This window comes from Streptomyces sp. NPDC057424, assembly GCF_042803315.1.
Lineage (GTDB): Bacteria > Actinomycetota > Actinomycetes > Streptomycetales > Streptomycetaceae > Streptomyces.
In genome coordinates, this window is sequence record NZ_JBHVCP010000058.1 from 1 (window position 1) to 48,947 (window position 48,947).

The 48,947-nt window shown below is 71.2% G+C and carries 38 protein-coding genes; 22 read left to right on the forward strand and 16 right to left on the reverse strand.

All coding sequences use genetic code 11. The annotated features are described in order from the left end of the window. Positions 1-46 precede the first annotated feature (46 nt). The 11 genes from serS to ACFU3E_RS31795 form a co-directional block, all read right to left on the reverse strand. Complete coding sequence (gene serS / locus ACFU3E_RS31745; RefSeq protein WP_384166026.1) at positions 47-1,324, reverse strand: serine--tRNA ligase; 1,278 nt, start codon at positions 1,322-1,324, stop codon at positions 47-49. Positions 1,325-1,554: 230 nt separating this feature from the next. Then, positions 1,555-2,775 carry a beta-ketoacyl-[acyl-carrier-protein] synthase family protein gene (locus ACFU3E_RS31750; protein ID WP_384166029.1) on the reverse strand — a complete coding sequence of 407 codons (1,221 nt, stop codon included), beginning with the start codon at positions 2,773-2,775 and terminating at the stop codon, positions 1,555-1,557. Then, on the reverse strand, positions 2,775-3,005 hold the full coding sequence (locus ACFU3E_RS31755; RefSeq protein ID WP_010983730.1) for a phosphopantetheine-binding protein: 231 nt from the start codon (positions 3,003-3,005) through the stop codon (positions 2,775-2,777). Before ACFU3E_RS31755 ends, ACFU3E_RS31750 begins: the two co-directional genes overlap by 1 nt. 106 nt (positions 3,006-3,111) lie before the next feature. Continuing rightward, a complete protein-coding gene (locus tag ACFU3E_RS31760) occupies positions 3,112-4,119 on the reverse strand; it encodes a beta-ketoacyl-ACP synthase III (protein WP_384166034.1) in 1,008 nt (335 codons plus the stop codon). Next, the gene (locus ACFU3E_RS31765; protein ID WP_384166037.1) at positions 4,116-5,099 is read right to left on the reverse strand and encodes a VlmB-like protein; all 984 of its coding nucleotides are present in this window, start codon (positions 5,097-5,099) and stop codon (positions 4,116-4,118) included. The genes ACFU3E_RS31760 and ACFU3E_RS31765 overlap by 4 nt, the downstream gene beginning before the upstream one ends. Then, a complete protein-coding gene (locus ACFU3E_RS31770) occupies positions 5,096-5,650 on the reverse strand; it encodes a flavin reductase family protein (protein ID WP_384166040.1) in 555 nt (184 codons plus the stop codon). The genes ACFU3E_RS31765 and ACFU3E_RS31770 overlap by 4 nt, the downstream gene beginning before the upstream one ends. Next, positions 5,647-6,183, reverse strand: coding sequence for a hypothetical protein (locus tag ACFU3E_RS31775; RefSeq protein WP_384166043.1), 537 nt, complete (start codon positions 6,181-6,183; stop codon positions 5,647-5,649). Before ACFU3E_RS31775 ends, ACFU3E_RS31770 begins: the two co-directional genes overlap by 4 nt. Positions 6,184-6,204: 21 nt before the next feature. Next, positions 6,205-6,687 (reverse strand): type II toxin-antitoxin system RatA family toxin, encoded by a 483-nt coding sequence (locus ACFU3E_RS31780; RefSeq protein WP_384166046.1) that lies wholly within the window; start codon positions 6,685-6,687, stop codon positions 6,205-6,207. A 2-nt stretch (positions 6,688-6,689) separates the two neighbouring features. Beyond that, positions 6,690-7,973: an aspartate aminotransferase family protein gene (locus ACFU3E_RS31785; RefSeq protein WP_384166049.1), complete on the reverse strand. Its 1,284-nt coding sequence runs from the start codon at positions 7,971-7,973 to the stop codon at positions 6,690-6,692. A 50-nt stretch (positions 7,974-8,023) separates the two neighbouring features. Next, positions 8,024-9,160 carry an acyl-CoA dehydrogenase family protein gene (locus tag ACFU3E_RS31790; RefSeq protein WP_384166052.1) on the reverse strand — a complete coding sequence of 379 codons (1,137 nt, stop codon included), beginning with the start codon at positions 9,158-9,160 and terminating at the stop codon, positions 8,024-8,026. Positions 9,161-9,194: 34 nt separating this feature from the next. Beyond that, positions 9,195-10,826 (reverse strand): aldehyde dehydrogenase family protein, encoded by a 1,632-nt coding sequence (locus ACFU3E_RS31795; protein ID WP_384166126.1) that lies wholly within the window; start codon positions 10,824-10,826, stop codon positions 9,195-9,197. Positions 10,827-11,035: 209 nt separating this feature from the next. On the opposite strand from ACFU3E_RS31795, the gene ACFU3E_RS31800 reads away from it, so the two are divergent. From ACFU3E_RS31800 to ACFU3E_RS31850, 11 genes are all read left to right on the forward strand, one after another. Continuing rightward, positions 11,036-11,347, forward strand: coding sequence for an acyl carrier protein (locus ACFU3E_RS31800; RefSeq protein WP_384166055.1), 312 nt, complete (start codon positions 11,036-11,038; stop codon positions 11,345-11,347). A 33-nt stretch (positions 11,348-11,380) separates the two neighbouring features. Further along, positions 11,381-17,119, forward strand: coding sequence for an SDR family oxidoreductase (locus ACFU3E_RS31805; protein WP_384166058.1), 5,739 nt, complete (start codon positions 11,381-11,383; stop codon positions 17,117-17,119). 47 nt (positions 17,120-17,166) lie between these two features. Then, a complete protein-coding gene (locus ACFU3E_RS31810) occupies positions 17,167-18,759 on the forward strand; it encodes a fatty acid--CoA ligase (protein ID WP_384166129.1) in 1,593 nt (530 codons plus the stop codon). A gap of 40 nt (positions 18,760-18,799) precedes the next feature. Continuing rightward, complete coding sequence (locus tag ACFU3E_RS31815; RefSeq protein WP_384166060.1) at positions 18,800-19,900, forward strand: LLM class flavin-dependent oxidoreductase; 1,101 nt, start codon at positions 18,800-18,802, stop codon at positions 19,898-19,900. A gap of 20 nt (positions 19,901-19,920) precedes the next feature. After that, a complete protein-coding gene (locus ACFU3E_RS31820; protein WP_384166132.1) occupies positions 19,921-20,688 on the forward strand; it encodes a thioesterase II family protein in 768 nt (255 codons plus the stop codon). A 156-nt stretch (positions 20,689-20,844) separates the two neighbouring features. Next, positions 20,845-21,804: a diacylglycerol/lipid kinase family protein gene (locus ACFU3E_RS31825; protein ID WP_384166063.1), complete on the forward strand. Its 960-nt coding sequence runs from the start codon at positions 20,845-20,847 to the stop codon at positions 21,802-21,804. Between the two features lie 99 nt (positions 21,805-21,903). Continuing rightward, on the forward strand, positions 21,904-22,272 hold the full coding sequence (locus ACFU3E_RS31830; RefSeq protein ID WP_384166066.1) for a nuclear transport factor 2 family protein: 369 nt from the start codon (positions 21,904-21,906) through the stop codon (positions 22,270-22,272). A gap of 95 nt (positions 22,273-22,367) precedes the next feature. Further along, positions 22,368-23,927, forward strand: coding sequence for an MmgE/PrpD family protein (locus tag ACFU3E_RS31835; RefSeq protein ID WP_384166069.1), 1,560 nt, complete (start codon positions 22,368-22,370; stop codon positions 23,925-23,927). A gap of 111 nt (positions 23,928-24,038) precedes the next feature. After that, positions 24,039-25,244 (forward strand): cytochrome P450, encoded by a 1,206-nt coding sequence (locus ACFU3E_RS31840; RefSeq protein WP_384166072.1) that lies wholly within the window; start codon positions 24,039-24,041, stop codon positions 25,242-25,244. Between the two features lie 46 nt (positions 25,245-25,290). Then, entirely contained in the window at positions 25,291-26,757 is a 1,467-nt protein-coding gene (locus tag ACFU3E_RS31845; protein WP_384166075.1) for an MFS transporter, read from the forward strand. A gap of 46 nt (positions 26,758-26,803) precedes the next feature. Beyond that, a complete protein-coding gene (locus tag ACFU3E_RS31850; RefSeq protein ID WP_384166078.1) occupies positions 26,804-27,634 on the forward strand; it encodes an alpha/beta fold hydrolase in 831 nt (276 codons plus the stop codon). A gap of 59 nt (positions 27,635-27,693) precedes the next feature. Here the strand turns inward: ACFU3E_RS31850 and ACFU3E_RS31855 are convergent, their stop codons facing one another. Then, positions 27,694-28,341, reverse strand: a complete 648-nt coding sequence (locus ACFU3E_RS31855) for a ScbR family autoregulator-binding transcription factor (protein WP_384166081.1) — start codon at positions 28,339-28,341, stop codon at positions 27,694-27,696. A 233-nt stretch (positions 28,342-28,574) separates the two neighbouring features. Here ACFU3E_RS31855 and ACFU3E_RS31860 point away from each other — a divergent pair, with 233 nt between their 5' ends. Next, positions 28,575-29,567 carry a ScbA/BarX family gamma-butyrolactone biosynthesis protein gene (locus tag ACFU3E_RS31860; protein WP_384166084.1) on the forward strand — a complete coding sequence of 331 codons (993 nt, stop codon included), beginning with the start codon at positions 28,575-28,577 and terminating at the stop codon, positions 29,565-29,567. Between the two features lie 28 nt (positions 29,568-29,595). Here the strand turns inward: ACFU3E_RS31860 and ACFU3E_RS31865 are convergent, their stop codons facing one another. Continuing rightward, positions 29,596-30,207: a TetR family transcriptional regulator gene (locus ACFU3E_RS31865; RefSeq protein WP_384166087.1), complete on the reverse strand. Its 612-nt coding sequence runs from the start codon at positions 30,205-30,207 to the stop codon at positions 29,596-29,598. A 96-nt stretch (positions 30,208-30,303) separates the two neighbouring features. Between ACFU3E_RS31865 and ACFU3E_RS31870 the strand changes: the two genes are divergently transcribed. The 5 genes from ACFU3E_RS31870 (at position 30,304) to ACFU3E_RS31890 (ending at position 37,817) form a co-directional block, all read left to right on the forward strand. Next, the gene (locus ACFU3E_RS31870) at positions 30,304-31,515 is read left to right on the forward strand and encodes an acyl-CoA dehydrogenase family protein (protein ID WP_384166090.1); all 1,212 of its coding nucleotides are present in this window, start codon (positions 30,304-30,306) and stop codon (positions 31,513-31,515) included. Then, positions 31,512-32,201: an HAD family hydrolase gene (locus ACFU3E_RS31875; RefSeq protein WP_384166093.1), complete on the forward strand. Its 690-nt coding sequence runs from the start codon at positions 31,512-31,514 to the stop codon at positions 32,199-32,201. The genes ACFU3E_RS31870 and ACFU3E_RS31875 overlap by 4 nt, the downstream gene beginning before the upstream one ends. A gap of 423 nt (positions 32,202-32,624) precedes the next feature. After that, positions 32,625-33,635: a hypothetical protein gene (locus tag ACFU3E_RS31880; RefSeq protein WP_384166096.1), complete on the forward strand. Its 1,011-nt coding sequence runs from the start codon at positions 32,625-32,627 to the stop codon at positions 33,633-33,635. Between the two features lie 175 nt (positions 33,636-33,810). Continuing rightward, positions 33,811-34,251, forward strand: coding sequence for a hypothetical protein (locus ACFU3E_RS31885; RefSeq protein WP_384166099.1), 441 nt, complete (start codon positions 33,811-33,813; stop codon positions 34,249-34,251). A gap of 152 nt (positions 34,252-34,403) precedes the next feature. Then, positions 34,404-37,817, forward strand: coding sequence for an NB-ARC domain-containing protein (locus ACFU3E_RS31890; RefSeq protein ID WP_384166102.1), 3,414 nt, complete (start codon positions 34,404-34,406; stop codon positions 37,815-37,817). Between the two features lie 4 nt (positions 37,818-37,821). On the opposite strand, the gene ACFU3E_RS31895 is transcribed toward ACFU3E_RS31890, so the two are convergent. Both ACFU3E_RS31895 and ACFU3E_RS31900 read right to left on the reverse strand, forming a co-directional pair. Further along, positions 37,822-38,940: a hypothetical protein gene (locus ACFU3E_RS31895; protein WP_384166105.1), complete on the reverse strand. Its 1,119-nt coding sequence runs from the start codon at positions 38,938-38,940 to the stop codon at positions 37,822-37,824. Between the two features lie 50 nt (positions 38,941-38,990). After that, complete coding sequence (locus ACFU3E_RS31900; RefSeq protein WP_384166108.1) at positions 38,991-39,995, reverse strand: aldo/keto reductase; 1,005 nt, start codon at positions 39,993-39,995, stop codon at positions 38,991-38,993. A gap of 458 nt (positions 39,996-40,453) precedes the next feature. Between ACFU3E_RS31900 and uppS the strand changes: the two genes are divergently transcribed. From uppS to ACFU3E_RS31920, 4 genes are all read left to right on the forward strand, one after another. Then, positions 40,454-41,284: a polyprenyl diphosphate synthase gene (uppS, locus tag ACFU3E_RS31905; RefSeq protein ID WP_384166111.1), complete on the forward strand. Its 831-nt coding sequence runs from the start codon at positions 40,454-40,456 to the stop codon at positions 41,282-41,284. Then, the gene (locus tag ACFU3E_RS31910) at positions 41,281-42,762 is read left to right on the forward strand and encodes an oxygenase MpaB family protein (protein WP_384166114.1); all 1,482 of its coding nucleotides are present in this window, start codon (positions 41,281-41,283) and stop codon (positions 42,760-42,762) included. The genes uppS and ACFU3E_RS31910 overlap by 4 nt, the downstream gene beginning before the upstream one ends. A gap of 190 nt (positions 42,763-42,952) precedes the next feature. Then, positions 42,953-43,180, forward strand: coding sequence for a hypothetical protein (locus ACFU3E_RS31915; protein ID WP_384166117.1), 228 nt, complete (start codon positions 42,953-42,955; stop codon positions 43,178-43,180). Positions 43,181-43,434: 254 nt separating this feature from the next. Then, entirely contained in the window at positions 43,435-43,806 is a 372-nt protein-coding gene (locus tag ACFU3E_RS31920) for a low affinity iron permease family protein (protein WP_384166135.1), read from the forward strand. Between the two features lie 288 nt (positions 43,807-44,094). Here the strand turns inward: ACFU3E_RS31920 and ACFU3E_RS31925 are convergent, their stop codons facing one another. Beyond that, positions 44,095-47,331 (reverse strand): BTAD domain-containing putative transcriptional regulator, encoded by a 3,237-nt coding sequence (locus ACFU3E_RS31925; RefSeq protein WP_384166120.1) that lies wholly within the window; start codon positions 47,329-47,331, stop codon positions 44,095-44,097. 563 nt (positions 47,332-47,894) lie between these two features. Between ACFU3E_RS31925 and ACFU3E_RS31930 the strand changes: the two genes are divergently transcribed. Next, entirely contained in the window at positions 47,895-48,782 is an 888-nt protein-coding gene (locus ACFU3E_RS31930; protein ID WP_384166123.1) for an NAD(P)-dependent oxidoreductase, read from the forward strand. The last annotated feature ends 165 nt before the right edge of the window (positions 48,783-48,947 follow it).

Consider the following 48,947-nt stretch of genomic DNA (forward strand, 5'->3'; position numbering starts at 1 on the left):
GTGATCCGGGCCGACCCGGATCACCCGCCCTCCCGGCGTGCGTGTGCTACGCGGTCGTCCCGCCCGGCAGGATCCGGCGGAAACCGGTGTACGGGGCGAGGGCCTCGGGGAGCAGGACGGAGCCGTCCTCCTGCACGCCCTGCTCCAGCAGCGCGGCGACGGTGCGTCCGACGGGCAGGGCCGAGCCGTTGAGGGTGGCGGCAGGCCCCTTGCGGCCGTCGGCCCGCCTGTGACGGATGTTCGCGCGGCGGCCCTGGAAGGTGCCGCAGTCGGAGACCGAGGAGATCTCGCGGTAGGCGCCGCTGCCCGGCAGCCACACCTCGATGTCGTACGTCATCCGGGCGGAGAAGCCGAGGTCGCCGGCGGGCAGCAGGACCACGCGGTGTGAGAGCCCGAGGCGGCGCAGACACTCCTCGGCGTGCCCGACCATGAGCTCCAGCTGTGCCGGTGCGTCCTCGGGGGCGCAGACGCGGACCAGCTCCACCTTCTCGAACTGGTGCAGGCGCAGGATTCCCCGGGTGTCACGCCCGTACGCCCCCGCCTCGGCGCGGAAACAGGGAGTGCGCGCGGTGAAGGCGTACGGCAGGTCATGGGCGTTCAGGAACTGCTGGGCCACCAGGTTGGTGAGCGGCACCTCGGCGGTGGGGATCAGGAACAGTTCCCGGTCGCCCACCCGGGTGCGGAACAGGTCGTCCTCGAACTTGGGGAGCTGACCGGTGCCGGTCATGGTCTCCCGGTTCACGAGGAACGGCACGGAGTGCTCGGTGTAACCGTGCTCGCCGGTGTGGAGGTCGAGGAGGAAGTCGGTCAGCGCCCGCTCCAGACGGGCACCGGCGCCGCGGCTGACGCTGAAGCGGGCGCCCGAGAGCCCGGCCGCCGCCGGGCTGTCCAGTATGCCGAGCGACTCGCCGATGTCGGCGTGGTGCGGGGCGTCGCCGTCGTCCCGCGCCGGGCCCCAGCGGCGGACCTCCACCGCCTCCTTCTCGGTGTCGCCGTCCGGCACCCGGTCGAGGGGGACGTTGGGGATGCCGAGCAGCAGTTCGGAGAGGTCGTGTTCTGCGGCCCGGGCCGAGGCCTCCGCCTGCTGCACGTCCGCGCGCAGGGCGCGGGCGGCCTCCTTCTCCTCCTCGGACGGCGGTCCCGAGCGCCCGCGTGTGCGCGAGACGCGGTTCAGCTCGGTACGCGACCGGGTCACGTCGGCCTGGGCCTCGGACCGCCGGCGCATCGCCTTCTCCAGGACGGCCAGGTCGAGGTCGTAGCGACGACGGGCCAGGCGCCGCACGGCGGCCGGCCCGTCTGCGAGCAGTTCACTGGGATCGTGCATGACAGGCTCCTCGGATAGGGAGAGTGGCGGCCGGGGGCATGCCGGACGCGGTGGGGTGAGTGGCGCCGGGCGGGCGGCGAAGGGCCGACCGGGCGGTGGTGAGCCGGGCGGTGAGCGGCCCGCGCCCGGACTCCGCAGGTGGGAGGGGTACGGGGGCGGGTGCCCGGGACAGCCTGTCGGGGCGGACGGCTCCGAGCCGTCCGCCCCGCACGTGCTGCCGGTGCCGGCCCTCAGGCCGGAGCGATCGCCAGCGCCGTGTTCTGGCCGCCGAACCCGCACGAGTTGCTGAGCGCGAGGTCGATCGGCATCGACGTGGCCGACTGTGCGATCTTGATGTCGATCCGTCCGTCGGGGATGCACAGGCCCGCGGTGGGCGGAATGATTTCATGTTCGACACTCAGCAGCGCGAACGCGGCCTCGACCGCGCCTGCCGCGCCGAGCAGATGTCCGGTGACTCCCTTCGTGGAGGTGACCAGCGGGTCGCCCTGCAGCGTCCGCTCGATCATGCGTGCCTCGGCCAGGTCGTTGAGCGGTGTCGACGTGCCGTGGGCATTCACGTGCTGCACGTCGTCCGGGTCCGCGCCGGCGTCGGCGAGAGCAGCGCGGACCGCCGCCTCGATGCCGGCGCCGTCCGGGTGCGGCGACGTCATGTGGTGGGCGTCCGCGGTGGCCCCGAAGCCGATGATCCGGCCGTGGACGTGCGCACCGCGGGCTCGGGCGTCCACGACGCGTTCCATGACGAGGATCCCGGCCCCCTCTCCGGCGACGAAGCCGTCCCGGTCGGCGTCGAAGGGACGTGAGGCCGACGCGGGGTCGTCCTCGCGCCGGGACAGCGCGCCCATCTGCGCGAAGCCGGCCATGACCAACGGAGTGATCATCGCCTCGCTACCGCCTGCCAGTACCACGTCGCAGCGGCCGAGGACGAGCAGGTCCCGGGCCACGCCGATGGCGGTCGCGCCCGAGGCGCAGGCCGTCGCCACCACCAGGTTGGGCCCGGTGGCCCCGAACTCGATGGCCGTCTGACCGGCCAGCATGTTCGGCAGCTGCATGGGCAGCAGCAGCGGAGACACCCGGTCGGCGCCCCGCTCCCGCAGCACATCGTGCTGCTCCTCGACCGTGCCGGGGCCACCGTCCGCGCAGCCCAGCACCACACCGACCCGCGCCCCGTCCCAGGTGGTCGGGTCGAGACGGGCGTCGGCGACGGCCTCATGGGCGGCGACGAGGGCGAACTGCACGAACCTGTCCAGGCGGTGTGCCCGCCGCGCGCTGAGCAGGGATTCCGGATCGAAGCCGGGAACCCGGCAGGAGATACGTACGGGGTTGTCCGCCAGTACCGGGTCGAGGGCGGCGGCCGGCCTGCCGTCGCAGACCGCCGCCCAGCTCGGCCCGACCCCGATACCACCCGGGGTGACCAGACCGAGTCCGGTGACGGCGATGTCCATGCCGGCCATCAGACCTTCGCGCTCCGTTCCTCCATGAGCCGGACCATGTCGGCGACGGTCTCGGCTTCGAGGAGGTCGTCGTCGCTGACGTCCAGGTCGAGTTCGGACTTGAGTAGCAGCGACAGCTCCACCACGGCCAGCGAGTCCAGCTCGATGTCCTCCCGGGTGGCCTCCGGGGTGATGGCCTCGGGCGACACCTTGAGCTTGTTGGACAGGATTTCCTTGAGCTGCTCCAGCATGTCGGATCCTTTCGAAGGCGTACGCGATACCGGCGTACGTGAGGAGGTGTACGCATACGCGTACGGAATGGCGTACTGCACAGGAAGTCCGGCCGGCCGGGGACCGTCAGACCGATTGGACCTCGGGCCAGGTCAGGGTGGTCGCACCCCAGGACAGGCCTCCGCCGAACGCGGTCAGCAGCACCCGGTGCCCGGCGGTGAGCCGGCCGTCCGCGGCGGCCTGCGACAGCAGCAGCGGGATCGAGGCGGCACCCGTGTTGCCGACCTGGGCGATGTTGGTCAACTGCCGTTCGGCCGGCACCCCGAGGCGTTCCGAGACCGAGTCGAGGATCCGGGCGTTGGCCTGGTGGGCCGCGAACCGGTCGACGTCCTCGATGCTCCAGCCGGCCAGCTGGGCCGCCTGCTGGGAAGCGCCGGTCATCCGCTCCACCGCGTGCCGGTAGGTGTCCCGGCCGAGCATCCGGAAGTACTGGTCCTCCGGGTCGGTCACGGGGCCCGACGAACGCTGGCGTGAGCCGCCCGCCGGCACTTCGATGAGATGGCTGAGCTCGCCGTCGCTGCCGAGGACCAGGGGGCCGACGGCGCCTGGCTCGTCGACGGAGCCCGCGCGCAGCACCACCGCGCCCGCACCGTCCGCGAAGATGACGGCCGTGGTGCGGTCCTCCGGGTTGACGATCGTGGTGAACGCGTCGGCGGCGATCAGCAGCACGCTGTCGGCGACGCCCGCCGCGAGGAGCCCGGACGCGGTGGCGAGACCGTACAGGAAACCGGCGCAGACGGCGGCCACGTCGAACGCCGGCGCCTGCCCGAGCCCCAGCCGGGCGGCCACCTGCGGGGCGGTCGCCGGGCACGGCTGGTCGGGTGTGGTGGTGGCCAGGACGACCGCCCCCACCTGCTCGTCCCCCGCGGACTTGAGGGCTCGCAGTCCGGCCTGGACAGCCAGGTCGGAGGTCGCGGTGCCGGGCGCGACCACATACCGCTCGGCTATCCCGGTGCGTGAGCGGATCCACGCGTCGGAGGTGTCGAGCCGCTGTGCCAGGTCGTCGTTGGTCACCAGACCGGGAGGTGTGTACGCCCCGATCCCGGCCACCACCGCTGCTCGTCCTCCGTTCATGTGCCGGCCCGCGGACTGCTGAGGGCCTCCAGCGGCAGCCCCATGTACGCCATCCGCGACTCGGCCATCTCGTCGGTCCAGCGCTCGGCCATGTCGTAGCGCTGCTCCGGCGTGGTGTCGAGCATCCGGACGCCCGGCCAGATCTCGTAGTCGCCGATCCTGTCCGCGTGCTGGGCCATGCCCTCCTGGAAGAGCTCCTCGCGATGGATGACGAACTCGCGGTCGGGGATCTCGTCCCAGAGCTGCACACCGGACCGCAGGATCTCCAGCAGGCGCGGGCGGTACTCGGGGTGCGCGGCCACGTGATCACGCAGGATCGTGCTGGCCACCGTCAGATGCCTGATCTCGTCGATGGCGGTGCCGCGTGAGATCTCGCCGGTGGCAGGCGACAGCGGGGTCCACTTGCGCTCGCTCAGCTCCGCCGCCGGGGCGAGCACCCCCTCGATGACGATGGCGAACACGGCGACGCCGCCGGCGAAGTCCGCCTGGTCGCGGACGATGTCGAGGGTGAAGTCCACGACCGGGTCCAGGACCCGCTTGCGGTAGTCCGCGGCCATCTCGTCGATGTCCTTCAGGAGCGTCTTCTGCGGGATCCCCAGCTCCACGAGGTGGTTGCGGAAGACCCGGGCGTGACGCGCCTCGTCGATCAACTGGGTTGTGTAGAACTCCAGTTCGGGGACGCCGGGGGCGATCGCGACATAGTGGCCGAGCAGCCGCGTCGCGATCTCCTCCGACAGCCCGCGGAACCCGAACTCCAGCACCAGGGCGTCGCGCAGGGGCCCCGGCTCCTTCAGGAAGCCGGGCACGACGGCGTCCACGTGGTGCCCCGTCTCGCCGCGGTCGCGCAGGGTGCCCTGCGCCACCGAGGTGAACCAGTAGGCGAGGTCGCACTCCTCGGGTCCGAGAGTGAGTTCCTTCGCGCCGTCGAGCAGACCGGGAGCCTTGTCCCAGTCGGCCTCGGGTGCCACAGAACCGGTCATGACGCGGCCGCCTCCTTCGCGGGGTGCAGGGAGCCGGCGAACAGCTCTCCGGCGTAGCTGAACAGGGGATGGTCCTCACCGGCGTTGGCCCGGACGACATGGCCGAGCAGCAACTCGCTGTCGCCGGCCGCGTGGGCGGAGTGGAACCGGCAGGTGTAGTGGGCGAGCGCCCCGGCCAGGAGCGGTGCCTTCGCGTACGAGTCCGCCGTCCAGGCGAGTCCCGCGAACTGCGCGCTGCCCTCGGGGCGGTCGCTGTTCGCGAAGTGGGCGGCCACATCGGCCTGCCCGCTGCTGAGGACGTTGATGGCGAACCGGCCCTCGGCGGCCGCGAGCCGTGCGAACGACGAACCCGCCCGCAGCACGACCCCCACCAGCAGGGGCTCTCGCGACACCAGCGTCACGGTGCTCGCCGTGGTGCCGTGCAGCCGCTCCCGGGAGCCGACCGTCAGCACCGACACCGGGGAGGCCAGGTGGTACAGCGCCCGCCGTCGCTCGGCCGGGTCCTGGCGTACGGGACGCCGCAGAGTTCGCACATCGGTGGCGGCGGTCATCGCACGGCCTCCTGTCGCTGCCGGCGGACCGGCTGCGCCGGGACGTGGCCTACCGGGGTGGGTTCCGTGGCGTGGCCGGCCGGCTTGGGGTGGGCCAGCCCCAGGTCGTCCAGGAGCCGCAGGTAGCCGGGCTGGCGTACCGGCTCGAAGGGCAGCGCGAACGACTTCATGAAGTTGCCGAACAGGCCGCGGTCCCCGAAGAGGTGGAACGGCAGTACCAGCAGCGCCCACTCCGGCTCCACCAGCCAGCACCACAGCGCCGCGACCGCGGCCTGGGTGATCAGACTGTGCATGACGTTGTAGAGGACGTAGTAGGCCTTGGCGATCGGCCGCCCGCCGCTGCGTTTGAAGGCGATGGCCCCCGGGAGGTAGCCGATCAGGTCGATGTACAGAAACAGGGCGATCGCGACCCACCAGCGGATCTCACCGAAGTGGGCGATGATCAGACCGGTGGTGACGGCGAGGCCCACCAGGTACTCGGCGCGGTGCAGCGAGTAGGTTCTCGGTGTCTCGAACGGATTTGCCTGGTCCATGGTCAGCTCCTGCGGGCGGTGCTAGGCGCCGATGGCGGCGGGCTCGGTGAGGTCGACGCCGCCCGAGAGGCGGACGGCGGGGAACAGGCCGGTCAGGGCCCAGGCGACGGTCTCCTTGATGACCCGCTCGGCGATCGGGTCGAGGATCCCCTCCAGGCTGGGGATGCCGAAGTCGAAGTCGGCGTCGAAGCGGACCGCCACGTCGTCCCCCCGCTGCGCCATGGCCCAGGTGCCCGTGAAGGAGTCGAAGTCGCCGTCGGACTGCCGGAAACGGATCTCACCCAGCTCCGGCAGGAAGGTGTCGTCCTCGGTCCAGCTCAGCAGACCGCTGCGGAAGTGCAGTTCCCAGCTGGAACTGGAGTCCTCGGCCGGGTAGGTGGCGTGCACGGTGGTCGCCTTCACGTGGGGCGCCAGGTCGGGGTACCGCTCCCAGCGTCGTACGGAGTCGAAGACCGTCATGGCCTGCTCCGCGGGGATCAGTGCTTCGAGCTCTACGTGACGCATGATCAGTTGCCGCCTTCCGGCATCTTGGCCGCGCCCCGGACGAGGTCGCGGGTGGCCAGGTCGAAGGAGTTCAGGAGGAACTCCACATCGGTGTCGCTCATCACGGCGGGCGGGGTGAACCGCACCACCGAGCTGCCGTTCATCGAGTGGTTGGCGACCACGCCGTGGTTGAACAGCTCGATGAGCAGCTCGCCGGCCAGCCCGGCCTCGACCAGCTCGACACCGATGAGCAGCCCACGGCCGCGCACGCCCACGACGAGTTCGGGGATGTTGCGGTACGCGATCTCCGAGATCCTCGGCAGCAGCTGCGCCCCCAGGTCCATGGCCCGGGTGATCAGGCGCTCCTCCTTCACGGCCCGGATCGCGCCCTGTACCGCGGCCATCAGGACCGGCTGGCCGGAGAAGGTGGCGGTGTGGACGTAGGGGTCCTTGTCGAAGGGGCGGAACGCCTTGCGGGTCGCCACGGCCGCGGAGACCGGCAGCACGCCGCCGCCGAGAGCCTTGCCGGTGAGGAGTACGTCGGGCACCACGCCCTCGATGTCGGCTCCCCACCATTCACCGAGCCGGCCGAAACCGGACTGCACCTCGTCGAGGATCAGGAAGCCGTCGTGCGCGCGGACCAGTTCCTCGACCTGCTTGAGGTAGCCCGTGGGCGGAATGATCACACCGCCCTCGCCCTGGACGGGTTCGAGGATGACGCAGACCTCGCCCGGATGGGCCGCGAGTTCCGCCTCCAGCGCGTCGGTCTCACCGAAGGGTATGTGCCGGAAGTCCGGGATCAGCGGGCGGAAGGGCGCCTGGTAGACGTCCTTCGCGGTCGCGGACAGCGCGCCCAGTGTCTTGCCGTGGTAGCCGCCGCGCATCGAGACGGTCCGCTTGTGGCCGCCGGCCCGTGCGAGCTTGAGGCCCGTCTCCACCGCCTCGGCCCCCGACAGGGCGAAGTGCACGCGGTCCAGGCCCTCCGGCATCACGGAGACGAGCGCCTCGGCGGCGCGGGCCACGGTGGGCTCCAGCAGGATGCGCGTCGCGGTGGGATGTGTCCGGAGCTGGCGCTCCACCTCCTCCATCACGATCGGGTGGCGTGCGCCCATGATGAAGACGCCGTACCCGCCCGCGTTGAGGAAGCGCTCACCGTCGCTGGTGGTGAGCCAGGCGCCCTCGGACGCCGTTTCCATATGGCTGCCGAACAGCTCGGCGAGAGTGGCCCGGCCCTTGCTGAGATGAGCCCGGTACAGGCCGAGGATCTCCGCCTCGCTCTCGACGGGTGCTTCCTGGATAACGGTCACGGATCTCTCACTCCAAGTGTGGTGGGGGTCGCTGCCCGCGGCGCGGCGACTCAGCTCAGGACCAGCGGGCCGCCGTCGAAGTAGCGCAGCAGCGGCTCGGCGGCGGCGCCGCGGCCCGGTGGGTGGAAGGCGAGGGCGTGTACGGCGGCGGCAGCCCGGCCGTGGGTGGGGCCGAGGATGAAGTCCAGACCGCCGAGCAGCTCCAGCGCCTGCCCGGCGATTCTCGGCAGCGCCTTCTGGACGGTGTAGCGGGCGACGAGGACCCTGGCGACCGACTCCTCGTCCGTCTCGGGGCCGATCGCCCGCGCGACACCTTCCAGGAGGGACAGGGCGGAGTCCATCTCGACGGCGAGCGCGGCCCGCTCCTGGACGCTGCCGCGCTCACGCTCCAGCACCTGCTCGACGAGCGCGGCGGCCCCGCCCGCGTACCCGGCGGAGATCAGCATCTCGAACCAGACGAACCCGGCCGTCTGCAGGTCGTCGAGCCGGTGCGGGTCGTCCGCCCCAGCACGTACGACCATGTCCGCCGGCACGAACACGTCCGTCAGCCGCACCTCGTCGCTCTCCGCGCCGGCGAGCAGATCGTTGCCCCAGAACGGGTGGACGGACAGACCGGGAGCGTCGGCCGGCACCAGGGCGAGTGCCAGCTCGGCGGTGCCGTCCTGGTGATGGATGGCGATGCTCGCGGTGAGCAGACTCATCGAACGGGAGAGACTGCACGGCTTCTTCGCGCCGGAGAGCAGGTATCCGCCGTCGACGGGCCGGGCCGTGACGGCGGGGGTGAGGATGTTCTGCTCGGTGCGGCCCTCGGCCCAGCCGGAGGCCATCACCTGCTGGTCGGGCACGATCCGCCGCAGCAACCCGGTCTGAGCGGAGGTGAGCCGGCCTTTCTTGCCGGCGAGGGAGTAGAGCATCGCCACGGTGAAGTGGTGCATGGAGACGGCCGCGACGAGCGAGGGGGACACGGCACCCAGCGCCAGCTGGACGCGCAGCGCGTCCAGCGGAGCAGCTCCGTGACCCCCGTACTCCTCGGGTACCAGCAGGCCGACCCCGCCGTGGATGCGGAACAGGTCGATGACCGGGCCGCCGGGCTGCTCCCGGTCGGCATAGGGGATCTGCTCGATTTCCTTGAGCAGACCTGGGTGGAATTGCTCGCAGACGGCCCGAGCAGTGTCGAGGGAACGCACGGGGGTACCTCCGGAAGGCCGGCGGGTCGGGCGCTCAGGCGCCGAAGACCGCGTCGTAGGGGCTGATGTCGCGGGCGATGCTGACCCCTTGGACGTGCGAGGTCTTGAGCATCGGGTAGTTGGCCTCACCGAAGGCTCCGCCGGTGCGGCCGGTGCCGCCGTGGCTGGGCAGGTAGGGAAGGAAGCCGATGTGGGAGTCGTTGACCTTCAGCAGTCCGCCGTTGACGACACGCCGGACGAAGGTCTCGATGACGTGGTCGGAGCGCGACCACAGGGAGTTGCGCAGCCCGTAGGAGTTGGAGTTGACGAAGCGGAGGAAGGACTCCAGGAGCGCGTCGTCGTTGTCGCGTTCGGCCACCACGATCGGGATGAGCGGGAAGAACGTCTCCTCGCGCACCACGTCGAAGGTGCCGGCCCGGTCCAGGCCGTCGACCCGGAGCACGGTGGGCTGGAGGAAGACGCCCGTCTCCGACGGTGTGCCGTCGAGCTCGGTGCGATGGCCGCCGGTGACCAGGGAGGCGCCGTTGTCCAGGGCCTGCCGCAGCAGCCGGAAGAACCGCTCGCTGCGGCGGACCGGTGACAGCAGGACGTCCTCCTCCTCCGGGAAGCCCGGCCGGATGCCCTTGACCTGCTCGCGCACCTCGGCGATCAGCGCCTCGGCGATGTCGGGGTGGGCCAGCACGTAGTTGGGCACCATGCAGATCTGTCCGGAGCCGAAGAACGACTCGGTGATGGCTTCGGCGGCCCACTTGATGTCGGCGTCCTTCCACACCACGATGCCGTCGTTGCCGGCCAGCTCGAGGATCGGCTTCTTCCCGTGGGCCACGCACCGCTGCTCGAAGCGCAGGCCCTCCTGGCTGCCGCCGATGTAGAAGATGTCGTTGATCAGAGGATCGGCGATCCAGCGGTCCATCGTCTGCTTGGGGTTGCTGCACACCGCGTTGAGCACGCCGGGAGGCGCGTCGAGCTCCTCGAGCAGCGGGGCCACGATGTCGCGCAGCAGCCACATGGTGCTCAGCGCGATGCTGCGTGGCGCCCTGACCACCACGCTGTTGCCGGCCATCAGGGCCAGCACGCACAGGGCGGCGCTGGGCAGCGGGGCGTTCTGCGGGGGGTTGAAGGCGACCACGCCGTCCGGCTGGCGCTGCAGGATCAGCTTGCGGCCCGCATACTCCTTCTCGACCCGCATCTGCTTCCGGTACCAGCGCAGGCTGCCGGGGGCGTAGATCTGCAGGAGGCAGCTCAGCTCCCACCGGGCCAGCTTCACCGGGTGTGACTCCGCGACGAGCATCTCGAGGAACTCGTCCTGATGCTTGATCAGTTCCTCGCGGAAGCGGGTACCGAGCCGCATCCGCCGTTCCAGCGGGACGGCCGCCCAGTCCGAGGCGGCGGCCGCGGCGGCCTGCGTGGCGAGGTCGATGGCGTCGTCGTCGGCGATGGCGCAGCGGCCCACGACGTAGGGGTGCTGGGCCGCCTCGGAATCCGGGTCCTGCTCCAGGGAGCGCTTGAGACTCACGCTGGTGAAGACGTCTTCCAGCAGGGACCGCCCGCTGACGGTGTACACCCATCCGTCCCCGGAGATGTCCTTGCCTGCGATGTAGAGGTCGTAGCTCTTCAATCCGGAAGGTGCCGGAGCACTCTCCTCCTGCGCAGCTTCGCGAAGCATCATCAGCCTTTCCGAATATCGGAACGTGTCTGGTTGTCGATCTTCCGGTGCGGGTCGTTCCGTGAATGAGCGAGTGATTCGAGGAATTGATGTTCGAAGCAAACCGATCGTGGCAGTCGAATCTGACTCGGCGCTGACACCGGACTGATCCAGCCACCGGCCGACGGGCCGTCAGTGCGGTGTCAGCCGCCGCTGCTTGCATGGCCGCCATGCCACCTGCCGAGACAACCGTGCCCCAGCGGCTGCGGGAACTGCCGCGGACCGAACTCGCCGACGAGATAGAGACACTCGTCGTACGGAGGTTCAAGGCCGTTCTCCTCATGGACGAGTCGGAGGACCTTCCCGTCGACATCAGCTATTTCGACCTCGGCCTCACCTCGCTGCGGCTGACCGAGATACGACAGAGCCTGGAGCAACTCCTCGACCTGTCCATCAACGTGAACGTGCTGTTCAACGAGCCGACGGTCAACCACCTCGTGGATCACCTGGCCGACGCCCTGTCCGCCCCGCCCACCCGCTGACCGATCACGCCAAGGACCCAAGGAGTCGTTTCCATGCCGCGTACGGAATCCGATACGGAAGAGACGAACCGGGCGCCGGCGCGGGCGCCCGAGCCGATCGCGATCGTCGGAATCGGTCTGCGATTCCCCGGCGGCAGCAACTCGCCCGACGAGTTCGACGCCTTCCTGCGTGAAGGGCGCAGCGGAATAGGGCCCATACCCGGCGACCGGTGGGACGTGGCCGCGTTCACGCCCGAGTCCCCGGAGGACAAGGGGAAGATCCATACCTCGGCGGGCGGCTTCCTCGACCGCATCGACCAGTTCGACGCCTCCTTCTTCAACATCTCGCCCAAGGAGGCCCAGTACATGGACCCCCAGCAGCGCATGCTGCTGGAGACGGCCTGGCAGGCCCTGGAGCACGCCAACATCGACCCGACCCCGCTGCGCCGCGGCAACGGCGGCGTCTACATAGGCGCCAGCTCCATCGACTACTCGATGGAGCTGGACTCACTGCCGTACCAGGAGCTGGAAGGCAACCTCGCCTCCGGCATCACCATGTTCCCGCTGTCAGGCCGGCTGTCGTACTTCCTGGGCTGGCGCGGCCCGAGCATGAGCATCGACACGGCGTGCTCCTCCTCGCTGGTCGCCCTCCACCTCGCCGTGCAGGGCCTGCGTGCGGGAGAGTCCGACATCGCGCTGTGCGGCGGTGTCAACGCCCTGCACCACCCGCGCACCTCGGTGATGTTCTCCAACGCGCAGATGCTGTCCCCCGACGGGCAGTGCAAGACCTTCGACGAGGCCGCCGACGGCTACGCCCGTGCCGAGGGCTGCGGCGTGGTCGTACTCAAGCGCCTCAGCGACGCGACCCGGGACGGCGACACCGTCCTCGCACTGGTGCGAGGCACCGCTGTCGGACAGGACGGCGACAGCGCGGGCCTGACCGTGCCCAACGGCCCCGCCCAGGAGAAGGTCATCCGCGCCGCCCTCGCCGCCGGACACCTGACCCCCGGGGACATCCAGTACGTCGAGGCGCACGGCACCGGCACCCCGCTCGGCGACCCCATCGAGTTCGGCGCCATCGGTGACGCCTTCGCCGACTCGCACACCAGGAGCGAACCGCTGCTTGTCGGCTCGGTGAAGACCAACCTGGGCCACATGGAGCCGGCGGCCGGCATCGTGGGCGTCATCAAGACGGTGCTCCAGATGCGGGCGGGGACCATTTACCCGCACCTCAACCTGGACACGCCGTCCGGGCGCATCCCCTGGGACCTCTACCCGGTGCGCGTGCCCACCGCGTGCGAACCCTGGGAGGCCGAGGTCCGGCGCGCGGTCGTCAACAGCTTCGGCTTCGCGGGCACGATCGGGGCAGCGGTCCTGGAACAGGCGCCGGCCCCGGCCCAGCAGGAGCCCGTGGAGCCGGCCCCGTCCGGGGTTCCCGTGTTCACCCTCTCCGCCAAGAGCGCCGCCGCCCTGAGCGCCCAGGCCGGCACCTACCGGAAGCTGCTGGACGAGCGGCCCGACGTGGGGCTGGACGAGCTCTGCTACACGGCCAACGTCTCCCGCGCCCACCACCCCTACCGCGTCGCGGGCCCGGTCGCCGACCGCACGGCGCTCGCGAACCTGCTGGACACGGCCGCCGAGGAGAAGCACGGGGGGCCCTCCGGCATCCGCAGGACGGCGTTCATGTTCAGCGGCCAGGGCTCGCAGTACGCGGGCATGGGAGCCGCGCTCTACGAGCGTTTCCCGGTCTTCCGCGAGCACGTCGACCTGTGCGACGAGCTGTTCGCCCCGCATCTGGGCCGCTCCGTGGCCGAACTGGTGCTCGGTACAGCCGCCGACCCGGAGGCGATCGACCGCACCGAGTACACCCAGCCCGCCCTGTTCACCCTGGAGTACGCGCTCGCCAAGCTGTGGATGTCCTGGGGCGTGCGCCCCAACGTACTCATCGGGCACAGCATCGGGGAGGTCGTGGCCGCCGCCGTGGCCGGCCTGTTCGACCTGCCGGACGCCGTGACCCTGGTCGCCGCCCGTGCGCGGCTGATGCAGGCGGTGAGCGCACCGGGCGGCATGGCCGCCGTGTCCGGGCCCCCCGAGGACGTCGAGCCCCTCCTCGCCGGCCACCCGGACCTGGCCCTCGCGGCGGTGAACGCCCCGGACCAGTGCGTGGTCTCCGGCGGCACCGCCGCCCTCGACGAGATCATCACCCTCCTCCAGGAGCGGGGCACCCGCGTCGACCGGCTGGCCGTCTCGCACGCCTTCCACTCACCCCTGATGGCCGAGGTCTACGACGACTTCCGGGCCGCCCTCGACGGCATCACCTTCCACGAGCCGGCCATCAGCCTGATCTCCAACGTCACCGGCCGGCCGGCCCGCCTGCGCGAGATCGGCACCGCCGACTACTGGGTGCGGCACATCGGCGAACCCGTGCGCTTCCTGGCCGGCATCCGGGCGGTGGCCCAGCGCGGCCGCCACGCCCTGATCGAGATCGGACCGCAGGCCGCCCTGACAGCCCTCGCCCGGCGCTGCCTGACCGCCGAGGACCACGTGTGGCTGGCCAGCCTGCGCCGCCGCGACAGCTCCGCCGGCACCACCCTGGCCGCACTCGCCGGATACTACGCCGCGGGTCTGACGGTCTCCTGGGCCGACTACCACGCGGACCGCCCCACCGCCGCGAAGACCTCCCTGCCCACCTACGCCTTCCAGCGCAAGCGGTACTGGCTGCCCTCCGTCGGCACCCGGCGCACGGGCACCGCCGGCGGCAGGGCCCGCCACCTGCTGCTCGGCACGGAGGAACGGTTCGCCAGCGGGGTGCGGGAGTTCACCGCCGAGTTCACCTCCGAGGATCTCGGCGCGCTGGCCGACCTCGGTGACGGAGAACGCACGACCCTTCCCGCCGGCGCGTACATCGATCTGTTCCTCGCGCTCCAGGACGCGGTCGGGGGGCACACCCGAGCCGCCATCCGTGAGCTGAAGCTGCTCGCGCCGCTGCACACGACCGCCGAGACCGTCACGGCCCTGACGTCCCGGTGGCGTCCGCGCGCCGGCGGCGGCGCCGATGTGCAGGTCTTCACCCTCGTCGGAGGCGAGGAGCACATCCACGCCGTCGCCACGATCGCCGCCGAACGCGAACCGGTCGTGCCGGTCTCCGAGCTGGCCGAGCTGGACGCCGGGCTGACGCCCGCCGGACAGCACATCGACGACGAGGACATCTACACCGACCTCGCCTCCGTCGGCCGCCCGCACGGCCCGCGCATGCGCCTGCTGCTGCGCGCCGCCCGGCACCGGGACGGACTGGTCACCGGCGAGCTCACCGGGCGCGACGCCGCCGCGGTCGAGCACGTGCCCGCCGAACTCCTGGAGGCAGCGGTGCAGGCCGCTGTCGTCCTGGATCCCGAGGGCCCGGTGTTCGAGCCGCGCGAGATCGCCTCCGTACGGCACTTCCGGAAGCCCCGCGGGGAGCGGCTCCGCGTCCTCGCCCGCGTCCACGGCGATCAGGACCGCCGGGTCGCCGACATCCTCCTCCTGGAGAACGGCGATCCGGTCACCGAACTTCTCGGAGTCCGCCTGGCCCGCCCCGAGGGCCGCACAGGCCGCCGCCAGTTCCTGCACCGGCCCGAGTGGGTGCGCAGGGCCCTCCCGGCGCAGACCAGCCCGGCCGTTGACCGCCACCTGCTGCTGCTCGACCAGGCCCCCGGCCGTGCCGCCGCACCGGCCGGGCAGTCCGGCCTCCAGGTGACGACGCTGACCGACACCACCGACCTCAAGGCGGCCCTCGAGGACCCCACCGTCACCGACGTCTGCCGGGTCTGGCGGCAGCGGCCGGGAGCCATGTCCGCCGAGCGGATGCGGGCCGAGTGCGAGGAGAACTACCGCGAACTGCTGGCCCTGGTCACCGCGATGGACGCGGCCGGACAGCCACGGCCGCCCCGGCTCTGGCTGGTGACCGAGGGTGCCCAGGCGCTCCCCGGCGACCCGGCCGGCGACGGCGGGCACCTCGCCGCCGCGACCCTGTGGGGGTTCGGACGGGTACTGCTCACCGAGTACCCGCAGTACCGCGCCACCCTCGTCGACCTCGCCCCGGGCAGCGACCTCGAGCCGCTGCTCACGGAGTGGACGGCCGAGGCCCCGGGCGAGTACCAGGTCGCCCACCGGCCGGGCAGGCGCTACGTCCGGCGGCTGCTCGCCGGCGACGCGACGCTCACCTGGAGCGGCGGCTTCGAGCTGCGCGCCCCTGACTCCGGCGACCTCTCCGACCTGGCGCTGGTGCCCGCCGCGGACCGCGCGCCCGACGCCGACGAGGTCCGGATCGAGGTGCGTGCCGTCGCCCTCACCGATCAGGACGCCCGGACCGCGCTGGACACCGGCCGTGCCGAACGGGAGGAGGAGGAGCCCCCGCCCGTGCTGGGCGGCCAGGCCACCGGCATCGTGCGCGCGGCGGGTGAGGGGGCCGGGTTCACCGAGGGGGACGAGGTCCTCGTACGCCATGAGGGGACCCTGCGCTCCACGCTCACCGTCCCGTCCGCGTCGGTCGTGCTCGCGCCACGCCCCGGCCCGCACGACGGAAGCCGGCACTTCCGGCTGGACGAGACGGGCGAGGCCCTGCGCACCGCCCTCACCGACCCGGCCGCCGAGGTGTGGCTGGACCTGCCGGGCACGCACGCCGGGGAGGCCGCGCCTCCGGCGGACGCCGAGGCGGTCACCGACGCCGCCGTCCGCCCCGACCGCACCTACATCGTCACAGGCGGCCTCGGCGGGCTCGGTCTCGTCACGGCCCGCAAGCTCGTGGCCCTGGGGGCCCGGCACCTGACCCTGGTCAGCCGCAGCGGACAGCCCACCGAGGAAGCCGCACCAGTACTGGCGGAGCTCGCCGAGAGCGCCGAACTCGCCCTCGTGCGAGCCGACGTGAGCCGCTCCGAGGACGTGCGCACACTGGTGGACGAGGTGGTGGCCGGACCGTACCCGGTCGGGGGCGTGGTCCACGCGGCCGGCTCGTACGACAAGAAGCTGATCGCCGAACTGACCTGGGAGTCCATCGACGCCCAGCTCGCCGCGAAGGCGTACGGTGGCTGGCTGCTGCACGAGGCCGCGCAGAGCTCCTTCCCGGAGCTCGAGTTCTTCGTGACGTACTCGTCCATCGCCTCGGTCCTCGGCGGCGCTACCCAGGGGCACTACGCGGCGGCCAGCGCCGGGCTCGACAGCCTCGCCGAGTGGCGCACCCGCCAGGGCCTGCCCGGGCTCTCGGTCAACTGGGGTGCCTGGGCCAGGGTCGGCATGTCCGCCCGCCTGGAGGAGCACCTCAGCCGCGAGATCGAACGCAGCGGCGTCCGCTTCTTCTCGCCGACCCGGGCCCTGGACACCCTGGCCAGACTGTGGGGCGGTCGCCCGCGCACCCAGCGGGTCGTGGGCGAGTTCGACTGGGACCGCTACGTGGCCGGCAGTGCCACCGGCGATCAGTTCTACGACCGCCTCGCGCGGCAGGACGCCGCCGCCGACGACGGCTTCGACACCGCCTCGCTCGGAGCCCTGCCCGCACCGGAGCGCAGGGACCTGATCATCAAGGTGGTCCGGGAGAAGGTCGTCGCCGTCCTGCAGATGGAGGCCGACGACGAGCTGGACGAGTCGGCCGAGTTCGTCGCGCTCGGCCTGGACTCACTGATGGCCCAGAACGTCAAGTCCGGTCTCGAGCAGGTGTTCCGGCTGCCGCTGGCCGCCTCCATCACCTTCGACCACCCGACGGTACGGCAGCTCGCCGGTTTCCTCGACGGGCAACTGTGCCCGGTCCCCGCGGCATGACCCCGCACGACTCGTCCCGGACGAACGGGGAGGACCCCATGACAACCATGACCATCGCGGACAACGTGAGTTGGACGCTCAACCACACCTCCCGCGCCCACGCCGGCAGCCGCCCGCACCATGCGGCGATCGTCTGCGAGGGCCGGATCACCACCTACGCCAAGCTGCACCGTGAGAGCAACCGCGCCGCCCACGCCCTGCGCGCCAGCGGCGTACGGCCCGGCGACCGGGTCGCCTATCTGGGGCGCGAGTCGGAGAACTACTACCTGGTGATCCTGGCCTGCGCCAAGGCCGGCGCGGTCCTGGTCCCGGTCAACTGGCGACTCACCCCGGACGAGGTCGACCACATCCTGCGCGACTCGGGTGCCGTCCTGGTCTTCGTCGACGACGAGTTCTGGGACACCGCCGCCAAGGTCCGCCCGCACCTGCCCGAGTTCCACACGGTGATCCGTATCGACGGAACCGACGCCGACGGGGAACCCGCCCGCGGTGCCGGGCTGCCCGCCTGGTACGCGAGCCGGCCGGACACCGATCTGGAGGCCGGTACCGGACCCGACGACCCGGTCGTGCAGATCTACACCAGCGGTACCACCGGGCTGCCCAAGGGAGCCGTGCTCGCCCACCGCAGCTTCTTCACTCTGCCCCGGGCGATGCGCGAACACGGTGCCGCCTGGATCGACTGGCTGCCCGAGGACGTCGCCCTGATCTCCCTGCCGGGCTTCGGCATCGCGGGCATCGGCTGGTTCATGCACACCTTCAACGCCGGTGGCACCAGCGTGATCATGCCCCAGTTCGACCCGCAGGAGGCGGTGCGGCTGATCCGTACCCACCGGGTCACCACCACCTTCGCCGCGCCGGCCATGCTCCAGATGATGGCGGGCGAACGGACCGCGGGTCCGGACGCGTTCGCCTCCCTGCGCAAGGTCTGCTACGGAGCCGCACCGATGTCCGAGACGCTGCTGAAGCAGTGCCTGGAGACGTTCGACTGCGAGTTCGCACAGATCTACGCCAGCACCGAGACCGGCAGCGTGGCGGTGTGCCTGCCTCCTGAGGACCACTACCCGGGCAGCGCGGTCCTGGAGTCCGTCGGCAGGTCCTGCCCCGGCAACGAGGTGAAGGTGGTCGGCCCGGACGGCGCCGAACTCCCGCCCGGCACCATCGGCCAGATCTGCGTCCGGGCGCCCTCCCGGATGCTCGGCTACTGGAACCTTCCGGAAGCCACCGGCCGCACCCTGGTGGGGGAGTGGCTGCACATGGGTGACGCCGGCTACCTCGACGAGGACGGCTATCTCTACCTCTGCGACCGCATGAACGACACCATCATCGTCGCCGGGCAGAACATCTACCCGGCCGAGGTCGAGAAGGCGCTCGCCGCGCACCCCGCCGTCGCGGACTCCGCTGTCGTCGGGCTGCCCGATCCCAGCTGGGGCGAGGCGGTGCACGCAGCCGTGGTCCTGCGCCCCGGCACCACCGCAACCCCCCGAGAACTCCTGCTGTCCCTGCGGGGCCGCCTCGCCGACTACAAGATCCCCGGCACCTACCACATCGTCGACAGCCTGCCCCGCAACCCGTCGGGCAAGATCCTGCGCCGCGCCGTTCGGCAGCAGCTCTCGGCCCCGGCACGCGACCCGCTGATCTGAACCAGAAGTGACGGCAGAACCAAGAGAGGAAGCGGCACCCATGGACGCCGAACGGCCCGGCCCTGCCTCGGAAGGGGCGCAGACACCCGTGCGACGAGCAATCGACGAGGTGCGTTCTCTCCACCGCCCGCAGCCCCCCGGCGGATCCCTGCGCATCGGAATCCTGCTCCCGACCAGGGAGCAGGCCATCATCGGCACCTACGCGGCGGCCCCTCTCCTGGACTTCGCCCGCCAGGCTGAGAGGCTCGGCTTCGATTCTCTGTGGGCCGGCGACTCCCTGACGGCCCGCCCGCGCCTCGACCCCCTCGTCGTGCTCTCCGCCGCCGCGGCCGCCACCGAGCGGATCACCGTCGGCACCGCCGCCCTCACCCCAGCCCTGCGGCACCCGCTGATCGGCGCCAACATGGTGGCGAGCCTCGGCCATGTCGCGCGTGACCGCCTGGTCCTCGGCCTCGGTTCCGGGTTCCCGATGCCCGAGACGGAGGAGGAGTTCGCCTCGGTCGGAGCCTCCTTCACCGGGCGGGTCGGACGCCTCGACGAGATCGCCGACCTCTGGCGCACCGCCTGGTCCGCGGGCGAACCGGGCCGGCCCACCGGATTCCAGGGAAGGTACTGGCAGGCCGACCGGCTGGACCGGCTGCCGAGCCCCGCCGCCCCCGGCGGCCCGCCGCTCTGGCTGGCGGGCAGCGACACCCCCAAGGTGCTCGCCCGCGCGGCCACCCGCTACGACGGCTGGCTGCCCTTCCTGCCGGACGTCGACGCGTACGGCCGGGCCTGCCGGCGGATCGCCGAACTCGCCGGCGAAGCGGGCCGCGGCCCCGGCGCCGTGACCCCCGCGCTCTACGCGACGGTCACCGTCAACAGCGACGCCACCGCTGCCAAGGCCGAGCTGGAGCACTACATCAGCCACTACTACGGGCGCTCCCTGGCACAGATGTCGGCCATCCAGGCCTACGGCTGGGGCAGTGCCGAGCAATGTGCCGAATGGCTCGGCGGCTACGTCCGCGCCGGCGCCCGGCACCTCGTCCTGCGGGTCGGATCGCTCGAACCGGAGACGCAGCTGAAGGAAGTCGCCGAGGTGCTGCTCCCCGCAGTGCGTGAGATCGACCGGACCCTCACCGATGGAGGAACGAAATCGTGACCAGCGCCATAGGCATGGACATGTCCCGTACAGGCCAGTGGTTCCACCCCGTCGAACCGTCCCCGGACGCGTCCGTACGGCTCTTCCTGCTGCCGCACGCGGGCAGCGGCGCCATCATCTACCGCGACTGGGAGAAGCTGCTCCCGGCCGACATCGCCGCCCAGGCGGTGACCCTGCCCGGCCGCCACAACCGCCGCGACGAGATCACGTACGAGGACTGGGACCCGCTGCTCGACGCCCTCCACGACGCCGTGCTCGACGACCTCGACGACCGGCCCTTCGCCTTCTTCGGACACTGCCTCGGCGCACAGCTCGCCTTCCGGCTGGCCATCCGGATGGAGGAGGAGGGCGGCCCTTCCCCCGTCATGATCGGCATGTCCGGCTGGTCGCCGGAGGGCTGGTACGCGCCCACCGAGGAGCAGAGCCGGATGCCGGAGCCCGAACTGGTCGAGTGGATCAAACGCCTGGGGTCCTTCCCCGCCGAGATCTACGACAACCCGGCGATGCTCGCCCTCGTGGTCCCGGCTCTGCGTGCCGACCTCAGGGTCGCCGCGCAGTACGTGGACGACAAGGCGGGGGTCCGCTGCGCGCTGGCCTCCTACGGGGGCCGCTCCGACCCGCTCCAGGAGGACCCGGAGGCCATGAAGCACTGGGCGGAGCGCAGCCCGGCCTACCTCGGCCACAGCGAGTACCCGGGCGGTCACTTCTACATCGACGCCAACGCGCAGGGCGTCACGATGCACTTCGCCCAACGGTTGCAGCGGGTCGTCGCCTCGGCCGCGCGCTGAGCGTCCCCAGCCCGCGGGCGGCCCGGGCCCGGGCGTCAGCAGCACGTCAGAACCGTGTCAGCACCTCTTGGCACAGTTTGCGGAGGCCGTGCCCGACAACCGTCCGGGCCGGCCCCGCCACCGCCGGTGCCACCACGATCCCGAGGAGTACGCCCGATGGCAGACACCGCCACAGCCCAGGGCCCCACCCGGGCCCTGGTCCTGGCCAACCCCGCATCCGGCAGTCACAGCCCCCAACTGGTGCGTGAGGTAGCTGAGTTGTGCGCCAGTAGCCTGGAGCACGTCGACATCCACCCCACCACGGCACCGGGGGACGCCACCGTCGCCGTGCGCCGTGCCCTGGAAGGCCCGGGCCGTGCACCGGACCTGGTGGTCGTCATCGGAGGGGACGGCACCGTCCGTGAGGTCGTGCAGGGCCTGGCCTTCGCACCCGGACGCACCGCGCTCGCCGTGGTGCCCGGCGGCACGGGGAACTCCGGCTACAAGATGCTGTGGGGCGAGCGCCCCTGGACCGAGTCCCTCAAAGCGGTCCTCACCGACTCGGGCGCCGGCGGTAGCGCCCGGCTGCGGCGTCTCGACCTGGCCCGCCTGGCCGAGACCCGGCAGTGCGTCTACCTGGGTGCCTGCTCCGGTGTGATCGCCGACGCGTTGATCCGGGCGCGGGACATCCCCTTGACGGGCAGGGACCTGTACACCAAGGCGTTCGCCGACACCGCGGCCGGGTACGTCCCGTACCCGGGCCGTGTCACCGTCGACGGCCGCGTGGTGCACGAGGGCCCGACCGTCCTCGCCAACGTCGGGGGAGGCCGTTACCGGGGCGGGCGCTACCTCGTCCTGCCCGATTCGCTCCTCGACGACGGACTGCTCGACGTCTGCGTCATCGGGGACGGCGTGCCCCCCGCCGACATCCCCGAACTCACCAGGACAGCGGCCCATATGGGGCTGCCGGACACCGTCTACGCCCGCGGCCGCAGCATCACGGTGGAACGCACCGACGGTCAACGGCTGCCCCTGGAGCACGACGGTGAGTACCAGCACGGCATCGGTCCGTCCGCGACCTTCGAGGTCATGCCCGGTGCCCTGGCCGTGTGGGCCCCCGCCACCGGACAGCCCTGACCTCCCCGGGCCTCCCCGGGACCTCATGACCCCACCCGCCGAGCCGGCACACCTGGCGGCCCGGCAGTCGCCGCAATCACAAAATAGAAGGAGACCGCCATGAGCGACCTCACCAACACCGTCACCCAGTACCTCGCGCTGTGGAACGAGACGGATGCCGACAAGCGTGCGGCACGGATCGCCGAGCTCTTCGCGCCGGACGCCCCGTACATCGACCCGCTCGCCGCCGTCGAGGGACACGACGGTTTCGGGGCCGTGATCGCCGGTGCCCAGGAGCAGTTCAAGGGCCTCTCCTTCGAGCTGCACGGAGCGGTGGACACCCACCACAACATCGCCCGCTTCCAGTGGGGCCTGGTGACCGAGCCGGGCGCCGAGCCCGTCGCGATCGGCTTCGACGTGGTCGTCACCGGTGACGACGGCCGCATCAAGGGCGTCTACGGGTTCCTGGACAAGGTCCCCGGCGCCTGATCCCGCATGCGTGGCGGGCGGGGGCACCGGGAGCACCGGCGCCCCCGCCCGTCGTGTCCCATCCGCGTCCTCCCGTAGAGAAGGTATGTCGCGCCATGACGGCTGCTGTACTCAGCGAAAGCGTGGCCAGGGCCCTGTGCGAGCAGTGGGAGAGCCAGGCGCGGCCGACCCGCTCCCGCCCGCCGGCGGACACACCGCTGCGCGAACTGTCCCACTGGGCCGCGAACCTGCGTCCCGAGCACATCCCCTGCCGTGTCCTCAAGCTCGCGGCCAGCCAGGTGCTGTCCCAGATCGCCTCGATCCGGGCCGGTCTCGAACACCCGCTGGGACGCCGCCTGGTGGCCGCCTTCGGCCACCCCATGCAGCGCGACCCGCGCACCGCGGCGAGTGTCTTCGCCGCCCTCGGCTCATGGCTCAACCTCGACGACACCGCCTACGCCGGCCACCTGTCGAACTCCACCGTCGCCGTGCCCCTGGCCTTCGCCTATGCCCGCCAGCTCGACGGGCTCTCCCTGCTGACCGCGGTCGTCGCGGCCAACGAGTGCGCGGCCCGCATCACCGCCTCGGCCACCCTCGGCCCCCTGCGCGGACAGAGTGCCGTGCACACCCACCTGGCCGGTGCCGTGGCCGGACGGCTGCACAGCGACCGGGCCACGGCGGACCAGTGGGAGAACGCCTTCGGGCTCGCGTTCGCCATGCCCAACTGGCCGCTGATGCGCGCCTTCCTGGCCAGCGACGCACGCCTGTTCAACACCTTCACGCCCGTACGCACGGCGATGGACGCGTGCGACGCGGCCGTCGCCGGACTGCGTGGCGCTCCTGACATCATCGAGCATCAGGACGGCTTCCTGGCCCGGTTCGCGACGGTTCCGCTGCCGCAGGCGGTGGCGAAGGGGCTCGGTCGCCGCTGGCACACCGAGACCCTCTCCTTCAAGATGCACCCCGGCGGTCCCGGCATCGACGCGGCCGTGGACTGCGCCGCCGAGATCCACCGCGAACTCGGCCCGCTGCGCCCGGAGGACGTGCGGGAGATCGTCGTGGAGGCGTCCCTGTACACACTGTTCGCCGGGGAGCGAGCGGCCCGGTACGTCGATGGCCCCCGTTCCCCACTGGGCGCGCTCGTCCTCGACGTTCCCTACCCGGTCGCCACCACCCTGCTGACCGGTGAGTTCTCCGTGGAGGACTTCTCCGCGCCGCAGTTGGACGATCCCGTGCGCTGGTCGCTGGCCCGCCGGGTGCGGCTGGAGCACGACACGACCATGACCCGTGAACTCTTCCTGTCCGAGGCGCCCTTCGGTGAGGCGGTGCGCGAGGCGGGTCCGCTGGCCACCCCGTGGCTGCGTGGCTTCGGCGGTGACGAGCTCGTCGACCTCGTGGGCAGCCTGGAGGCCGACGGCCGGGACTTCTCCCGCTCCACCAAGGCCACCGGCGCCCGGGTCATCGTACGGCTTGCGGACGGGCGGACCGTCTCCCGTTCCCGCCTGATCCCGGTCGGTGCCGCGGGTCCTGACACCCGCTCCCGGCACTCCGAGATGGTCCAGGAGAAGTTCCTGTCCGTGGGAGGGCCGCACCGGGTGGCCGACGCCGTGGGGCGGTTGCACCGCATGCGCAAGGGAGGCGTGCGCCGATGGATAGAGGCTGCGTTCCTCGACTGAACTGAAGCACGCACAGGGGCCGGAGGCAGTCATTCCAAAGTCAGGTACATGTCAGAGCGACAAGGGAGAGTAGGTGAGGAAGTGCATCCGACTCGCAAAGGTGTTCCTCTCATGTCGCTCGACGCTCAGACCCGTGTGCTGGACTGGCCGTTCGCCCGGACCGAGAACGGTGAGCCCCCGCCGATCCTGGACGAGCTGCGCAAGGCGCCGCCCTGCGCCGTACGGATTCCGGAGGGCGCGGCCGAGTCGCGGCTGGCCTGGCTGGTGACCCGGTATGCCGACGTGCGCCAGGCCCTGTCCGACCCCCGGCTCAGTGCCGACGAGCGGCTGCCCGGTGCGCCGGTGCGCATCCAGTTACCACCGGACAACAACCCGAGCTCGTTCCTGCGCCTGGACGACCCTGAACACGCGCGGCTGCGCGGGTTGATCCAGACCGAGTTCACCATGCGCAGGGTGCGCGGGCTCAGGGAGCCGGTGCAACGGCTCGTCGACGAGCTCCTCGACCGGTTCGAGGACCTCGAGAAGCCGGCGGACCTGCACGCGGCGTTCTCGCAGACCCTGCCGACGCTGGTCATCGCCCGGCTGCTGGGAGTCCCGGACGATGACTCACCGTTCTTCGTCCAGAAGACCCAGGTCGTCATCTCCCAGGAGGACCCGGCGGCGGCGTACGCGGCGTTCGTGGAGATCTCCGACTACCTCGCCGAGCTGGCCCGCCGCAAGGCGCGGCGGCCCGAGGACGATTTGATCAGCCGGCTGGCCGTGCACCACGCGAGCGGCACGATCACCCTGGACGAACTCGTCGGCATCGCCCGGCTGGTGCTGGTGGCAGGCCACGAGACGACCACGAACCAGATAGCCCTCAACGTCCTGGGGCTGCTGCGCGACGACAGCCTGTTCGCCAAGGTGGCCGCCGACGACGGCGCCCTCATCCCGCGGTACGTCGAGGAGTCGATGCGCTACTGGTCGATCTCGCAGGACGCGATGGTCCGCCAGGCCCTCGAGGATGTCGACCTCGGCGGGGTGCGGGTCGCCAAGGGGGACGCGGTGGTCATCTCCGTTCCCGCGGGCAACCACGACGAGGCGGTGTTCGCGTGCCCCCGCACCATCGACCTGGACCGGGACACCGGTGGTCACCTCCAGTGGGGCCACGGCCCGCACTACTGCCAGGGCGCTCCGCTCGCGCGGATGGAGATGGAACTCTCCCTGCGCACCCTGCTGCGTCGCTTCCCCACCCTTCGGCTGGCGGCCGAGCCGAGCACGGTCTTCCGCCGAGGCACCGTCTTCCACGGGGTGACCCGTCTCCCCGTGACCTGGTGACCGAGAAAACACGAAACACCGAAAACAACACAGGAGAGCAGTCGGAATGACCTCTGGAGCAAGCCCGGACCTCACCGTCGAGGAGCGTGGACGGCCCACCACGGCACCGGTCGCCGCCCCCTCGGCCGGTGCCCTCGTGGTGGTGCTGGTGGGCACCTTCATCACCGTTCTCGACTTCTTCGTCGCGAATGTGGCGGTTCCGGCCATCAGGTCGGACCTGCAGGCCACTGCCGCCCAGGCCCAGCTGATCGTCGTCGGATACGGGGTCGCCTTCACGGCGGGCCTCATCACCGGCGGCCGACTCGGTGACATGTACGGCCGTCGGAAGATGTTCTTCCTCGGCATGACGCTCTTCATGATCGCCTCGGCGGCCTGCGCCTTCGCACCGACGATCACCGTCCTGGTGGTCGCACGCATCGCCCAGGGCGCGAGCGCCGCGCTGATGGTCCCCCAGGTCCTCGGCATCATCGGCACGGTCTACACCGGTGCCGCCCGCGACCGGGCCTTCACCACCTACGGCCTGATCATCGGGCTGGCGGGCGTCTTCGGCCAGTTCATCGGCGGGGCCCTGATCAGTGTCGACGTGGCGGGCCTGAGCTGGCGGACCATCTTCCTGATCAACGTCCCGCTGTGCCTGGTCTCGCTGGCCTTCGTCAAGCGCACGATTCCCGAGTCGCGCGGCACCGGCGGGACCCGGCTCGACCTGACCGGCGCACTGCTGGTCACCGGATCCCTGGCGCTCATCGTGTTCGCACTCCTGGAGGGCCAGGAGCGGGACTGGCCGGCATGGGTCTGGGGCTGCCTGGCCGGGGCCGCCGTCCTGGTCACGGTGACCGTCCGGCATCTGCGCCGGCGGGCCGCGGACAACGCCGGGCCGCTGATCGAACCCGCGCTGTTCCGGGTCCGGCTCTTCACGGTGGGCCTGGCCGCCACGGTCGTGTACTTCCTCGCCATGGGCTCGTTCTTCTTCATCCTCGCCCTCTACCTCCAGCAGGGCATGGGCCTGTCGCCCCTGGAGTCCGGCCTCGTCTTCCTCGCGGTGGGCGCCGGCTACTTCGGCGCCTCGTTGGTGTCGGCGCGGTTCACCGGCAAGCTGTCCGCCCGGACGGTGGCCTGCGGTCCGCTGACCCTCGCGGTCGGCTACACCGCTATCGCCTTCACGGCGAACGGGCTCGGTCCGGAGGGGAGCGTGCTCTGGCTGCTGCCGATGCTGCTCGTCGCCGGACTGGGCATGGGTCTGACCACCGGACCACTGACCAACCTGGTGCTGGGTGCTGCCGTACCCGAGCACGCAGGCTCCGCATCGGGGCTGCTGAACACCGCCCAGGAGGGCGGGGCGGCACTCGGTGTGGCGGTCGCCGGATCGGTCTTCTTCCCGGCGCTCGCCCGGGCGGGACGCTCCGCCGACGCCTATCCGGACGCGTTCGCGATCACGCTCGTCCCGCTCGTCGCCCTCGGCCTCGCCGCCGCGGCCCTGGTGCTGTTCGCACCCGGGCGCGCCGCGCGCGGCTGACGCGTCCCGCCGGCCACCAGAGACTCACCAGAGGAAGGGAACGCCCATGCCGTACGTCACGACCAGGGACGACACCCGGCTCCACTACAAGGACTGGGGTGCCGGGCGCCCTGTCGTCCTGCTGGGCACCGCCATGATGGACTCCCGCATGTGGGAGTTCCAGGCGTCCTTCCTCGCCGAGCGGGGACTGCGCTGCATCACCTACGACCGGCGTGGCTGCGGACGTTCGGACGCCCCCTGGGACGGGTACGACTACGACACCCTCGCAGCCGACCTCGCCGAGGTCATCGACCATCTCGACCTGCGGGACGCGGTGTTGGTGGGGTACGCGGTCGGCGGTGGCGAGGCCGTGCGCTACCTGTCCCGGTACGGCGCCGGCCGGGTGGCGAAGCTGGCACTGGTCGCCTCCACGACGCCGTTCCTGCTGCGGACCGAGGACAACGCGGACGGGCTCGACATCGCCCTCTTCGACGAGATGGCCGAGGCCATCCGGCGGGACAGGGCGCAGTGGCTGAGCGACTGTACCGTCCCGTTCTTCGGCGGCCCGAACGCGGATCCGGCCGGTCTGCCGGTCTCGTCCGAACTCGCGCGATGGCTGGTGGGCACGGGTCTGGAGGCCTCGCCGCGGGCCGGGACCGAGATCTACCGGACCCTGTTCACCACCGACCAGCGCGCGGAGACCGCCGCGATCACCGTGCCCACGCTCGTCATCCACGGCACCGAGGACCTCGCGGCGCCCTACGCCCTCTGCGGACCGCGGACGGCGGAACTCATCGACGGCAGCCGGTTCATACCGTACGAGGGTGCTCCGCACGGTCTGTTCGCCACCCACGCCGAGCGGCTCAACGAGGATCTGCTGGCCTTCGTCAAGGAGTGATGGCCGCGCCCGTCCTGCGCCGGACTGCCCGGACCCCCAGGGTCCGGGCAGTCCGGCGTTCAGTGCAACGGCACGAAGGCGTCGATGATCTCCTCCACGCGCTCCACGAGGTCCTCGCGGTTGTTGAGCACCCAGGACATGTGCTGGGCGCCGAACACGGCGGCGCCGAGCGTCCGGGCCATGGCCTCGGGATTGGTGTCCTCGGGAAGCCTTCCCGCCTCGCGGCATTTGCTCAGGAGCTCGGTCAGCACACTCAGCATTCCCACGTACGGCACCGGCAGCTCGGCCTTGATGTAGGGCCGCTCGATCTGCAGACGGGCCCCGGCGTGGACGAAGACGTCCTCGCGGAAGGCACGGCCGAGACGTCTCAGGACGTCCACGAAGGTCGAGGGTGATGCCGGATCACCATGTTCCAGAGCGCCGTTCACGGTCTCCTGCAAGCGCCGGTAGAACTCCTCCAGCACTGCGACGGCGAGCGCCTCCTTGTTGGGGAAGTGGAAGTAGACGGCTCCCTTGGTCATGCCTGCACCGTCGGCGATGTCCTTGATGGTGACCTGGGGAAAGCCCTCGGTGGCGAACGCCGCCGCAGCGGCGTTGAGGATCGTTCCCCGGGTGCGGATCGCGCGTTCCTGCTTGAGGTGCGACGTGTTGTCGAAGGAGGTGCCCGCGGTGAGGCGGGCCCTTGGCTCATTGCGCTTGTTGCTCATGACGTCCATATCGTGCTGCGCCGGTTACTGCCTTCTGAGCGTCCCCAACCTCCTTGCTGTTGCGAGCAGTTGGCTCCATGGAAGCGCACCGCGGCGAGGCTTGCAATATACCTTCGCGCAGGTATATTACTGATGCGCAGAGAGGGGGCTTCGCACGTCTGTTCGCTCGCAGGGTGTCTCCAGCCGAGAGGCGAGGTATTCAGATGTCTGTCGTACTCGATGATTCTAGGATCATGCAGGCGCCATCCAAAGGTGCCGAGGTCGAAGTACTCAGTTTCCTTCAACCCGTCACACGCGAACTTGTGCATCGCAGTTCTATCGCCGAGGTGTTCGTCACCGACGGTGTCCGCACCGGCACGAACACGTTCTCGGTGGGAGCCCAGTGGCCGCGCGACCACGCGCTGTATCACCCGGACGAGAACGGACTGAATGATCCGCTGCTGTTCGCGGAAACGTTGCGCCAGGCCCACTTCTACGGGGCCCACACGTACTTCGGTGTGCCCCTCGGATCCCGCTTCATCGGTCAGGACGTCAGCTTCGACATCACGGACCCGGCCGCGCTCCGCGTCGGGGGCGCACCACTGGCTGTGGTCCTGCACGGGACGTGGACCGAGGAGCGGGACCGGCGGGGACGGGCGGCCGGGGCGCGCCTGGATGTGACGCTCACGGTCGACGGCCATCCCTGCGGGCGCGGTCACACCCGGGGGCTCATGCTGGACGACCGGCGCTACGGGCTCTTACGGGGGCGTCCAGCCGCGTGCGACGAGGTGATCCCTCCTCGTCCCGCGCCGGACGCCAGGATCGCACGGCCGAGCCGGGTGGGCCGGCTGCGGTGGAAGGACTGTGTACTGGAACGGGACCGGCCCGACCAGCGGTGGGGGCTGCGGGTCGACCGTGATCACGCGGTCCTGTTCGACCATCCCACCGATCACGTACCGCTGATGGTCATGCTGGAGGGCTTCCGGCAGTTCGGCCATCTCACCGTTCATGAGGCGTTCCGCTCGACGTACGCCGGACAGGCCTTCGCCCTGGCCGGCCTCTCCCTGGACTGCGCCGCCTTCGGCGAGCTGGGAGAAGAGATAGTCCTGGACCTCGAGGAGGGGCCGTCCGACGAGTTCACCCTGCGCGTCGCGGCCCGCCAGGGGGAGAGACTGCTGGCCCGTGCCGACATGACCTGGAAGTGCGTGGGCAGCCGCGCTCCCTGGTCGCGGTTCGCCTCCTGGTGACCTGCCGGCGGCCCTGCCGTGGCCTGCCTCAGTGCGCGGGGGTGTCGTCGAGCGCCTGAGAGAGGGCCTCCCACATCGCGTCGACGGCGTCGGCTTCCTCGGAGCCCGCCCGCCCGCGGCCGGTGTCGAATCCGGTGTCCGTCAGGAACGCGCCGAAGAGCGCGGCCACGATGAGGTCCGCCAGGGGGATGGTGGGGATCGAGGCGTTCCAGGGGCCCGCTTTCTGGGTCTCGCGCACCAACTGGAGGACGAGGCCGTGTGTCTCCGTCAGAAGAGGAATCGGTTCGGCGGCCGAGCGGGCGGTCTCCGCGGACAGGCGCAACGCGGCGAGGGCCCGCGCATCCGTACCGAAGAGCCGGCCGAGGCCGAGGAAGAGTGACCGCAGGCGGCTCAGCGCCGGGTGGGGCGAGACCCTGGCTTCGGCGAGCAGTTCCCCCAGCGCATCGGACAAGTGGTTGTCCAGCGCGACGGCCAGGTCCTCCTTGGTCGCGAAGTGACCGTACAGCGCGCCCTTCGTCAGTCTGATGCGGTCCGCGATGTTCTGCAGGTTCGCGTTCGCGTACCCGTACCGCGCGAACTCGTAGGCGGCCGCGTCGAGTACGCGGTCGTACGTCCGCAGGGCACGTGCCTGTTTGGGCATGACGCTCCCCTTCTGTGCCGGCTCCGTAGCGGGACCGAAGTGCAAAAGATACGTTCGGGAACGAATTCTATTCATCGAATGAGGTGCTCGCCAGAGATGCAGCGTCACAATCCGGTGGACGACCACGTCGACGAGAACTCGCCGGTGCTTCCGGTGTCCGTCCTCGCCGCGGCTGAGAGCGCGGCCACCCACGCCATGGTCGCCGACGATGCCCGCAGGCTCGGGGACGAGACCGTCGCACTCCTCACCCATGCCGGCTTCGCACGCCACTTCGTGCCCCGCGCCTGGGGCGGTACGGAAGGAACGTTCGGGAGCCTGGTCACGGCGGCCGCCGCGGTGGGGGAGGGATGCGCCTCAGCGGCATGGTGCGCGGTCCTGTGGGCGGCCCACAGCCGATTCGCGGCATACCTGCCGAACGAGGGCCAGCGAGACCTGTGGTGGGCCGGCCCGGACGCCCGGATCTGCGCCTCGGTCAAGCCGTCCGGCGAGGTGAGCCGGCTGCCGTCCGGTCGGCTGCTGAGCGGTGAGTGGGAATGCGTCAGCGGGGTGGACTTCGCGGACTGGCTCCTGGTGTGCGCCCCCGAGCCCGGCGCGGAGGGCGCGGCACGTCTGCGCATGTTCGCGGTGCCGAAGGGCGACTTCCGTGTGCGCGACTCCTGGAACAGCAGCGGGATGCGCGGCACCGGCAGCCACACCGCGGTGCTGGAGGCCGCCTTCGTGCCGGACCACCGCAGCTTCCCCATGGAGGACCTCCTGGCGGGGACACCCGGCCCGGGACGCTCCCGGTGTCACACCGTGCCCGCCCACCTCGCCGGCGGCCTCCTCTTCTGCGCCCCGGCTCTCGGTGCGGCCCGCGGCGCGCTGGCCGTGTGGTCGGTCTGGGCGGCCCGGGCCCAGGCCCGGGGACTTCCGCAGCACGACGGCAGCCGCCTGCACCACGCCCTGGCCCGTTCGGCCGACGACATCGAGGCAGCCGAACTCCTCCTCCTCGACGCGGCCAGATGCGCCGACACGGGCACCCGCGCCGAGGCCGACGTCCTCAGAAACCGGCGAAGATCCGCCGCCGCCGTCGATCTGCTCGTGGACGGCGTCGAACGGCTCTTCCGGACCGCGGGCGTGAGCGCCTGCGCCGGACCGGGCCCGATCGAACGCAGCTGGCGGGACATCCACACGGTCGCCGCCCACCAGATGCTCCGCAGGGAGGCGGCAGCCATGGGCTACGCGGCGTCCGTCTTCTCCTCGCTCACCGACCACGGCTCCCTGGCCGCTGTCAGGCCTGCGGCACTGCGGGAGGCGTCCGCGTCATGAGCATCGAACCGCTGTCGCCGCAGGACGACACCCCGCCCGCCTACCTGGTGTTCTGCGACATCGACGACACTCTCATCCGCTGCAGGAGCGGCGTGGAGTTCCTCCGCCACTACGCCGGGTTCCGGCACGGCGCCGAGGGCGTGAGGGCCGCCGACGAGCTCCTCGCGGACCTCTTCGCGCGGATGGACGGTGGCATGTCACGGGAGGAGGCCAACCGGGAGTACCACCGGGCCTGGAGACGCAGTCCGGTCGACGAGGTCGAGGACCAGGCCGGGCGGTGGTACGAGCAACGCAGCAGGGCCGCGGACTTCTACATCACCGAGACGGTCGACGCCCTCCGCCGGCACCGGGCCGCGGGCGCGGCCGTGGCGCTGGTCTCCGGTTCGTTCCCACCGCTGATGCCCCATGTCGCGAAGGCCGTCGGGGCACAGTACGTGCTCGGGGCCAGGCTGGAGCGGTGCGGCCGTGTCCTGACCGGTGAGCTGACGGGCCGGCCCGCCATCGGTGAGGGCAAGTGCGTCCTCGTACGCGAACTGCTCGGCCTCCACCCCCACATCGACCCCGGGAACTGTCACGCGTACGGCGACCACCCCTCCGACCTGCCCATGCTGCACATGGTTGGGCACGCCACGCTGGTAACCCCTGACGGGTCGCACGCGCCCGTGAAACCGGCGGCCATGGTCTGACACCCCTGGTACCCGCCGTGCCGCCGGACCGCCCCGCCCGGCTCCGGCCCCGCGACGTGTGTCCCCGGGGGGAACGTGCCCGGGGACACACGTCCCTCGTCGCCGAGCGAGGGTTCTGTGACAGGCCTGCGGAGGCCGCGGTGGCCCTCCACGACGCCTGTCGCTACCTGCCCGCCGGTGCCCAGGCCGGCGTGGGCGGTGACTGGTACGACGTCGTTCCGCTGCCCGGTGCCCGGGTCGCTCTGCGGCCGGCCCGTGCTGCTCGTCCAGCGACTCCGGCAGACGGTTGCCGCAGTCTGCTCAGCCCTGAGCAGGACGGACTCTCGGCCTTGACGCTCGTTCGGCGCTGGTTCCGGCGATTCTCGCCGAGATCATTTTAGGCTCCGTCGGTACCGACGACCTCGCCCAGGACAGAATGTCGGAATGGAGGCCACCCATCGCTTTGAGGGTTCGAAGACAGGCGCGCGGGACGGCCGAAGGGTGGGGCTGCGCCTCTACGACCGGTGCGAGGTAGTCCTCACCGGGCCGGACGCGTTCGTGGATGCGGCCATCCGGTATTTGTGGCCGCAGGCGCGCCCGGTGCCCGGCCGCGACGGTCTGCCACAGGTGCGACTCGTGCTCGGCCGCATCGCGCCCGGTCTGGTGGCCGATGCCTCGCGCCGGAGGGTCATGCTCTACTCGTCGCCCGACGGCCACGTTCCCGATTTCAACGAAGGCGTCGAGTACATCGGGGTCCCCGGTGTGGACCGCCTCGTCCTCAACCCCCACACAGGGAGCCACTTCCTGATGGCGGGTCACCGCGTCTGTGTGGTCAATCCCGAGTTCGAGGCGGGCAAGCGCGACGCCTTACGGGTCGTCAAGCAACTGGTGACGACGGCATTCGAGGCAGTGGGGGTGGTGACGGTCCACGCGTCCGCGTTCGCCCTGGGAGACGAGGCCGTCGCCGTAGCCGGCCCCGCGGGTGCGGGCAAGACCTCGACAGTCCTCGCCGCGGTCGTGGCGGGCGCACGCATGGTGGCCAACGACAAGCTGTACGCCTGTACCGACACCGACGGCACTCATGTCCGAGGCTGGACGGACCCCATCAGGGTGATCGATGCTCCGGGACATCCGAAACGGAGCGCCACTCTCGCGGCCTACTTCGCCGGTGACGCCGACCGTGTCGTCACGGACCCTCTGCCGCTGAAAACGGTGGTCCTGGCGCGGGTCGGCACGTCGTCGGTGCCCGTTCGCTGTGAGGAACTCAACCGGACCGCCGGCCTTCTGCTCCTGCGGCGGGAGGTGCTGCCGCCCAGAGTCCGGTGGCTGGGAACGGAGCCCTCCCCGGCGAGCGATCCGGCGCCGCCGACCGCCGATCGCTTTCTGTGCCTGACGTATGGCTACCGGGACGCCGCACGCGCGATGGACCTGCTGATGAGACGCCTGGCGGCCTGAGCGCGCCACGCGGGCGGCCGTTCGCACCTGTGGTTCCCGTTGCCTGTGGGTTCTTCCCCAATATGCCAACTGCTGTTCATGCGCGTGACTTTGCATCACAATGGGCCGCTCGGGCGCCGCTGCCTCGGCTGATGTCGCGCGGAGCTCGCGGCACACGAGGCGGGAGGGCTTGAACGTGTCCACAGGAGCACGCCGGATCGTCGCGTGGCTGGTCGGGGCCGTCTGTCTGGCTGTGGTGAGCTGGCTGGTGGTGACGGCCGTACTCGATCTGCCCACCGGCGACAGCACGGCCAGTGTGGTCGCGGCCGTCGTGGCGGTGATCGGGCTCGGCCTGTCAGGGATCACTCTCCTGCGGACCCCTGGAAGCACCGGATCGGGCCCCGGCAGCGGCAGGACCCTCCGGGTCCGGGCCCGCGGCAGGGGGAGCATCGCCGCAGGCGGGGACGTGCGGGGCAACGCCGTGGGAGCCAGGGCCAAGGTGACCGGGGCGACGGGGGGCCCTGCGGGCGACCGCCCGGGCCGGGGCGAGCGGGACGTCAGCGCGCGGGGCACGGGTGCCATCGGAGCGGGTGGGAACATCGTCGACAACGCCATCGGCGAGGACAGTGAGCGATGAGGCTGTGGCCCTGGCGGTGGGGCTCTCGGGCATCGCGTACCAAGGCGTCGGCGGAGATACGTACCGCGGGACCGGGTGAGGACGCGGAACCGTCAGCCTCTTCGCGGCTCGCAGCCATGCCCGGAGCCGCGTCCGCCACCGACCACACGCCTGTGCCCGGGACCAGGCCCGACGGGCGGGCCGTACGGTCCGTCGTCCGGGCGGACAGGGGAGCGCTGGGAGCCGGCGGCGACATGATGGGCAATGCCATCGGCCCGGGCAGCAGCACCACCTTCATCGAACAGGTGGTGGTCGGCCGGACCTCCGGCCTTGAGACGCCTTGCCGTCGGCAACTCGCGCCGCCGCCCCTGGGCGAGACCGCGCACAGGGCGGGGATCAGCGCGGCGGTGAAGGCGGCATTGCTGGGCGGGGAGCACGAAGCCCGGGCACCGGTGCTGTTCCTGGAGGGCTACGGCGGGATCGGGAAGACGACTGTCGCGCTTCAGACCTGCCGGCTTTCGGAAGTGGCCGAGCGCTTCCCGGGCGGAGTGGTGTGGACGGTCGTCGGCCAGTCACGGACGGGTCCCGACCTGGCCGACCACATCGCGGACATCTGCGAGCACCTGTCCGGACGCCGTCCCACCACGACCGACCCTCTCCTCGTGGGTGCGCTGCTCGGGGAGATCCTCGACGCAAGCGGTCCCGCCCTCGTGGTGGTCGACGACGTCTGGACCGAGGAGCAGGTCAACGCCTTCCTCGTCGGAGGTGCCGGATCGGCCCGGATATTCACCGCACGGAACAGGGGTCTGGCGCCGGCCGTCGCCGAGATCGTCGAGGTGGGCCAGATGACGGAGGACGAAGCACGCGTGACCGCGTCGGCCGGTCTGCCCGCGGTAGACGCGTCGGTCCTGGACAGCCTCCTCCGCTTCGCCAAGGGCTGGCCCGTGCTGCTGGGTCTGATCAACGCCTCGTTGCGGGCCCACATCCAGGCCGGCGGACCACCGGCCGAGGTGGCCGCCTGGGTCGCTCACCTCGTCGCCTCGCACGGGCCGGAGGCGCTCGATGCGACGATGCCGCCCCACATGCGCTCCACGGTCGCGGCGACGGTCAGTGCGAGCCTGGACCTGCTCTCCGCCGAGGAGCGCGAGCGCTACATCGACTTGGCCGTCTTCGACGAGGACGCCGAAGTCCCCGAGCACGTCGTGGCCCTGCTGTGGAGCGTGACCGGGGGACTGGAGCGCACCGGGAGCCGCAGGATGGCGGCTCTGCTGTCGTCCCTGCGTCTGGTGTCGGAACGCTGGTGCGACGGCGGGCCGGCGATTGCCGTGCACGACGTCCTGCGGTCGTATGTGCGCCACCAGATGTCTCCGGCCGACCTGGTGACCCGCAATCAGTCGCTGGTGACCGCGCTGCGCACCTTGCTGCCCGTTGGTGCCGCTGCTCAGTGGTGGCTGCTGCCGCAGGGCGAGAAGTTCGCGCTGCAGTACCTTCCGTACCACCTCCAGGCGGCCGGGCTGCACGGCGAACTCGCCGAACTCGCCTGCGACCTCCGGTGGATCGAGACACAGATCCGGCATCTGGGCTCGGTGGTCCCCGCCGTCTCCACGCTGTCCGGAATCCGCACCGCCCGGGCCGACTCGCTCAGGACCGTACTCGATCGTGACGTCGAGGTCTTCGTCCCGGAGGCCGCGCCGTCGGCCGTCGGGGCGACTCTCGCCAGCCGGCTGGCGGGAACCGGGGAACTGGAAGGCGTGGTCGGACGCTACCTCGACGGGATGCCGCGACCACTGCTGCGCGCACACTGGCCGCTGCCCTACACCGACACGGCCGCCGACGACGGACACACCGGCCCGATCGGCGACTGCGCGGTGTCACCTCGCGGTGATGTGATCGCCACCGCGTCCGACGACCGGCTGGTGATCCTCTGGGACCCGGCCACCCTCCGGATCCGCCGTGTCCTTCGCGGGCACAGTCAGCGGGTACGCGCCTGCGTGTTCAGCCCCGACGGATCTCGGCTGATGTCGGCGGCGACGGACGGGACCGTCCGAATCTGGTGCGTCGACGACGGCCGTGTGCTGCACGTTCTGGGTGAGCACTCCGCCCGCGTGCTGGGATGCGCGTGGTCGCCGGACGGCAGGTGGGCGGCCTCGGCCGCCGGCGACGGCACGGTGACCGTCTGGGACGCCGGCACCGGCGAGAAACATCGTGAGATGCGCAGCCCCAGCGGAAACGAGTGGGACTGCGCCTTCAGCCCCGACGGGCACGGCCTCGTCTCGGTGGGCGAGGACGGGGTCCTGCGGATGTGGGACATCGCCCGGGGCGCCGTGCGCTGGAGCACCGCCGTGCACGGGGGAAGGATCCGCTGCTGCACCTTCGCCCCGTCCGGCGCCCTGATCGCCACGGCGAGCAGCGACGCGACGGTCCGTGTGCTGCGAGCCGGCACGGGGCAGGTGGCGCACGTCCTGCGGGGGCACACCGACCGTGTCCGCTCCTGCGCGTTCTCACCCGACGGCACCCTGCTGGCGAGTTCCTCGGAGGACCGGACGATCCGGCTGTGGCACACGGAGAGCGGACGGCAGATCCGCCTCCTGCGCGGACACACCGACTGGGTGGGCGCGTCGGTCTTCACGGCGGACGGCGGGACCCTCGTCAGTTGCGGCGGGGACGCGACTCTGCGGACCTGGGACGTGACTGCCGACGTACCGCCCCGGACCGTACGCGCGAAGCGCCGGGCCGTGGGGTGTTGCGCGTTCTCCCCGGACGGACTGCGCGTGGTGGCCGGGCACAGTGACGGCGTCGTCCAGCTCTTCGATGTCGTGACCGGACGGGTGGGGTTCGAGGCAGAGGGACACGACGGCAGAGTGCTGGACTGCGCGTGGTCGTCCGACGGGGACGTCGTCACCGTGGGCGGTGACGGCGAGTCGGTGCTGTGGGACGCGCGCACGGGCACGGTCCGGCGCCGGTTCAAGCGCCATTCGGGACGTGTCTGGGGATGCGCGGTCTCCCCGGATGGCGCCCGGATGGCATCGGCGGGCGAGGACGGGGTCGTGAGGGTCCATGATCTGCGCACGGGGGATGTCCTCACTGAGCTGGTGAACCACGAGGGCCACGCGCTCGGCTGCGCCTTCTCACTCGACGGCGCGCGCCTGGCCTCTGTCGGGGACGACGGCAGGCTGAGGCTGTGGGACAGCCACACCGGCCGTCTGGAGTCGACACTCTCCACGGGTCGGGAGACCTCGCTGTGGAGCTGCCGCTTCTCGCCCGACGGTTCACTTCTCGCCTCGGTCGGATCGCCTGCGGCGGCTCTTGCCCTGTGGTCGACCGCCGACCGGACTGTGGCCACGTCCGTCCCGATCGGCGGGGACCGGATCACCGGTTGCGCGTTCTCCCCATCGGGACGGCAGATTGCGACGTGCGGCGACGAGGGCTACCTGGGTGTGTGGGACGTAGCCACGGGCGCGCCCCTCACCGGAATCCGGGTCGCCTATCCGCTGCACAGATGCGCCTGGTCCGGCACGGGGGCGGGGGCCGTGATCGCTGCTGCGGGAAACGGCGGTTTGTACCTCTTCGCCTACGAGGACGAGTGAGGACTCAAGGCTCGAGCTCGTGCCGGATGAAGCCGTGCCGTGAGTACGACGCCGTCTGGACCAGTTCGGTCACCAGTCGGCCGGGGGTGTGCTTCCGGATGGCCGCCAGAAATTCCCGGTTCCCCCCGGCGAACAGCCGTGGGGTGATGTCGGGATGGTCGAGCAAGGAGACCCCGGGGACCAGACCGTAGGTCCGCCCGTTCAGGGTCAGTCGGTCTGCGGACTGAGCGATGCGCAGGGAACGCGACGCGGCCATTCCCCAGCCGTGCGGGACGACGAGGCGGTCCTCGCCGGTCAGGAGGCGTACGGCATTGAGGCCGCCAACAGTGGGCCGGAACATGGCGATCGGCCGTCCCACCGCACTGAACACGGGCACCTCCTCGTCGGGCTCGCACAGGTAGCATCCGATCGCCGCGGAGGCGGGCGTCGGCATGAAGTAATGGTGCTTGTGGTATTCGCCGACGATGCCGATGCGCCCGTTCAGCAGCATGGTCGCCACGAAGCGGTGCCGCAGCGTGTTGAACCGCAACAGCATCTGTGCGAGATCCGCGAAGAGTTCCGCCTTGTGTCCGATCAGAAGTCGGACGCGCCGTTCCCCCTCGAAGACGCGCACCGCGTCTTCGAACCAATTTCCCGGCGTGGGACACAATCCGTTGAACTGGTCCTTGAACTCCTTCTCGTTGCTGTGCAGCAGCAGCGCATATCTGCCGTCGCTCGCTCGGCGGCAGGTGAGGATGAAATGGTTCCCGCGGTTGAAGTTCCACTCGTAACTGCTGTCCTGGGCGATGCGCCCGCGCAGTGCGCCCACTGCCTCCTCGGTGAAGACCTCCGCCGGGTCGCCGTCGAGCCAGAAGACCGACGACGTGTCGATGTTCATCGTGGTGTCCACCGGAACCACCGGAACGCGGCATTCCCATTCAACGAGGCAGCCGGTGGCAAATCCCCCGGCCAGTCGCAGGGCGTCATAGGGGATTCCCAGGTCAGCGGCGGGGCTGAGTCGGCAGTCCGCCCGGGGATCCAGTGTGCGTAAGGCCCTCCGCAGCAGTGATTCGGTGTGCCGGAGGTAGGGGATGAGGAATTGTTGTGCCCGGTCGTGCTCGACTATTTCGTCCGGTGCGGACACCAGTCGTGCTCCTCTTCCAAGGGCTCCGTGAGGGAAAGGGGGCGGGCTGTCTACTGAGCGGCGGCGGCTTCGATCTCCCGCAGCGTGCCGTCGGAAACAGACAGCCCTGCCGCTCCCGCCCAGTCGTCGACCTGTCCAGGAAGGCGTGCGCCGACGATCGCCCCGCTGACTCCGGGCCGGCTGAGTACCCAAGCCAGTGCGAGCTCGGAAACGGTGTGGCCGAGTGAGCCGGCGATCGTCCGCAGGGCATCGACGACGGCCAGCTTCCTGGTCAGTGCGGGCTCGGCGAATTTGGCGGACTTCCTGCGCCAGTCGTCGGGTGCGAGGTTCTCGACGCGCTCATGGTCGAAGGCACCGGTCAACAGCCCGGAAGCCAGAGGTGAATACGCGATGACGCCCGTGCCGTGGTCCGTGCACCAGTCGAGGAGCGGAAGCGATCTGCGGTCGAGGAGGCTCAGTGACGGCTGTAGCGAGTCGACGTGCCGGACGGCCTCGCAGCGGTCGAGTAGTCCACCGTCCACATTCGACAGCCCGATCCAGCGGACCTTGCCCTCGTCGACGAGCTCCGCGAGCGTGGCCCAGGAGTCCTCGAGGGGAGTGCCGGTCCGGGTGTCCGGCCGATGAATCTGGTAGAGGTCGATCCGGTCCACGCCAAGGCGTTTCAGACTGGCCTCGCACTCCTGGCGGATGCTGCTCGGCCGCAGGTCGGACACGACCTTTCCCGGATTTGCGGTGTCCCAGACCCGCCCGCACTTGGTGAAGACCAAAGGCCGCTCGGACGTTCCGAGTTGTCGTAACGCCGTGCCCACCACCTCTTCGGAATGACCGCACCCGTAGGCGGGAGCGGTGTCGATCCAGTTGAGGCCCCGGTCGACCGCGTGGAGGACGGTCCGTACCGAAACGGTGTCGTCGACCGGTCCCCACCCGTACTCGTATGGTCCGCCGATGACCCACGTGCCCAGTCCCAGGCGCGTGATCTCAGGGCCTTCGCGTCCCAACCGCATGGTGTTGAGCTGATCCTGGACGGCTTGTGATCGCGCCTTGTCTGGATTCACGGTGGCGCATCCTACTTGAGGTGAAACTAGCTGTCGATGCACGGGTTGTGGAGCGATGGGAATTTGATCCCATGTGATCGTCGGTGTTCATGATCTCAGTTTTGCTGAGTGCAGCCGCACTGATCCTTTCGCCAATGTCCGTGCGTGGCGCACGGGGCATCCTGCGGCCGGCGTGCCGACTGTCTATGCCGACTTACCGACGGTCGAGGCCCGGGAGGCCAAGCGGGTGGTGAGGCACGCGAGAACCTGCCTCTTGCGGCTCGGCGGGCAGGGGCGTGCAACGTCATCGAGCGCAGTCACCGGTGGGACCCCACCCGGCGCGTGCGCGGAGACTCGGGCATACGAGCCAAGGGTGACGGCGCCCCGTATCGGCCCGCCAGGGGTCTCCCCGCTGCCAAACTCCCCGCAGGGAAAGCCTTGTTGGGGGTACGGGTGAAGCAGGGTGGGCGGGGCCGGGTATGACGGACCAAGGCGTCCCGGGGGGACGCGCGGCGACGGGGGGCAACGGCCGGCCGGGCCCGGCACGTGTGGACGGGGCGGACGGGCAACGGCAGGGCGACGGGACGGCGGCGCCTGCGGTGCCCCGACACGTGGCGTGCGTGATGGACGGCAACGGCCGGTGGGCGGAGCGGCGCTCGTTGCCGCGCACTGCGGGCCACCGGGCCGCAGAGGCCACCGTCATCGACATCATCGAAGCTGCCCGGGCCGCCGGCGTCGAATGGCTCAGCCTGTACGCCTTCTCCACCGAGAACTGGAACCGGCCCGGCGATGAGGTCGACTACTTGATGAGCCTGGTCCGCCGGGTCGTGCGGAAGCACGCGCCACTGCTGCTCGCCCGCGGCATCCGATGCCGTTTCCTCGGGGTGACGGACCCGCGCGTTCCCGGAGAACTGGCGCGGGACTTCGAGGATCTGACGACGCTGACCGGCGACAACCGGGGGATGACGCTGACCGTGGCCTTCGACCACGGCGGGCGCCGGGACATCGTCGAGGCGGCCCGGTCGCTGATCCGCGACGGGACTCCCGCGGACCAGGTGACCGAGCGGCTCTTCGCCGAGCACCTGCCGTTCCCCGACACCCCGGACGTGGACCTCGTCATCCGCACCTCCGGCGAACAGCGCATCTCCAACTTCATGCTCTGGAAGGTCGCCTACGCCGAGTGGGTCTTCCCCGAGGTGCTCTGGCCGGACTTCCGGGCCCCCGACTTCCTCGCCTGCCTGCACACCTACCGGCGGCGCGACCGCCGCTTCGGCGGCCTGCCGCCCCGGACGAACGGAGACCCCCGATGACGACAGGGACGACCGGCGTACCTCCTACGGACGCCACACGACCGGATGACGGGCCTTCCCTGTTCGGTCCGGACTCACAGTTCCACACGTTCTTCGACGACCCGCGCTGGGCACTCGGCCTGATCCGTGCGACCGTACTGGAGGCGGCACACCCGCAGGTCGGTGCAGCCCTCGCCGACAACTCCACCTTCGTCACCCACCCCTGGCGCCGGCTCCGCAACACGTTCCTCAGCATGCGGCGCATGTTCAGCGCCGATCCCGCGGTACGGGAACGGGAGGCCGCTCGGCTCAACCGGCTGCACGCCCGTATGAGCGGCTCCGACTCGCGCGGCCGGGCCTATGACGCGATGGACCGTGCGACTCGTGCCTGGGTCGTCGCCACCCTCTTCGAGAGCGCTGTCACGATGTGCCGGCTGAGCGGCCAGCCGCTCGACCAGGACACGATGGAGCGGATGTACGCCGAGTACCGCGCGTATCTCGCCGCCCTCGACGGTGACGCCGACGAGCTCCCCGGAGACGTCAACGACTTCTGGCCTTACTTCGACCGGGTCGTCGAGAACGAGTTGGAGAACACCGAGGCGGCCCGCATCATCCTCTACCGGCTCTTCGACCACCTGCCCGCCCCAGCCCTGCTCGACGGCCTGCCGACGCTGTGGGCGGCGGGCCGGGCCGTCGCCGGTCCGGTCCTCGGCGCCATCACCGTCGCCTCGCTCCCCGAGCCGTACCGGCGCCGGACCGGCCTTCCGGAGATGCCCGGCGCCCAGGCCCTCATGCAGGGCGCCTACCTCGCCGCCGGACTGGCCCGCTTCCTGCCCGAGGGCTGGATCAACGCCGAGAGCGTCATCGAACTCCTCTCGCTCTCGCCCGGGAGCGACGATCCTCGCGCCCGGACGGTGGCGGCTTTACGCGGCCGCATGAAGCGGGCGTCGTCGCTGCTCCGCCTCCTCACCCCACTGGGCGACGACCCCGCTCCGGCCCCGGCGACACGCGCGGGGGAGGACCGGCGTTCGGCGGCGGAGTTCTTCCGCCAGGTGCTGGACCAGACCGGTGACGGCCATCTCGACTGGCCGGACCTCGCAGCCATGGCCCGCGAGCTCTCCACCCGTCTCGACCTGGACGAACCCGAGGAGACGCGACTCTACGACGCCTTCGCGGCCTGGTGGCGCGAGCTCCAGGCCGCCCTCGACACGGACGGTGACGGCCGTGTCAGCGCCGACGAGTACGCCGCCGCCGTCCCCTCCCTCGCCGGACCCGCGCTCATCCGCGTCGCCGAGGTGCTCTTCGACGCCACCGACAGGGACGGCAACGGGACCATCGACGCGGACGAGTACCGGGCCCTCTTCCGCACCGCCTTCCACCGCGACCTCGCCACCACCGACGGAACCTGTGGCCGCAGCGCCTTCGTGAGTGACTTCCTCTCCTTCATGTCCGCCCGCCGCACGAGCACCCCGTACGACCCTCTTCTCGCGGACGCCTAGCACGGCCGTCCCGTCTCCAGGAAAGACGCCCGGGCCACTCGTCGGACCACCCGCCACGATCTTTACACCGGTTAAAACATGCAAATTTCGAATACAATCAGAATATGACGTGCCAGGAGGACGAGAGGGAAGAGCGGCTGCGGATCCGGTAGCCGGGGCGGAGCAGTCCGCTTGAGTGAAGGAGCGCGTGATGAGCAGGGCCGTGGTGGGCTTGATGGCCGGAATGGCGCTGGGTTTCGCCGCGTATTTCGGCAGCTTCTGGGCTTTCCTGCTGGTACTGGGGCTGGGCGTCGTCGGTCTCGTGGCCGGGCGTTTCGCGGAAGGTGATCTCGAACCGGGCGACTTCGTCCGCCGCCGAGACCGGCAGGATCGTATCCGCGATGACCGGCGACAGGCCCGGGGAGACTGGCGGCGGTGACCGGTGAAGCAGATCGGCGTCCGGGCACCCCCGCGGGGAGCGCGGTGTGATCACCACCCCGCCGACCGGGTCGTCGCGAAGATCGCTTCCCGGGTGGAGCGCGAGGCGCACCGTCACGGTGCCCGTCGCGTCGACCACGACCCCCTCGCCGCACACCAGGACGGAATCCCGCCGACCACGCGGGGAGGAAAGACCGCATCCTGGCCAGGCGTGCCTCCCTTCGGGCATGCCACCGTCCGCTGTAGAGAGTGGGCATGATCCTCAAGCATCCGTCCGACCGCGGGGGCTCGCGGAGTCAGCCGTTTGAGAGGCTGGCCGAGAACGCCTCACGGTTCACCAGCTCAGCACCGTTCTTCGGGATCTGCCTGATCCTGGTTGCCGTGGCTGTCACGTTGCACGTGATCGGCCTGCCGATCGCGTGGCTCCTGTTCGTGGGCGAGGCGATGTCGGCGGTGACCCTGCTCCTGGTGGCGCTGCTGAAGAACGCCGAGCTGCGGGCCGAGCGCGCCGTCCAGCGCAAGCTGGACGCCATCGCAGCCGCCCTGCTCGAAGGGCAGGAGGGCGGCGGTCCCGGAGAAGCACACCGGAAGCTGCGGTCCGTCCTCGGCGCGGAAGAGAAATACTGATCGCCCGGTTCCCGCCAGCGCCCCTCCGTGTCCCCGTGAAGTGGCTGGTGGAGCGTCGCTGGCCGATCCGCCCGGAGCCACGGATCAGATGGTCCCTGGGCCGCGAGCGGGCGGTGGTCCGCGACGCGATGCCGTGCCGGCGCGTCCAGGGACCGCTGTCCGAGCCGTACGACCTGCCCGCCCTGGACCGCGAGGACGCGGGGCGGGCTCCGGAGCACACCGCGGCGATCGCCGGCGTGCGGACGGCCGGGCTGCCGTGGCACCGGGTGCCTGGTCGCTGCGGGCGCCTCACGGTGTTGGCGGGTGTGTCTCCGCCAGGGCCTCGCTCTCGTGGTGGCGTTGGGTGCCGAGGGTGAACTCCCGCGTGTACGCCGTCCCGTCCATCGTGTCGCGCAGGCGGGCCGCGATGCGTTCCACGTCGCCCCGTTCCGCCGGGGGGTGCGGGGCGCCGGCGCGTTCCCGGGTCGCTGCGGCCGTGCCGAGGAGGCGGGTTGCCCGTTCCGGGTCGTCCGTGAGGGAGTAGGCGCCCGCCAGGCCTTCGAGGGCCAGGGCGACCGAGCGGGGGTCCTCGGTCGTGGCAGCGGTGGTGAGGCCGTCCCGGTGGTAGGCCAGGGCGCGGTCGGCGTCACCGCGCTGTTCGGCGCTGAAGCCCAGTTCGGCCAGGACCAGCGCGAGGCCGGGGCCGTCGCCGCGGCGGCGGTTCCAGGCGAGCCAGGGCCGCAGCCACTCCTCGGCGGCGTCGAGGCGGCCCTGGCGGCGGGCGCTCAGGGCGAGGCCCAGCGCGGCGAACTGCTCGGCCGGCTGGTTGCCCTGCTCGACCGCGATCCGCAGGGCGCGCCGGTGCAGGTCGTCGGCCTCGTCGTAGCGCTGGGTGAGCAGGGCGATCCTGCCGAGTCCCGACAGTTTCGTGGACACCTCCGGCCATGTCTCCAGGGCCTGGGCGATGCGCAGGCTCTCCCGCATCAGTTGGGCGGCGAGGTCGTAGTCGCCGTTGATCTCGGCGAGCCTGCCGAGCACGTCCGTCGTCTTCAACCGGCCCCACAGGTCGCCCAGTTCCGCGAAGTGGGCGCGGGCCTCCTCGGCGTTGCCGCGCAGCGACTCCAGGTCCCCGCGGGCCAGGGCGAAGCACGCGCGCGTGGTCAGCGCGGCCGCGGTGCCCCAGGCGTCGCGCAGGGTGCGGAAGCGGACCAGGACCCGCTCGACCCGCTGCTCGCCCTTGACCAGCGCCCCCACGGTCCACTGTGCGTGCGCCAGGAACCACTGGGCCCTGGTCGACTCCGGCGTGGACTCCGCCGGGTCCTCCTCCAGGGCGTCGCACTCCCGGTCGTGCTCGCCGAGCAGCAGGCGGATGCCCGTGTACCAGAACACCGCCTCCACACGCTCCTCGGGCGCGGCCTCGCCCGGCGTGTCCAGGGCCGTCGCCAGCGCCCTGCGGGCCTCGCCCAGCCGGCCGCGCACATACCAGTACCAGGTCAGCGAGTTGACCAGGCGCAGCGCTTCCTGCGCGGCCCCGGCCCGGCCGGCCTCGGCCAGTGCGCGCTGCACATTGGCCGCCTCCAGGTCCAGGTACTGGAACCAGCGGTACTGCTCCCGCTCGTGCAGATGCGGCCGGGCCCGCTCGGCGAGACGGACGCAGTGCCGCAGGTGCCGGGCGGCGGTCCCGGCGTGCTCACCGGACTCGGCGAGCTGGTCACGCGCGTAGACCGCGACGGACTCCAGCAGCCGGTAGCGCGGGCCCTGCGGTCCCTCGGTGCGGACGGCCAGCGAGCGTTCCACGAGCAGGCCCAGCGCGTCGAGTACGTCGGCGGGGGACACACCGCCGCCGGAGCACACCTCCTCGGCGGCTCGCAGCCCGCACCCCTCGCCGAACACCGACAGCCGCCGCAGAACGGTCTGTTCGCGGTCGTCGAGCAGGCCCCAGCTCCAGTCGAGTGTGGCCTGCAGCGTCCGGTGACGTGAAGGGGCGTCCCGGTAACCGCTGTTGAGCACCTTGAAACGGTCGTCGAGCCGGTCGTGCAGTTCCCTGATGCCCAGCGATTGCACGCGCGTGGCGGCCAGTTCCAGGGCGAGCGGGATGCCGTCGAGGCGTCGGCACACGTCGGCGACGAGGGGGGCGGTGGCTGCGTCGAGCGTGAAGTCCGGGTCCGTCGCCCTGGTTCTGTCCACGAAGAGCCGTACGGCCCCCGCGCTCGTCAGGGCGTCGAGGTCCGGGCCGTCTTCCGGGGGCAGCGACAGGGGTGCCACCGGATACACCGACTCGTCCCGGGTGCGCAGCGGTTCCTGGCTGGTCGTCAGGATGCGGAGGTGCGGTGCCCGGCTCAGCAGCAGGCCGGCCAGTCGCGCGACCGCTTCGACGACGTGTTCGCAGTTGTCCAGCACGAGCAGCAGCCGCCGGCCGGCCAGCGCGTTGGCCAGGCGGTCCGCCGGGCCCTCGGCGTCGTCGTCCGAGGTGTTCTCCCGGATGCCCAGCGTCGCCATCACCTGCTCGGCCAGCGCCTCCGCGCCGGCGAACCGCTCAAGGCCACCGGCGTCCGCGAGCTCCACCAGCCAGGTGCCCTCGCCGAACGCGCCCGCGAGACTCTCCGCCGTGGCCTGTGCGAGGCGGGTCTTGCCGACCCCTCCCGGGCCGGTGAGCGTCACCAGGCGGCGCTGTAAGAGCAGAGCCCTGATCGCCCGTACGTCCTGTTCGCGGCCCACCAGGGGCGAGGCCGGCCCGCTCGGCCCCGGCCCCGCCCGCACCCCCGCGGCGGACCGCGCGGGCGGCTCCGGCCGGGCCAGGTCCGGGTCGTGGCGCAGGATGGCCCGCTGCAGCGCCTCCAGGGACGGGCCGGGGGTCAGCCCCAACTCCTCGTCGAGCCGGCGCCGCACGTCGTTGAAGCAGTCGAGCGCGTCGGAGGAGCGGCCCGCCCGGTACAGCGCCCGCATCAGCGCGCCCCGTAGCCCCTCGCGCAGCGGATGCTGCTCCACCAGCTCCGTCAGCTCACCCACCAGGAGACTGTGCTCGCCCAACTCCAGCCGCACCCCGGCGTGTTCCTCCACCGCCGTCAGCCGCTCCTCCTCCAGGCTCGCCGCCGTCGGCCGTACGGACGGCTGGTCGGCGAACTCGGCGAAGGCGGGGCCGCGCCACAGTGCCAGCGCCTCGGTGTACAGCGCCGCCCGCGTCACCGGGTCCCCGACGGACCGGGTCCGGGCGACCAGTGCACGGAACCGCCCGGCGTCGAGCGCTCCGGCCGGGATGTCCAGGACGTATCCGGGCGGCCGGTGCGCGATCAGTTCACGGGCGCCCGCCTCCGCGTCCTGCAACGCACGCCGCAACTGGGAGACCTTGGCCTGGAGCGACGCCGTGGGCCGGGCCGTGAACGTCGAGCCGCCCCACAGGTCCTCGATGAGCCGCGCCGCCGGGACGACCTGCCCGTGGTGGGCGAGCAGATCGGCGAGGAGCATTCGCACCTTGACTTCGGGTACCCGCACGACACGACTCTCGTCCGTGCGCACCTCCAGCGGCCCCAGCACCCCGAATTCCATGATCTCAGCGTAACCGGCCGACGACCGGCGCGACGTGCGACGAAAGGGGCCCGTCCACCGCTCCGAAGGGCGCCCCCGCAGCGTTTCCGAAGTCGTCCGAAGCGAATCCGAAGGGGCACTTGCCAGGGTTCCCCGAGGAATGCGGTTCGGCGCTGAGGCGGAAGGCGGGAGCAGGTGGCCGAGAAGGAACGACTGCGGCCGGCGATCATCATCGGCAGCATCAGGAAAGGGCACCGAACACAGTCGGACGTTCCCGGCGTCCCGGAAGAACGCGACAGTGGTTCCGGCGATTCGGCGATTCCCGGCCCGGCGCTCTCAGACGCGGCGGCTCCGTCATCCGGCGCGACGTCCACCTGCGGCGCTTCCACGGCGACATCCAGGGCTTCTCGCTGCGCGCCCCCGCCCACGCCGACGTCAACCTCGAACTCCGGGGCCGCGTCCCCGGCAGGCCAGGAGCCCGGCACCGTCTTCCTCTGAGTCGGCACCCCGGACCCGCTCTCCTTCCGGCGCGCCCCGCGTGCCGGCTCGTTCAGCACACCACTTCGTACTGGAGGATCAGATTCATGGGTGACAACCACACCTCGGTGTCGGTGCTCGGCCTCGGCCTGATGGGGCAGGCCCTGGCCGCCGCCTTCCTGAAGGCCGGTCACACCACCACCGTGTGGAACCGCTCGGCGGACAAGGCCGACACTCTCGTCGCGGACGGCGCGGTCCTCGCCGCGCACCCCGCCGACGCCGTCACCGCGAGCGACCTGGTGGTCGTGTGCGTGTCGACGTACGACGTGGTGCACGCCGTCATCGGCTCGCTCGGGGACGCCCTGCGCGGCAAGACCGTCGTCAACCTGACCACAGGCTCCTCCGAGCAGGCCCGGCAGACCGCCGAGTGGGCGGAGAAGAACGGCGCGCAGTACCTCGACGGCGCCGTCATGATCACCCCGCCCGGCATCGGCGCCGCGACCTCCGTCCTCTTCTACGCCGGTGACCAGGCCGTCTTCGACGCCCACGAGCCCGTGCTGAAGCTCCTCGGAGGCGGCACCACCTACCTCGGCACCGACCACGGCAAGCCCGCCCTGTTCGACGTGTCGCTGCTCGGCCTGATGTGGGGCGCCCTCAACAGCTTCCTGCACGGTGTGGCCATCGTGGAGACCGGCGGCGTCAAGGCGCAGGACTTCCTGCCGTGGGCGCACATGTGGCTCGACGCCATCAAGATGTTCACGGCCGACTACGCCGCGCAGATCGACGCCGGCGACGAGGAGTTCCCGGCCAACGACGCCACCCTGGAGACGCACCTGGGGGCGCTCAAGCACCTCGTCGAGGAGAGCGAGGCGCTCGGCGTGGACACCGAACTGCCCAAGTACTCCGAGGCGCTGATGGAGGGCGTCATCGCCCAGGGCCACGCCAAGCACAGCTACGCCAGCGTCGTGAAGGCATACCGGCGCCCCAGCCGGTGACCGGGTCCGGTATGCGCCTCACCCTCTGACGAAGGGGCCGGTTCCGGTCTGAAGGCGGCGGGCGCCACCGCGCTCACCGCCGGTGCTCTCACGGCGACGGCGCCGCTCCCCGACGCGGCCGAGGGCACGCCCTACGACGCCTTCGACGTCCGCGCCGGATACGCG

Coding starts and splice junctions, on each gene's coding strand:
- serS (WP_384166026.1), bottom strand. CDS start 1,324: ATGCACGATCCCAGTGAACTGCTCGCAGACGGGCCGGCCGCCGTGCGG.
- ACFU3E_RS31750 (WP_384166029.1), bottom strand. CDS start 2,775: ATGGCCGGCATGGACATCGCCGTCACCGGACTCGGTCTGGTCACCCCG.
- ACFU3E_RS31755 (WP_010983730.1), bottom strand. CDS start 3,005: ATGCTGGAGCAGCTCAAGGAAATCCTGTCCAACAAGCTCAAGGTGTCG.
- ACFU3E_RS31760 (WP_384166034.1), bottom strand. CDS start 4,119: ATGAACGGAGGACGAGCAGCGGTGGTGGCCGGGATCGGGGCGTACACA.
- ACFU3E_RS31765 (WP_384166037.1), bottom strand. CDS start 5,099: ATGACCGGTTCTGTGGCACCCGAGGCCGACTGGGACAAGGCTCCCGGT.
- ACFU3E_RS31770 (WP_384166040.1), bottom strand. CDS start 5,650: ATGACCGCCGCCACCGATGTGCGAACTCTGCGGCGTCCCGTACGCCAG.
- ACFU3E_RS31775 (WP_384166043.1), bottom strand. CDS start 6,183: ATGGACCAGGCAAATCCGTTCGAGACACCGAGAACCTACTCGCTGCAC.
- ACFU3E_RS31780 (WP_384166046.1), bottom strand. CDS start 6,687: ATGCGTCACGTAGAGCTCGAAGCACTGATCCCCGCGGAGCAGGCCATG.
- ACFU3E_RS31795 (WP_384166126.1), bottom strand. CDS start 10,826: ATGCTTCGCGAAGCTGCGCAGGAGGAGAGTGCTCCGGCACCTTCCGGA.
- ACFU3E_RS31800 (WP_384166055.1), top strand. CDS start 11,036: ATGCCACCTGCCGAGACAACCGTGCCCCAGCGGCTGCGGGAACTGCCG.
- ACFU3E_RS31805 (WP_384166058.1), top strand. CDS start 11,381: ATGCCGCGTACGGAATCCGATACGGAAGAGACGAACCGGGCGCCGGCG.
- ACFU3E_RS31810 (WP_384166129.1), top strand. CDS start 17,167: ATGACCATCGCGGACAACGTGAGTTGGACGCTCAACCACACCTCCCGC.
- ACFU3E_RS31815 (WP_384166060.1), top strand. CDS start 18,800: ATGGACGCCGAACGGCCCGGCCCTGCCTCGGAAGGGGCGCAGACACCC.
- ACFU3E_RS31820 (WP_384166132.1), top strand. CDS start 19,921: ATGTCCCGTACAGGCCAGTGGTTCCACCCCGTCGAACCGTCCCCGGAC.
- ACFU3E_RS31825 (WP_384166063.1), top strand. CDS start 20,845: ATGGCAGACACCGCCACAGCCCAGGGCCCCACCCGGGCCCTGGTCCTG.
- ACFU3E_RS31830 (WP_384166066.1), top strand. CDS start 21,904: ATGAGCGACCTCACCAACACCGTCACCCAGTACCTCGCGCTGTGGAAC.
- ACFU3E_RS31835 (WP_384166069.1), top strand. CDS start 22,368: ATGACGGCTGCTGTACTCAGCGAAAGCGTGGCCAGGGCCCTGTGCGAG.
- ACFU3E_RS31840 (WP_384166072.1), top strand. CDS start 24,039: ATGTCGCTCGACGCTCAGACCCGTGTGCTGGACTGGCCGTTCGCCCGG.
- ACFU3E_RS31845 (WP_384166075.1), top strand. CDS start 25,291: ATGACCTCTGGAGCAAGCCCGGACCTCACCGTCGAGGAGCGTGGACGG.
- ACFU3E_RS31850 (WP_384166078.1), top strand. CDS start 26,804: ATGCCGTACGTCACGACCAGGGACGACACCCGGCTCCACTACAAGGAC.
- ACFU3E_RS31855 (WP_384166081.1), bottom strand. CDS start 28,341: ATGAGCAACAAGCGCAATGAGCCAAGGGCCCGCCTCACCGCGGGCACC.
- ACFU3E_RS31860 (WP_384166084.1), top strand. CDS start 28,575: ATGCAGGCGCCATCCAAAGGTGCCGAGGTCGAAGTACTCAGTTTCCTT.
- ACFU3E_RS31865 (WP_384166087.1), bottom strand. CDS start 30,207: ATGCCCAAACAGGCACGTGCCCTGCGGACGTACGACCGCGTACTCGAC.
- ACFU3E_RS31870 (WP_384166090.1), top strand. CDS start 30,304: ATGCAGCGTCACAATCCGGTGGACGACCACGTCGACGAGAACTCGCCG.
- ACFU3E_RS31875 (WP_384166093.1), top strand. CDS start 31,512: ATGAGCATCGAACCGCTGTCGCCGCAGGACGACACCCCGCCCGCCTAC.
- ACFU3E_RS31880 (WP_384166096.1), top strand. CDS start 32,625: ATGGAGGCCACCCATCGCTTTGAGGGTTCGAAGACAGGCGCGCGGGAC.
- uppS (WP_384166111.1), top strand. CDS start 40,454: ATGACGGACCAAGGCGTCCCGGGGGGACGCGCGGCGACGGGGGGCAAC.
- ACFU3E_RS31910 (WP_384166114.1), top strand. CDS start 41,281: ATGACGACAGGGACGACCGGCGTACCTCCTACGGACGCCACACGACCG.
- ACFU3E_RS31915 (WP_384166117.1), top strand. CDS start 42,953: ATGAGCAGGGCCGTGGTGGGCTTGATGGCCGGAATGGCGCTGGGTTTC.
- ACFU3E_RS31920 (WP_384166135.1), top strand. CDS start 43,435: ATGATCCTCAAGCATCCGTCCGACCGCGGGGGCTCGCGGAGTCAGCCG.
- ACFU3E_RS31925 (WP_384166120.1), bottom strand. CDS start 47,331: ATGGAATTCGGGGTGCTGGGGCCGCTGGAGGTGCGCACGGACGAGAGT.
- ACFU3E_RS31930 (WP_384166123.1), top strand. CDS start 47,895: ATGGGTGACAACCACACCTCGGTGTCGGTGCTCGGCCTCGGCCTGATG.